The sequence below is a fragment of the Paenibacillus xinjiangensis genome (assembly GCF_059686975.1).
In genome coordinates this window covers 1-46,827 of record NZ_JCAALS010000042.1, presented here as the reverse complement: position 1 = coordinate 46,827, position 46,827 = coordinate 1, and the positions used below count along the sequence as shown (strand labels likewise).

At 45.8% G+C, this 46,827-nt stretch carries 50 protein-coding genes, 8 tRNA genes, 1 rRNA gene and 1 pseudogene; 45 read left to right on the top strand and 15 right to left on the bottom strand.

The window, feature by feature from the left end; genetic code table 11:
• The 10 genes from AC6ESP_RS28140 to AC6ESP_RS28095 form a co-directional block, all read left to right on the top strand.
• Window positions 1-210: ribosomal RNA gene (locus AC6ESP_RS28140) — 23S ribosomal RNA — on the top strand; the annotation flags it as partial.
• 100 nt (window positions 211-310) lie between these two features.
• Window positions 311-385, top strand: a tRNA-Glu gene (locus AC6ESP_RS28135).
• 6 nt (window positions 386-391) lie between these two features.
• Window positions 392-467: transfer RNA gene (locus AC6ESP_RS28130), tRNA-Val, on the top strand.
• A gap of 12 nt (window positions 468-479) precedes the next feature.
• Window positions 480-556 (top strand) — tRNA-Asp (locus tag AC6ESP_RS28125).
• 18 nt (window positions 557-574) lie between these two features.
• Window positions 575-650, top strand: a tRNA-Thr gene (locus AC6ESP_RS28120).
• A gap of 21 nt (window positions 651-671) precedes the next feature.
• Window positions 672-758 (top strand) — tRNA-Leu (locus AC6ESP_RS28115).
• A 7-nt stretch (window positions 759-765) separates the two neighbouring features.
• Window positions 766-840 (top strand) — tRNA-Gly (locus tag AC6ESP_RS28110).
• Window positions 841-845: 5 nt separating this feature from the next.
• A tRNA-Arg gene (locus tag AC6ESP_RS28105) sits at window positions 846-922 on the top strand.
• Window positions 923-929: 7 nt separating this feature from the next.
• Window positions 930-1,006: transfer RNA gene (locus AC6ESP_RS28100), tRNA-Pro, on the top strand.
• A 126-nt stretch (window positions 1,007-1,132) separates the two neighbouring features.
• Entirely contained in the window at window positions 1,133-2,119 is a 987-nt protein-coding gene (locus tag AC6ESP_RS28095) for a Gfo/Idh/MocA family protein (RefSeq protein WP_497100075.1), read from the top strand.
• Window positions 2,120-2,173: 54 nt separating this feature from the next.
• On the opposite strand, the gene AC6ESP_RS28090 is transcribed toward AC6ESP_RS28095, so the two are convergent.
• Entirely contained in the window at window positions 2,174-2,650 is a 477-nt protein-coding gene (locus tag AC6ESP_RS28090; RefSeq protein WP_497100074.1) for an SEC-C metal-binding domain-containing protein, read from the bottom strand.
• Window positions 2,651-2,881: 231 nt separating this feature from the next.
• Between AC6ESP_RS28090 and AC6ESP_RS28085 the strand changes: the two genes are divergently transcribed.
• From AC6ESP_RS28085 to AC6ESP_RS28035, 11 genes are all read left to right on the top strand, one after another.
• A complete protein-coding gene (locus AC6ESP_RS28085; RefSeq protein WP_497100073.1) occupies window positions 2,882-4,117 on the top strand; it encodes an aminopeptidase in 1,236 nt (411 codons plus the stop codon).
• A 125-nt stretch (window positions 4,118-4,242) separates the two neighbouring features.
• The gene (locus tag AC6ESP_RS28080) at window positions 4,243-4,728 is read left to right on the top strand and encodes a hypothetical protein (RefSeq protein ID WP_497100072.1); all 486 of its coding nucleotides are present in this window, start codon (window positions 4,243-4,245) and stop codon (window positions 4,726-4,728) included.
• Window positions 4,729-4,990: 262 nt separating this feature from the next.
• The gene (locus tag AC6ESP_RS28075; RefSeq protein WP_497100070.1) at window positions 4,991-5,848 is read left to right on the top strand and encodes a class II fructose-bisphosphate aldolase; all 858 of its coding nucleotides are present in this window, start codon (window positions 4,991-4,993) and stop codon (window positions 5,846-5,848) included.
• A gap of 265 nt (window positions 5,849-6,113) precedes the next feature.
• On the top strand, window positions 6,114-6,887 hold the full coding sequence (locus AC6ESP_RS28070; RefSeq protein ID WP_497100068.1) for an ABC transporter ATP-binding protein: 774 nt from the start codon (window positions 6,114-6,116) through the stop codon (window positions 6,885-6,887).
• Window positions 6,888-6,909: 22 nt separating this feature from the next.
• On the top strand, window positions 6,910-7,710 hold the full coding sequence (locus tag AC6ESP_RS28065) for an ABC transporter permease (RefSeq protein WP_497100066.1): 801 nt from the start codon (window positions 6,910-6,912) through the stop codon (window positions 7,708-7,710).
• A 12-nt stretch (window positions 7,711-7,722) separates the two neighbouring features.
• The gene (locus AC6ESP_RS28060) at window positions 7,723-8,577 is read left to right on the top strand and encodes an ABC transporter permease (RefSeq protein ID WP_497100065.1); all 855 of its coding nucleotides are present in this window, start codon (window positions 7,723-7,725) and stop codon (window positions 8,575-8,577) included.
• A gap of 104 nt (window positions 8,578-8,681) precedes the next feature.
• The gene (locus AC6ESP_RS28055; RefSeq protein ID WP_497100064.1) at window positions 8,682-10,289 is read left to right on the top strand and encodes an FAD-dependent oxidoreductase; all 1,608 of its coding nucleotides are present in this window, start codon (window positions 8,682-8,684) and stop codon (window positions 10,287-10,289) included.
• Complete coding sequence (locus tag AC6ESP_RS28050) at window positions 10,286-10,618, top strand: 4Fe-4S binding protein (protein WP_497100062.1); 333 nt, start codon at window positions 10,286-10,288, stop codon at window positions 10,616-10,618. The genes AC6ESP_RS28055 and AC6ESP_RS28050 overlap by 4 nt, the downstream gene beginning before the upstream one ends.
• A gap of 26 nt (window positions 10,619-10,644) precedes the next feature.
• Window positions 10,645-11,706: an ABC transporter substrate-binding protein gene (locus AC6ESP_RS28045; RefSeq protein ID WP_497100061.1), complete on the top strand. Its 1,062-nt coding sequence runs from the start codon at window positions 10,645-10,647 to the stop codon at window positions 11,704-11,706.
• Window positions 11,707-12,201: 495 nt separating this feature from the next.
• Window positions 12,202-13,779, top strand: a complete 1,578-nt coding sequence (locus AC6ESP_RS28040; RefSeq protein WP_497100060.1) for a glycosyl hydrolase — start codon at window positions 12,202-12,204, stop codon at window positions 13,777-13,779.
• Between the two features lie 24 nt (window positions 13,780-13,803).
• Entirely contained in the window at window positions 13,804-14,094 is a 291-nt protein-coding gene (locus AC6ESP_RS28035) for a hypothetical protein (RefSeq protein WP_497100059.1), read from the top strand.
• Window positions 14,095-14,160: 66 nt separating this feature from the next.
• Here the strand turns inward: AC6ESP_RS28035 and AC6ESP_RS28030 are convergent, their stop codons facing one another.
• Window positions 14,161-15,540, bottom strand: coding sequence for a Glu/Leu/Phe/Val family dehydrogenase (locus AC6ESP_RS28030; protein WP_497100058.1), 1,380 nt, complete (start codon window positions 15,538-15,540; stop codon window positions 14,161-14,163).
• Between the two features lie 186 nt (window positions 15,541-15,726).
• On the opposite strand from AC6ESP_RS28030, the gene AC6ESP_RS28025 reads away from it, so the two are divergent.
• Entirely contained in the window at window positions 15,727-15,999 is a 273-nt protein-coding gene (locus AC6ESP_RS28025; RefSeq protein WP_497100057.1) for a YqkE family protein, read from the top strand.
• Between the two features lie 82 nt (window positions 16,000-16,081).
• Here AC6ESP_RS28025 and AC6ESP_RS28020 read toward each other — a convergent pair whose 3' ends face one another.
• From AC6ESP_RS28020 to brfA, 5 genes are all read right to left on the bottom strand, one after another.
• Window positions 16,082-16,609, bottom strand: a complete 528-nt coding sequence (locus tag AC6ESP_RS28020) for a VanZ family protein (protein ID WP_497100055.1) — start codon at window positions 16,607-16,609, stop codon at window positions 16,082-16,084.
• Window positions 16,610-16,627: 18 nt separating this feature from the next.
• Window positions 16,628-17,494: a M15 family metallopeptidase gene (locus AC6ESP_RS28015; protein ID WP_497100054.1), complete on the bottom strand. Its 867-nt coding sequence runs from the start codon at window positions 17,492-17,494 to the stop codon at window positions 16,628-16,630.
• A 90-nt stretch (window positions 17,495-17,584) separates the two neighbouring features.
• Window positions 17,585-18,673, bottom strand: a complete 1,089-nt coding sequence (locus AC6ESP_RS28010; protein WP_497100053.1) for a sensor histidine kinase — start codon at window positions 18,671-18,673, stop codon at window positions 17,585-17,587.
• Complete coding sequence (locus AC6ESP_RS28005) at window positions 18,666-19,364, bottom strand: response regulator transcription factor (RefSeq protein ID WP_497100052.1); 699 nt, start codon at window positions 19,362-19,364, stop codon at window positions 18,666-18,668. Before AC6ESP_RS28005 ends, AC6ESP_RS28010 begins: the two co-directional genes overlap by 8 nt.
• A gap of 62 nt (window positions 19,365-19,426) precedes the next feature.
• The gene (gene brfA, locus AC6ESP_RS28000) at window positions 19,427-19,636 is read right to left on the bottom strand and encodes a ribosome rescue factor BrfA (RefSeq protein ID WP_497100051.1); all 210 of its coding nucleotides are present in this window, start codon (window positions 19,634-19,636) and stop codon (window positions 19,427-19,429) included.
• Window positions 19,637-20,356: 720 nt separating this feature from the next.
• On the opposite strand from brfA, the gene AC6ESP_RS27995 reads away from it, so the two are divergent.
• The 10 genes from AC6ESP_RS27995 (at window position 20,357) to AC6ESP_RS27950 (ending at window position 28,264) form a co-directional block, all read left to right on the top strand.
• Window positions 20,357-20,845 (top strand): hypothetical protein, encoded by a 489-nt coding sequence (locus AC6ESP_RS27995; protein WP_497100050.1) that lies wholly within the window; start codon window positions 20,357-20,359, stop codon window positions 20,843-20,845.
• 45 nt (window positions 20,846-20,890) lie between these two features.
• A complete protein-coding gene (locus AC6ESP_RS27990) occupies window positions 20,891-21,514 on the top strand; it encodes a hypothetical protein (RefSeq protein ID WP_497100049.1) in 624 nt (207 codons plus the stop codon).
• 250 nt (window positions 21,515-21,764) lie between these two features.
• Window positions 21,765-22,184 carry a hypothetical protein gene (locus AC6ESP_RS27985; RefSeq protein ID WP_497100048.1) on the top strand — a complete coding sequence of 140 codons (420 nt, stop codon included), beginning with the start codon at window positions 21,765-21,767 and terminating at the stop codon, window positions 22,182-22,184.
• A 162-nt stretch (window positions 22,185-22,346) separates the two neighbouring features.
• Window positions 22,347-23,177 (top strand): sugar phosphate isomerase/epimerase family protein, encoded by an 831-nt coding sequence (locus tag AC6ESP_RS27980; RefSeq protein WP_497100077.1) that lies wholly within the window; start codon window positions 22,347-22,349, stop codon window positions 23,175-23,177.
• A gap of 303 nt (window positions 23,178-23,480) precedes the next feature.
• On the top strand, window positions 23,481-24,056 hold the full coding sequence (locus tag AC6ESP_RS27975; protein ID WP_497100046.1) for a ribonuclease H-like YkuK family protein: 576 nt from the start codon (window positions 23,481-23,483) through the stop codon (window positions 24,054-24,056).
• 110 nt (window positions 24,057-24,166) lie between these two features.
• The gene (locus tag AC6ESP_RS27970) at window positions 24,167-24,619 is read left to right on the top strand and encodes a hypothetical protein (RefSeq protein ID WP_497100045.1); all 453 of its coding nucleotides are present in this window, start codon (window positions 24,167-24,169) and stop codon (window positions 24,617-24,619) included.
• Window positions 24,620-24,727: 108 nt separating this feature from the next.
• Window positions 24,728-26,011 (top strand): AAA family ATPase, encoded by a 1,284-nt coding sequence (locus tag AC6ESP_RS27965; protein WP_497100044.1) that lies wholly within the window; start codon window positions 24,728-24,730, stop codon window positions 26,009-26,011.
• Window positions 26,012-26,134: 123 nt separating this feature from the next.
• On the top strand, window positions 26,135-26,923 hold the full coding sequence (locus AC6ESP_RS27960) for an alpha/beta fold hydrolase (protein WP_497100043.1): 789 nt from the start codon (window positions 26,135-26,137) through the stop codon (window positions 26,921-26,923).
• A 152-nt stretch (window positions 26,924-27,075) separates the two neighbouring features.
• Window positions 27,076-27,804: a metallophosphoesterase gene (locus AC6ESP_RS27955; RefSeq protein WP_497100042.1), complete on the top strand. Its 729-nt coding sequence runs from the start codon at window positions 27,076-27,078 to the stop codon at window positions 27,802-27,804.
• A 13-nt stretch (window positions 27,805-27,817) separates the two neighbouring features.
• Complete coding sequence (locus AC6ESP_RS27950; RefSeq protein ID WP_497100041.1) at window positions 27,818-28,264, top strand: DUF4362 domain-containing protein; 447 nt, start codon at window positions 27,818-27,820, stop codon at window positions 28,262-28,264.
• Window positions 28,265-28,284: 20 nt separating this feature from the next.
• Here AC6ESP_RS27950 and AC6ESP_RS27945 read toward each other — a convergent pair whose 3' ends face one another.
• Together AC6ESP_RS27945 and AC6ESP_RS27940 are read right to left on the bottom strand one after the other, a co-directional pair.
• Complete coding sequence (locus AC6ESP_RS27945) at window positions 28,285-29,112, bottom strand: sugar phosphate isomerase/epimerase family protein (protein WP_497100040.1); 828 nt, start codon at window positions 29,110-29,112, stop codon at window positions 28,285-28,287.
• A gap of 30 nt (window positions 29,113-29,142) precedes the next feature.
• Complete coding sequence (locus tag AC6ESP_RS27940) at window positions 29,143-29,355, bottom strand: helix-turn-helix transcriptional regulator (protein ID WP_497100039.1); 213 nt, start codon at window positions 29,353-29,355, stop codon at window positions 29,143-29,145.
• Window positions 29,356-29,405: 50 nt separating this feature from the next.
• Here AC6ESP_RS27940 and AC6ESP_RS27935 point away from each other — a divergent pair, with 50 nt between their 5' ends.
• Entirely contained in the window at window positions 29,406-30,908 is a 1,503-nt protein-coding gene (locus tag AC6ESP_RS27935) for an L-fucose/L-arabinose isomerase family protein (protein WP_497100038.1), read from the top strand.
• Window positions 30,909-30,972: 64 nt separating this feature from the next.
• On the opposite strand, the gene AC6ESP_RS27930 is transcribed toward AC6ESP_RS27935, so the two are convergent.
• Complete coding sequence (locus AC6ESP_RS27930) at window positions 30,973-31,401, bottom strand: hypothetical protein (protein WP_497100037.1); 429 nt, start codon at window positions 31,399-31,401, stop codon at window positions 30,973-30,975.
• Window positions 31,394-31,732, bottom strand: coding sequence for a YtxH domain-containing protein (locus AC6ESP_RS27925; RefSeq protein WP_497100036.1), 339 nt, complete (start codon window positions 31,730-31,732; stop codon window positions 31,394-31,396). Before AC6ESP_RS27925 ends, AC6ESP_RS27930 begins: the two co-directional genes overlap by 8 nt.
• Window positions 31,733-31,951: 219 nt before the next feature.
• Between AC6ESP_RS27925 and AC6ESP_RS27920 the strand changes: the two genes are divergently transcribed.
• From AC6ESP_RS27920 to AC6ESP_RS27870, 11 genes are all read left to right on the top strand, one after another.
• Window positions 31,952-33,082 carry a SpoIIE family protein phosphatase gene (locus AC6ESP_RS27920; RefSeq protein WP_497100035.1) on the top strand — a complete coding sequence of 377 codons (1,131 nt, stop codon included), beginning with the start codon at window positions 31,952-31,954 and terminating at the stop codon, window positions 33,080-33,082.
• Window positions 33,083-33,198: 116 nt separating this feature from the next.
• Entirely contained in the window at window positions 33,199-33,783 is a 585-nt protein-coding gene (locus AC6ESP_RS27915) for a hypothetical protein (protein WP_497100034.1), read from the top strand.
• 104 nt (window positions 33,784-33,887) lie between these two features.
• Complete coding sequence (locus AC6ESP_RS27910; protein WP_497100033.1) at window positions 33,888-34,220, top strand: STAS domain-containing protein; 333 nt, start codon at window positions 33,888-33,890, stop codon at window positions 34,218-34,220.
• Window positions 34,217-34,651, top strand: a complete 435-nt coding sequence (gene rsbW / locus AC6ESP_RS27905; RefSeq protein WP_497100032.1) for an anti-sigma B factor RsbW — start codon at window positions 34,217-34,219, stop codon at window positions 34,649-34,651. Before AC6ESP_RS27910 ends, rsbW (AC6ESP_RS27905) begins: the two co-directional genes overlap by 4 nt.
• Before the next feature lie 136 nt (window positions 34,652-34,787).
• Complete coding sequence (locus AC6ESP_RS27900) at window positions 34,788-35,285, top strand: DUF948 domain-containing protein (RefSeq protein WP_497100031.1); 498 nt, start codon at window positions 34,788-34,790, stop codon at window positions 35,283-35,285.
• Between the two features lie 46 nt (window positions 35,286-35,331).
• Window positions 35,332-35,775, top strand: coding sequence for an anti-sigma B factor RsbW (gene rsbW, locus AC6ESP_RS27895; RefSeq protein WP_497100030.1), 444 nt, complete (start codon window positions 35,332-35,334; stop codon window positions 35,773-35,775).
• Window positions 35,772-36,524, top strand: coding sequence for a sigma-70 family RNA polymerase sigma factor (locus AC6ESP_RS27890; RefSeq protein ID WP_497100029.1), 753 nt, complete (start codon window positions 35,772-35,774; stop codon window positions 36,522-36,524). Before rsbW (AC6ESP_RS27895) ends, AC6ESP_RS27890 begins: the two co-directional genes overlap by 4 nt.
• A gap of 96 nt (window positions 36,525-36,620) precedes the next feature.
• Window positions 36,621-39,398, top strand: a complete 2,778-nt coding sequence (locus AC6ESP_RS27885; protein ID WP_497100028.1) for a CHASE3 domain-containing protein — start codon at window positions 36,621-36,623, stop codon at window positions 39,396-39,398.
• Entirely contained in the window at window positions 39,399-40,220 is an 822-nt protein-coding gene (locus tag AC6ESP_RS27880) for a CheR family methyltransferase (RefSeq protein ID WP_497100027.1), read from the top strand.
• Window positions 40,221-40,376: 156 nt separating this feature from the next.
• The gene (locus AC6ESP_RS27875) at window positions 40,377-40,541 is read left to right on the top strand and encodes a DUF1328 domain-containing protein (RefSeq protein WP_497100076.1); all 165 of its coding nucleotides are present in this window, start codon (window positions 40,377-40,379) and stop codon (window positions 40,539-40,541) included.
• A gap of 579 nt (window positions 40,542-41,120) precedes the next feature.
• Window positions 41,121-43,031 carry an ATP-binding protein gene (locus tag AC6ESP_RS27870; protein WP_497100026.1) on the top strand — a complete coding sequence of 637 codons (1,911 nt, stop codon included), beginning with the start codon at window positions 41,121-41,123 and terminating at the stop codon, window positions 43,029-43,031.
• Window positions 43,032-43,064: 33 nt separating this feature from the next.
• Here the strand turns inward: AC6ESP_RS27870 and AC6ESP_RS27865 are convergent, their stop codons facing one another.
• The 3 genes from AC6ESP_RS27865 to AC6ESP_RS27855 form a co-directional block, all read right to left on the bottom strand.
• Complete coding sequence (locus tag AC6ESP_RS27865; protein ID WP_497100025.1) at window positions 43,065-43,313, bottom strand: NHLP leader peptide family RiPP precursor; 249 nt, start codon at window positions 43,311-43,313, stop codon at window positions 43,065-43,067.
• 253 nt (window positions 43,314-43,566) lie between these two features.
• The gene (locus AC6ESP_RS27860) at window positions 43,567-44,496 is read right to left on the bottom strand and encodes a class 1 isoprenoid biosynthesis enzyme (RefSeq protein ID WP_497100024.1); all 930 of its coding nucleotides are present in this window, start codon (window positions 44,494-44,496) and stop codon (window positions 43,567-43,569) included.
• Window positions 44,497-44,528: 32 nt separating this feature from the next.
• Window positions 44,529-45,287 (bottom strand): class I SAM-dependent methyltransferase, encoded by a 759-nt coding sequence (locus AC6ESP_RS27855; protein WP_497100023.1) that lies wholly within the window; start codon window positions 45,285-45,287, stop codon window positions 44,529-44,531.
• Window positions 45,288-45,572: 285 nt separating this feature from the next.
• Between AC6ESP_RS27855 and AC6ESP_RS27850 the strand changes: the two genes are divergently transcribed.
• Complete coding sequence (locus AC6ESP_RS27850) at window positions 45,573-46,169, top strand: hypothetical protein (protein WP_497100022.1); 597 nt, start codon at window positions 45,573-45,575, stop codon at window positions 46,167-46,169.
• On the opposite strand, the pseudogene AC6ESP_RS27845 reads toward AC6ESP_RS27850, so the two are convergent.
• Window positions 46,099-46,470: pseudogene (locus tag AC6ESP_RS27845) on the bottom strand (transposase); the annotation flags it as partial. The gene AC6ESP_RS27850 and the pseudogene AC6ESP_RS27845 overlap by 71 nt on opposite strands.
• Window positions 46,471-46,827 lie beyond the last annotated feature (357 nt).

Sequence of the window (46,827 nt, the reverse complement as noted above, 5' to 3'; positions counted from 1 at the left end):
CTGGTGTACCAGTTGTTCCGCCAGGAGCACCGCTGGGTAGCCAAGTACGGACGGGATAAGCGCTGAAAGCATCTAAGCGCGAAGCCCCCCTCAAGATGAGATTTCCCAATTTAGTAAGACCCCTTGAAGACGACGAGGTTGATAGGTTCGGGGTGGAAGCGCAGCAATGCGTGCAGCTGACGAATACTAATCGGTCGAGGGCTTATCCTAACAGGAACTACACGAGTATGTGTAGAACCGCCATGCAGCTAAAGCATGAATCATCTGATGTTCCTATCCAGTTTTCAAGGTTGCAAAATCTTGTTCATGTGGCCCGTTGGTCAAGCGGTTAAGACACCTCCCTTTCACGGAGGTAACAGGGGTTCGATTCCCCTACGGGTCACCATATTTCGGAGGCTTAGCTCAGCTGGGAGAGCATCTGCCTTACAAGCAGAGGGTCGGGGGTTCGATCCCCTCAGCCTCCACCATTAATACAATACGGAGCTGTGGTGTAGAGGCCTAACATGCCTGCCTGTCACGCAGGAGACCGCGGGTTCGAATCCCGTCAGCTCCGCCATTTTTACAAAGTTCATATGCCGGTGTAGCTCAGTTGGTAGAGCAACTGACTTGTAATCAGTAGGTCGGGGGTTCGAATCCTCTCGCCGGCACCATTCTTTACAACTAATATGCATGCGGTCGTGGCGGAATTGGCAGACGCGCTAGATTCAGGTTCTAGTGGTGTAACAGCCGTGGAGGTTCGAGTCCTCTCGACCGCACCATATGCATGCGGAAGTGGCTCAGCGGTAGAGCATCGCCTTGCCAAGGCGAGGGTCGCGGGTTCGATTCCCGTCTTCCGCTCCATTTTTGTGCCCTTAGCTCAGCTGGATAGAGCGTTTGACTACGAATCAAAAGGTCAGGAGTTCGAATCTCTTAGGGCACGCCATTTTTTACGGGACGTAGCTCAGCTTGGTAGAGCACCTGGTTTGGGACCAGGGGGTCGCATGTTCAAATCGTGTCGTCCCGACCATTATTGAATGTTCAAAGCCTGTAATTCGCACTCATGCGAGTTGCAGGCTTTTTTGATTTTTCCCATAGCGCACGATATGTTAGAATGAATGAATCACTTCAATAGGAATGAGAGGTACGATAAGCTATGCTCAGAATCGGAATTATTGGCTCTAACTTTATAACAGAAAGCTTCATGGATGCGGCTGGACAAGCAGAGCATGTAGCTGTTGCAGCGATATACTCGCGCAGCGCGGAGCGTGCACAGGAATATGCAGCTAAGCATCAGATTGCTCACACCTTCACAGATATTGAGGCTATGGCACAGAGCGACGTTATCGATGCCATCTACATTGCAAGTCCGAATTCTCTTCATGCGCAATATGCGATTACCTTCATGAATCATGGCAAGCATGTATTGTGCGAGAAACCGATTGCGTCCAATTCCAGGGAGCTTAAGGAAATGATTGCTGCAGCCAAGGATAACAACGTATTGCTGATGGAAGCGATGAAGTCGACGTTAATGCCGAACTTCCAAGCGATAAAGGAGAACCTCCCTAAGCTGGGCAAGGTGCGCAATTACTTCGCATCGTTCTGCCAATACTCCTCCCGCTATGATAAGTATAAAGAGGGAGAGGTTCTGAATGCATTTTTGCCCGAATTCTCGAACGGCTCATTAATGGATATAGGTACTTATTGCATCTATCCGCTTGTCGTGTTATTCGGTAAGCCGGATAGCGTGAAGGCAAGCGCAGTTATGCTCGAGTCAGGCGTTGATGGCAAAGGCAGCCTCATTCTGAGCTATGGGGATATGGAGGCGGTGCTGCTTCACTCCAAGATCTCCAATTCAACCCTTCCAACGGAGATACAAGGAGAAGCGGCTAACTTGATCGTAGAGCGGATTAGCCAGCCTGCTAGTGTACGTCTCCAATATCGCGATGGAAGACCGGAGGAGGACGTCAGCAAGCCTCAGGCGAGCAATTCCATGCTGTATGAGATTGAGGCCTTCGCCGAGCTGATCCGTGTCGGCCAGCTGGAGTCGCCAATTAACTCCTATGCTAATTCCTTGATCGTTATGGAGATTATGGACGAAGCGCGCAGACAGATTGGATTGAAATTCCCGGCGGATCTATAAGAATCCGGATACAGAAAAGGCTGTTCCAGCAATTATGCCGGAACAGCCTTTCTATTACGCTTTTTCATCTAATTGCTTCATTAGGAATGTAGCCATCTCTTGGTATCGTTTCGATACAGTCGTGGCAGACACTTCGTATTTCTCAGCAAGCTCATTCTGCGTTCTTGCTGTATCTGTTACTTCGCTAACCATATATTCCAGCGCGGCGGAAAAGGCACCCATTTTACGGAATGTCGGCTTAATTGTAGTCGTGTAATCATGCCAGATCATGATCGCCATGGCGATATGCTCATACTTGTAGTCCTGTCTCATGGATGCAATCAAATGATGGGCTAGCATAGGATAGATCGGGTTCTCCCAAGTCATTTCCTGGTCGACCAGTCGTACGATATCGGACACTGCTTCAAAGGTTCTTTTGCCTTTGGCAGCTTCAGCTATTCTTGCGGCTTCTTCATCTTTTTTCATACAGCATTTTTTGTATTTCAGGCCACTACTGCAATGGCATAGTTCATTTCTACCTAATTTAGACATAATAGTGTGTAAATTCTCCTTCATGCGTAAATCATTTACGAAAAATGTATTTCTCCATTATAGCACAAAAAGGTTATTCGGACATTCTCTGGCGAATAATGGTTATAGATGATGACTATTCGATGTACGTATGGGAGAAGTTTCATTGACCCTTAATTTATTGGTATAATAGGGCATAGCTTGACTGTTGGATGTACTTACAATTATTAAGAATGCAAGGAGCATACCCAAATGACGAACCAATTCGAGAACAACTTGAGTAAATATGCGGAACTAATCGTGCGTACTGGGGTCAACGTACAGAAGGGGCAGGAGGTATTTGTTACAGGAACGGTTACGAATGCCACACTCGTAAGGCTTGTTGCACGCAAAGCTTATGAGGCAGGGGCAAGCAATGTACATGTAGATTGGGTCGATGACGAGCTGTCCCGTTTGAAATATGAGAAAGCTTCCGATGACGTATTCACCCGTTATCCGGAATGGGAGACAGCCAAGCGCAATTCATTCATGGAGCGTGGGGCAGTGTTTATCTCCATCGTGTCGTCCAGCCCTGATCTGCTGAAGGGAATCGACTCCCAAAGAATTGCAAATTACCAGAAGGCTGCAGGACAAGGGCTGCAGGAGTTCCGCAGAGCTACGCAATCCGATAAGGTCAGCTGGACTGTTGTAGCGGCAGCAGGCCAGGAGTGGGCTCAGAAGGTATTCCCAGAAGCATCCCCAGAGGAAGCTGTAGAGCTGCTATGGAATGCGATCTTTGACTCGGTCAGACTGCATGCGGATGATCCCGTTCAAGCTTGGAAGGACCATGACGCTACGCTGCATTCCAAAGGCCAGAAGCTGAATGAGCAGCATTTTCACAAGCTGCATTACACAGCTCCAGGTACGGATCTGACGATTGAGCTGCCTGAGAAGCACATCTGGGTAGCAGCAGGCAGTGTGAATGAGAATAATGTGCCATTCATGGCTAACATGCCGACGGAGGAAGTATTCACAGTACCTCTCAAGACAGGTGTGAACGGTTATGTATCGAGCACGAAGCCGCTCAGCTATGGCGGTAATATTATTGATCGCTTCAAGCTGACATTCGAGAATGGACGTATTATTAAGGTAGAAGCAGAGGAAGGACAAGAGATTCTACAGAGACTCGTCGATACGGACGAAGGCTCACATTATCTCGGAGAAGTGGCACTTGTGCCGCATGAATCGCCGATCTCGCAATCGAATATTTTGTTCTATAACACGCTGTTCGATGAGAATGCATCGAATCATCTGGCCATTGGCAGTGGGTATGCGTTCAATGTGACAGGCGGCAAGAAAATGACACCTGAGGAGCTTGTTGCTGCTGGTGTTAATGCGAGCATTACACATAATGACTTCATGATCGGCTCTGCTGAGATGGATATCGACGGTATTCTGCATGATGGTACAGTAGTTCCGATCTTCCGCAAAGGGAATTGGGCGATTTAGTAGTAGGTATAGGGAGGCATTCTCAAGTTCAACTTGAGGATGTTTTTTTATAGCTCAATTCATTCATAATTTTGTATGATAATAATATTGAGTTAGGAAGGTTTGAAAAATAGAGGAGTATCAAAATGAAGAAAAATGTGCTGTTATTATTTTTCCTACTATCGCTAATACTAGTCACTTCATGCTCTACTGGTACCAATGAGAAAGCACTGGACAGTACGACAAGAGCGAAATTAATCGGCATAGACAGGTCGATATATAAGAATGATTCCAACAGCGTTCAACCTGAACTCATAATAGCAGAAAGTGACCCGGCAAAGCTCAATGCCTTTCAAGAGTGGATACAAACGGGTAAACCGGAGAGCTTACCTCCTGTAGAAAGCATTGAAAGTATTTATGTGTATCAATTAGAGTACAGGACAAGCACGGTTGCTGTTTACGATTACTACATGACCATTACGTACGCTAATCAAGATCAATATTTTAAAAAGCTGGACCGCAAAATGATAATGGATATACATCCTTATGACCGAGAGCAGAACAGCTTAATTATGGAAAAGGCAGGACTGGATGACTGGCTTAAAGCTGAGCTGTTGACGGTATTCAGTTAGTGTGGCTGTTCTACGGTATGAGACTTATTCTCGTGCTCTTCGACATGAAGAAGCAAGAATACGGCGTCGAAAGGTAGTCTTACAATGATTTTTATGATAACATGTACTATTAGAAGAAGAACGTGAACGTGGAAATGCCCATTCCGTTCGTCCCATACCGATTATAGTTTACAAACGCATTTTTAAACTACATATCAATGGGGTATGATTGTAAAGTCTAGTCAGCTTGTCAATTTGCAATTATTTTGAAGGAGGATTTAACATGGCATTAGTTTCAATGAAAGAAATGCTGAACAAAGGTTTGCAAGAAGGTTACGCGGTTGGTCAATTCAACATCAATAACCTGGAGTGGACTCAAGCTATCCTTGGCGCTGCTCAAGAAGAGAAATCACCAGTTATTCTTGGTGTATCTGAAGGCGCAGCTCGTTATATGGGTGGTTTCACAGTTGTAACTTCAATCGTGAAATCCCTTATTGAAGAAATGAAAATCACAGTTCCAGTTGCGATTCACCTGGACCACGGTTCAAGCTTTGAGAAATGTAAAGAAGCTATCGATGCAGGATTCACTTCTGTTATGATCGATGCTTCCCACTCCCCGTTCGAAGAGAACATAAAAACAACTCAACAAGTTGTTGCTTACGCTCATGAGCGCGGTGTTTCTGTAGAAGCTGAGCTTGGAACTGTTGGCGGACAAGAAGATGACGTAATCGCTGATGGCGTTATCTATGCTGATCCACAAGAATGTAAAGAGCTTGTAGAGCGCACAGGAATTGACTGCCTGGCTCCTGCACTTGGTTCTGTACATGGTCCTTACAAAGGCGAGCCTAACCTGGGCTTCAAAGAAATGGAAGAAATTTGCCAAACAATCAAGCTTCCATTGGTATTGCACGGTGGTACAGGAATCCCTACAAAGGACATCAAGAAATCGATCTCACTGGGAACTGCAAAAATCAACGTTAACACTGAGAACCAAATCGCGTTCACAAAAGTTGCTCGTGAAATCCTTACTTCTGATTCAGAAGTATTCGATCCACGTAAATTCTTGGCACCAGGCCGTGAAGCTATCAAGCAAACGGTTATGGGCAAAATCCGTGAATTCGGTTCTTCCAACAAAGCTTAATATTTATTCAGCATAAAAGCTGGGGTGGCTGCAATGTGTATGTGCAGCTGCTCCGGCTTTTATTTATATATAGGGCTTCTAATTATATTGTTGAAAAAGCATTGACAGCATCTGTATTTCTTGTTATCTTTAATGGCAACCAAACTTATAAGAATAATACGGTATAACTGTCAACCGTTCTAACGGAGGCATTCTCAAGCTTGATCTGAGGATGCCTTTTTTGTGATTTTCGAACCTTCTACAGTAGACGAGAGGATGATAACAGATGGCAGATATACTCGAAATTAGACAACTGAGCAAAAGCTTTCAATCCAGTAAAGGCTCCGTTCAAGCCCTTGCTCAGATCCATCTCACGGTGAAGGAGGGAGAGTTCATTACTGTTATTGGCCCGAGCGGCTGTGGCAAGAGTACGCTTCTCAAGATCGTTGCCGGGCTGGATGTGGAATACAACGGGAGCGTTGAGCTAAGCGGGAAGCAGGTGACAGGCCCGGGAATTGAGAAGGGATTTATTTTTCAAGAGCCGCGCTTATTCCCTTGGCTTACGGTGGAGAAGAATATCGCTGCTGATCAATCACTGCGGAATCCCGATATCCGACGCAGAGTGGATGAATTGATTGAGCTGGTGAAGCTGAAGGGCTTCGAGAAATCATATCCGAGAGAGCTGTCCGGCGGGATGGCGCAGCGTGTTGCGATTGCAAGAGCGCTTCTGCGCAAGCCGAAGATTCTGCTGCTTGATGAACCGTTCGGAGCACTGGATGCTTTCACTAGGACGCATATGCAGGAGGTGCTGTTAGATATCTGGCAGACGAATAAGACTACGATGATCTTCGTCACTCATGATATCGACGAAGCGGTGGCTCTTGCCAACCGAGTTGTCGTACTGAAGCCTCGCCCTGGGGAGATACAGAGTATTATTCCTGTTGATCTGCTGTTCCCTCGCAAGAAGGCGAGTACGGGCTTTCAGGAATTTCGATACAAGGTGCTAAGCGAATTCGAGAAAATTGAGGAGCTTCAGCTAACGGACGGCGCAGGGATCTAATCAAGCACAAGGAGGGAATCGCATGCAGTCATCACCAGAAGCGGCTCGTGCCATTGGGGTGTCGAAAGCCAAGATTGTTCTGTTAGGCTCCATTCTTCCCGTCACTCTACTCGTATTATGGCAGGTATTCGGTCAGCTGGGCTATATCTCGACACTGCTCTTCCCGCCTCCGCTTATGATTGCGCAGGCTGCGGCCAAGCTGCTGGGCTCGGGAAAGCTGGTAGAGCATTTGCAAATTAGTGTCACACGGGCGGGATTAGGGTTCTTGCTAGGAGGTGGCTTTGGGCTGCTGACTGGTATATTGGTCGGGATGTTCCGCCAGACAGAGAGAGCGCTTGATCCAACGATTCAGATGATTCGGATGATCCCGAGCTTAGCCGTCGTCCCGCTATTCGTATTGTGGTTCGGCATTGGTGAGGAGTCCAAGGTTCTGCTGATCGCCAAAAGCGCTTTTTTTCCACTCTATATCAATGCCTTTCTTGGCATTCGGAATGTAGACAATAAGCTGTTCGATGTAGCCAAAGTTCTCGGGTTCAATCGCTTCAAGCAACTGATCCGGCTCGTTATTCCTGCAGCAATGCCGAGTATACTGCTGGGCCTGAGATTGTCGCTCGGCCTATCCTGGCTTGGCCTTGTCGTGGCAGAATTAATGGCTTCAACTTCTGGTATAGGCTATCTCATGTCTGATGCCAGACAATTCAGCAAAACACCGGTTGTATTCGTAGGCATTATTATATTCGCTGTTGTCGGGAAGCTGACCGATTCCCTTGTGAAGCTGTTGGAGCGCAGGCTGCTGCAGTGGCGAGACAGCTATGAAGGTTAGGGGGGAGCGGAGATGAGCAATCCGGTTGATCTTGTCGTACGATCGCGGGCAAGCGGCAATACGAAACGAACGAAGTATGACATCAAGCTTAACGCAAAATGGAGAGCTAGAGGCAATGATCTAGCTGTGGGAGCAGCCATCCCGATTGGTATTGTATTGCTCTGGCAGCTAGCTGGCAGCTTGGGATGGATATCGACTTTTTTCCTTCCTACACCTGCGATGATTGCCGTACATGTTCAAGAGCTAATTGAAACAGGAGAGCTGTTCGTCCATCTGGGAATTAGTATACAGCGCGCTGCCGCAGGCTTTTTGATCGGCGGAGGACTTGGCTTCCTGCTCGGCTTACTGGTTGGCTTCTCAAGGAATGCAGAATATGTGCTTGATCCGACGATTCAGATGCTGCGGATGATTCCTCATTTGGCGCTAGCCCCACTTATTCTGCTGTGGTTCGGATTCGGGGAAACGTCGAAAATTTTCATTATCGCTAACGGTGCAATTTTCCCGATGTACATCAATACGTTCATGGGGATACGCAGCGTAGATAATCGGTTGTTCGATGTAACGCGGGTATTGGAATTCAATAAATACAAGCAGATTACGAGGTTAGTTGTTCCGGCAGCTTCACCCCATATTCTACTTGGTATACGAACATCGCTTGCTGTATCCTGGCTCGGTCTGGTTGTAGCTGAATTAATCGGTTCTCAGGCTGGTATCGGATTCATAATCAACATCGGCAAGCAGACATCCGTAACGGAGCTGATTTTCATCGGTGTGATTATATTCGCGATTGTCGGCAAGCTGTTCGATTCACTGGTAAGGCGGCTTGAGAGAAGATGGCTGGATTGGCGGGACAGCTATCTGGGTTAGCTTGAGAATGGTCGTAGTCACTTGTGCCAAATGCTTGTCATCCACCAGTAGACTGGAGATCTGATTCATAGATGTGATAACTGAAACTATGGGAGGTTGAAGGAATGAGCTTGGCAGCAGAAGGTTCATTGAATTTACAGTTAGATGCGGATGTGCTCGTTATTGGCGGTGGGCCTTCGGGAACGTGGGCAGCGATTACCGCTGCGTCCAAGGGTGCTAAAGTCATTCTGGTGGATAAAGGCTACTGCGGCTCTAGTGGAGCGACTGCCCCATCTGGGACGGGAGTCTGGTATGTGAAGCCGGATGAGCAGCTCAGAGAGCAAGCGAAGCAGAGCAGGTATGGGATGGGCGGCAAGCTCGCAGAGAATAGATGGATGGATCGTGTGCTCGATCGTACGTATGAGAATATGAATACGATTGGCAGCTGGGGATACCCATTCCCACTTGATGATAACGGTACGCAGTACCGCAAAGGGCTTCAGGGCCCGGAATATATGCGTCTCATGCGTAAAATGGTATTGAAATCCGGTGTGAAAATATTGGATCACAGCCCTGTTCTAGAGCTTCTGGCAGACGAGCATGGCGTCGGCGGAGCATCGGGTGTCCGCACGCAGGCAGGCGGAACGTGGACGGTTCGTGCAGGGGCGGTTGTCATTGCAGCTGGAGGCTGCGCATTCCTAAGCAGGGCGCTTGGCTGTAACGTTCTGACAGGTGATAGCTATCTGCTCGCCGCTGAAGCAGGAGCAGAGCTGTCAGGCATGGAGTTCTCGAATGCTTATGCGATCTCGCCAACGTTCTCATCGGTAACGAAAACCGCCTACTACAGGTATGCCAGCTTCTATTATGAGGATGGAACGGTTGTGGAGGGGGCAGGTTCGACCAAAGGCCGCTCGGTTATTGCACGTAATCTGCTCGAGGGGCGTCAGGTATATGCCCGCCTTGATCAGGCACCGCAGGATATTCATCCTCTGCTTCGGATCGGACAGACGAATTTCTTCCTGCCATTCGACAGACAGGGCATCGATCCATTCAAGGATTTGTTCCCCGTCACTCTCCGACTGGAAGGCACGGTTCGAGGTACGGGGGGCATTCAGATCGTCGATGATTATTGCGCGACGAAGGTGCCAGGCTTATATGCAGCAGGCGATGCGGCAACGCGTGAGCTGATATGCGGAGGGTTCACTGGAGGCGGCAGCCATAATGCGGCATGGGCGATGTCCTCGGGATCTTTTGCAGGAGAAGGGGCGGCATTGTTCGCACTAGGGTTAGGGGAGCGAGGGCTGTCAAGAAGGCTGCACGGCTTGTCTTCTACACCATTGACGTCGAGGTCAACAGAGCAGACTGCTGCACGTACGGAGGAGCATACGCGTGCCGTTCAGGAGGAGGTTGCACCCTACGATCGTAATCTGTTCCGTACGGAGAAAGGCTTGAAGGAGTCCATCGTAAGGCTGGATGGCCTATGGAAGGACATTCGTGGGCAAGCGGTAACTCTGAACGCCCAAGGGGTGAAAGCGCGGGAAGCAGCTGCAATGACGGCGACGGCAAGATGGATGTATAACTCGGCGATTGCTCGAACAGAAACTAGAGGGATGCATAAGCGAGAGGATTTCCCTGAGCTCGATGGTGAGCAGCATTACCGGCTGATTACAAGCGGGTTAGATCAAGTGTCTGTACGTACAGAGGAAGTGAAGAAGGAGGCCGTACCATCATGATTGAGATCATTAGCGAATCGAAATGCGTGCAATGCAACCAGTGTGTCAATGTATGTCCAACCAACGTATTCGACCGTGTCGTGGACGGCGTTCCTGTTATTGCGCGTCAGAGCGATTGCCAGACCTGCTTCATGTGTGAGCTGTATTGCCCGGTTGATGCCATGTATGTCGCTCCTGATTCCGAGGCTTTGATTCATGTGAATGAAGCTGAGATCGAGCAGCAGGGGGTGCTCGGCGGTTATCGCGAGAAGGTAGGCTGGGGACGGGGGAGAAAGCCTGTATCCAGTCATGAATATATGTATCAATTAGCACTGAAAACGACTTTCTAATGGGAGACGAGAGGGGAACGAGAGAGATGAATCAGCCTAAAGGGGTCTTTTTTATAACGTATAAATTAGGGGTGCTTGCTGCACTTGTTTTTATTTTGTTAATAATCCAAGCATGCGGATCGGATAATAATGTGAGTTCAGAGAAAGCGAATGAGTCGGCTGAAGGAGCTGTAAGTCAGGGTGGGGCAGAAGAAGGGAAGAGCAATGTCCCGACCGTTCTGAACTACGGCTACATTGGCCTCAATGATCTGAACCTTCCAGCAGGGGCTGAAGGCTGGGGCTTCCATACAGGCATTATTCAGGAGGAGCTAAAAAAATACGGGATAACAGAAGTGAAGCTCACCGCTTTCCCGAATGGTCCCGACCAGAGTGAAGCGCTAATAAGCGGTCGGCTTGATTTCGGCAGTCTGGGAGATACACCTGCTATACTAGCTCATTCCTCAGGGGCGAAGACAAGGCTCATTACACAGGCATCGACTGATAATATCGGTTATTTGATCGGCAAGAGCGGCGGGGTAACGTCCGTTAAGGAATTGGAAGGAAAGACGATCGGCATTCAAAAAGGCTCCTTCATGCACCGTTACGTCGTCGGCTTGCTGAAGGAAGAAGGCGTTAAGGATTATAAGCTCATCCATCTGCTGCGTCCAGATGGAGAAGCGGCGCTCGCACGCGGAGAGATAGATGCGATGACGAATAACGGGATTCATGCGCTCAAGCAGATTGAACAAGGCTTCGTGCACCTCGATGACGCTACCAAGCATCCTGATCTATATGGTAGTAATGCTACTGTCGTATCTGAGGAGTATCTGGAGAAATTCCCTGACTTCCCGAAGGTATGGAATGAAATTCGCCAAAAGGCGCTTGCAGATTTGCTCCAGCATGAGGAGGAATATTACGAGCTCGTTGCTCAAATCCAGAAGACGACACCTGAGCTTGTGAAGCAGGTTACTCCAATTAAGAATATCAAGGATGTGCCTTTCACAGATGAAGGGTTGAAGCTGCTCGAAGGAACGAAAAACTTCCTCGTAGAGGAAAAGCTGGCGGATAACGACTTCGATATTAATGAGTGGGTGTTGAAGCAGGAATAAGGAGAATAGGGAGCGTGCGCCGTGCATCCCAATGAGGGAGCGACACAGCAGCTGGAAGAGGCGTTCGAGGTAACGGTGGAGTTTTTGGAAAGTGTGCTGTAAGTAGACAGTAGAGCTGTGTCTCCATAAGCAAGCTAAGCCTAGAGCTGTATAGCTTGAACGATAACCTGCAAGCAGGAATAGGAAGGATCACTTGTTGAAGGTGATCCTTGCTGTGGGTGAACGTTCATCACAGCTGTAGGCTTTATTTGTCGTTGTGTGAGGAGCGATATTGAACCACTGATCCCATTCATTCGAAACGCGTTGAACCCCTGTACCGTACAAGGTAAATAAGGATTTATTCCCCTTTTCTGTTTGAACAGCGCAACTTGTAGGGGAATAGAGGGTATTAGATCAAGACCAATGACATACAACTTGATAGATTAGAGGTGGAAATGAGACATGCAGCAGAAACAAGGACAAAGGATGCTCATAGGGTTGCGTATTCTCTTATGTTTGACATTAGCAGCAGCCATCACACTTCCTGCGGCTAAGCATGCGAGTGCAGCAGTGACCCATCACTGGACCCATTATAATAATGGCGTCAAGTATATGAAGCAGGGAAGCATTAAGAAGGCGATCTACGAATTCGAGCAAGCTGTGAAGCAGTCCGAGCAAGCGGGATATTTGCGAAAGCTGGCTGAGGCTTATGAGCTGGATAAGCAATTCCAAAAGGCAGCAGACACGTATTATCGCGAAGCCAAGATTCACTTGAAGATTGGACAGAAATCGGGTGACCTGAATACCTATTATGCGGTTCTTGCTAAAGCGGATGCGCTGAATACGGAAATCGAGCTGTATCTGGAGAAGGACGGTCAAGGCAGCTCGGCGACTGGCAGCAGCAAGCTGGCGAAATTCGAGCCGGTGAGCGGGATGTACATAGGCGCCTTCGTAGATAAGGACAGCGGTGTCGAGAAGCTGAAGGAAGAGAAGTTCAATGGCTTCAATAAGTTGACAGGGAAGCAGCATGCGGTGTATTTTACGTATCATAAGTACGGAAGCCCGTTCCCCTATAACTGGGCGAAGCAGGTAAAGGCTGCCGGAGGCGCAATTCAGCTTGCTGTTCAGCCTGAGGATGGTCTTAGCAGCGTCAAGGATAATGCTTATCTTCGCAAGTTCGCCAAGGATGCGCAGGCGGCGGGAGTGCCTGTGTTCCTGCGTTTTGCATCCGAGATGAATGGCAGCTGGGTGAAGTGGAACGGCAATCCTGCGCTCTATATTGAGAAATTCCGGCTTATATCCAAGGTAATGAAGGAAGATGCGCCTAACGTTGCTATGGTATGGTCGCCAGCAGCGAATCCGAAGCAGAAGATCAATTCGTATTACCCCGGTGATAATTGGGTCGATTGGGTCGGCCTTAGCATCTATAGCGTCAAATATTTCAATGGTGATGTGAAGAGCCCCGCCGATCAAGTAAATCCGCTAGACTCTCTGGACTATGTGTATCAGGAATATGCCGAACGCAAGCCGATTATGGTTAGTGAATATGGCGCGACGCATTTCAGCAAGGCAGGTAATACGACGACAATCAACTTCGCTATTACGAAAATGAACATGCTCTATCACGGCGCGAAGCTGAAGTATCCACGTCTGAAGTCCATTAATTGGTTCAGTCTGAATACGCTGACCGATTCTCATAGCGCAGACAGAAGCCTGAACAACTTCAGTCTGACAGAGAATGCTTCGGTGCTGCAAGCCTATAGCAGGATGATTAAGGACCCTTATTACTTATCGAAGGTGAGTCAGTCGAGCAGTCAGACCAGCTATGGGAAATCCGTAACGAGGTTCGTTAACCAAGGGACGCTGAGCAAGCCTGCTACAGGTATTGTATGGGTCAAGACGTATGATCCATATATTAGTAAAGTGATCGTGAAGATTGATGGTGTTACCGTATCTACGAAGCAGCAATATCCGTATTCATTCGCGATTCAACCGGATAAATGGAAGTCCGGTAGTCATAAATTGGAGGTTATTGTATACGATTCGAAGAGTAGGGAAGCATCAAGAAAGACGTTCACGGTGAAGAAGGCATAATGACATGATGAGGAGGGCTGTTCCATGAGTTTTTTTGATAAAGTAAAAGCAGGTGTGTCAGAAGCGGGCAGCAAAGCGAAGGTTGTTGTGGAAATTAACAAGCTGAAGATGCAGAACCATACGAAGACGAATGAAATGGAGAAGCAGTACACGGCGATCGGGAAGCTGGTGTATATCGCTAAGCTAGAGGGAACGACGACAGAGCAGCTGGAGCCTCAGCTAGAGCCGCATTACAATACGATTCAATTGCTCCAGTCGGAGATTAAGAACAACCTGCAGCATATTAAGTTTCTATCTGAAGCAAACGAAGGATAAGCTTATATACAACAAGAAGGCCTATGACAGCGGGATATCTATCCTGCAGTCATAGGCCTTTAGTTGTTAATACAGCTTGCCCTGTCGGTACAGCACGTTGGACAGCTTCAAAACGGCATGGTTGTAGCAATTCTGGCGCAGTGGATGCGGATCACCGAAGAAGGATGGAAGCAGCGCACTGAGTGTTCCCTGCATTTTGGCATACAGCATCTTGTACACCTCAGCCTCGTTGTAGAACTGAGTCTCCCGGCCTTGCAGCCATTCGAAATACGAGACGATTACGCCGCCCGCATTCGCGAGAATATCAGGGATGACGATCACACCCTTGGCCGCAAGCACCGCATCAGCCTCTCCGGTAACTGGCGCGTTCGCTCCTTCTACAACAATACGGGCTTTCACCATTTCCACATTGTCTTGGCGAACCTGCTCCTCCAGCGCTGCAAGAATGAGCACGTCGACGTCCAAGTAGAGCACATCCTCACGCTTCAGCACCTGTGCCTTCATGCCCAGCAGCGCTAATTCGGATTCGGTGGCAGGAAGATCACCTTGATGAGCTGCCGCATAGTCGATAAGCGCAGGAATCGATAATCCATCCGGATCGTACAGCGTCACGCTGCGGTCGCTTACGGCAACCACTTTGTTGTGCAGGTAGGGACATTTGTAAGCTTCAAGCGCTGTTACAGAGCCGACGTTGCCGAAGCCTTGTATAGCGATGCTGAGTGACTTGCCGGCATGAGCAAGCGCAGTCTGCGCATAGGCGTTGGAGCTGCCAGCGAGCCATCCGCTCTGCTCCTTCAGGAAATCATGCAGCATATAGCGGAAGGTGAAATACACGCCTTTGCCAGTCGCTTCCCGGCGTCCTAATGAGCCGCCGCTTGCAACGCTCTTGCCGGTAAAGCTGCCAAGGTATGCGTGTCCTGGATGAATGCTTTTGTACTCAGCCATCATCCAATCCATCTCACGCTCGCCCGTGCCCATATCGGGTGCTGGAATATCTTTGTCTGGTCCAAGCACATCGCTGAAGTACTGGACATATTTTTTGCATATAAAGTAAAGCTCTTTGGCCGAATAGTTGCGTGGGTTAATGACAACGCCGCCTTTGCCGCCGCCGAACGGTACCTCGTGGAGGGCATTCTTCAGCGTCATCAGCGCCGCCAGATTCGTTACTTCCTCTTCGTTAACCGACTCGTGGAATCGAATTCCCCCCTTATAAGGGCCCAGGGTATCATTATGCTGGATACGATAAGCCGGTATACGAACCACGTTGCCGTTATCGGTCGGTACGCGCAGGAAAGCTTTGTGAACTCTATTGGGTGTAGAAAGAATAGCACCAAGAGAATGAAACGCCTGTTCTCTAGCTTGGTCTTGCAAATTCGGTAGAAAAGCTTGATCCTCCATTAACACATTCAAGGATTGCTGTACGATGGCTCCTGTCTGGTTTGCCAAATCTGAACGACCTCCTGATGATGCATAGTGGTAGTGCTGATAAGTCTGGGATATGTATCCTTCCATGGTACCATACTGCCGCTCAAAACCAAAACAAAGGAGCGATCGTTATCTATAAAATGCTGCGTACCCTCGGGCTCATTATGGTATAATAGTCGGCAATGAACGTTAGATGAGGTGATTTCATTGTCAAAGAAAACAAAAGCAGGCCGTTCCCATAACACCTCCAGTCCCGCAGCACGCGAGGATAAAGCGCCTACGCTTAAGGATCTGCTGAGCGCAGATGTGCTGAGCAAGCTGAAGCAGCAATCAGATGAGCTGAAGGCAGATGAGCAGAAGCAGAAGCAAGCAGCGCTGGAGCAGGCTGAAGCAGCTCGGAAGCAAGAGCAGAAGCGGCTGGAGAACGATATGGAGTATTTGCTCAATAATGATAAGCAGGATTGGCGTAAACATAAATAGGATCAGTGCTGTAAGCATAAGAAAAGCAGCACTCAGACAAAAAAGGAATCATCGCTGTCATTCGCGAGATTCCTTTTTTGTATTATACGGTTTGTACGGGGAGTGGCCGCTCTTTCTTAATCCATCCAATAAGGATTTTGAATATAACGAACCCTACATAGCCCACTAAGCCTCCTGAAGTATTTAATATCAGATCATCCACATCGAAGGTCCCAATATACAAGAGAAGCTGTGTGACCTCGAAGGATAAGCTTAGACCAAAGGATAGGAGAAGCACCCCTATGAAGCCAGTCCTGCGCAGCTTGAGCATAACAGGAATGAAGATGCCAAGCGGAATAAAGGCGATAATGTTCCCCCATAGATTGCTGTACGAATAGGGATTCGAGAGCGCCATTTCATTCATGCCTCTGGAGATTTCCTTGAATGGCGTGTAATTGCCGTTCCGAAGGAGGATTCGTTCAGGATTGTCCAGCGTGCTCTGGAGCTGGCTGAGAAGATAGGACAGGCTGATAGGCCCTAGCTTGAACAGGATCAGCTTGACGAGTAAGTATAAATAAATGAGGAGCAGTAGGAGTTGCACACTTGTGATCATCGCTTGCCTCAGCTTCATCGTTATCCGCCTCTTTCCTTACTTGTACAGGGTAAGTATAACCCCGTCCGTGTTATTGCCTGAGAGCTCGTAGTGACGGTTGACCGGCAGGGTAATGGTTGTATCCTCGGTAACCGGATAATAAAGAACCTCATAGTGGCTGGCTCCAACCTTAGTAGACACGCTTTGCTGCTCCCTCAAGTAATTCATATATTCCTCCAATGTAAAATTGTTCTGCTGCATGATGGCGCTATGGGGCAGACCTACGTACCTGAAATGCCAGGGCTCGTACTGAATGCCTGTAATCGCTGTTTTGTCTTTGGGGTATCGGAGAATGAAGCCATGCTTCCATGCATGCTTGCTCAGCCATTTCCCTTCGTCCGCATTATTCATGTCCATCTGCATGGAGCCGATGTCGAGGGAGAGGCCAAGATTATGCTCGCTGTGACCTGCTGGCAGAGCATAATCGGAGCCTTTGTCCAGGTAAAGCTGCTCCTGCTCCGCAAAATTCCGATAGCCGCTGTTGATGATGAATTGCTCGACTCCGTCCTTCTTAGCTGCCTTAATCATCTCGACAAACTTAAGCGCTACGCTCTCGGATAATTGGATATCGTTGTCTAGCAAGCTGTACCCTCTAACCAGCTCTTGATGCTCAGCCAAGCGGACGATATCTGGTTTAATGCCTGCTTCTTGCATAGGATGCTGGTTGTTAACGAGCAAGAGATTCCCTTTGAATACCTGATCTCGTGAAAGTGGAACGGTATGGTTTGGCTTAACCTTGCCGCTCCCGGATTCTATGCCAGCAGGGAGAGCTACGTTATAGCTTGGCAGCAGGTAAGGCTGTATTTTGACGGCGGCTGCCCATACGAATACAATACTGAACACCAAAAAGCCCAACTTCTTCATCACAATATCCTCCTACATTCCTTATGCCATAAGGATAGAGAATACTGTTTAAATAAAAGTTGGGCATTTCTAAAGTTTTTCTTAAAGAGATTACGAAGCAGGCAGTCTTACCTCGAAGATGGTTCGAACCACATTGCTATCCACGGTGATCGTACCTTGATGCTGCTCCACAATATTTTTCGCGATAAAGAGGCCGAGTCCTGTCCCACCTTCTTGCTGACTGCGCGATTGATCATTGGTGTAATACATATCGAAAATATGCGGCAATTCCTCTGGGGCGATATGCCCTCCGTAATTGGTCACTTGAATGACAACTTGTCCACCATCCGAATGACAGCCGATATCGACGAATTGACCTTCTTTTCCATAACGAACAGCATTGGTTAGAAGGTTCTCGAATACGCGGGCGAGCAGCTCCCCATCCCCTTGAAGCATGAGGTTAGGTGTAATGGTGCATCTGGCGACCACTTCGTTGTTCTCATACACGGGGTACAGCTCCTCATTCAACTGGGCGAGCAGTTCGCTTATATCAAGCGTCTGCTTCTCAATAGGAAGCATGCCATAGTTCATTCTTGTGATCTCGAACAGTCCATCGATTAATTTCTCTAACCGCTGGGACTTGGTATAGGCAATGGTGGTGTAATGGCGAATTTGCTCCTGCGTTAAGTCATTGCCCTTCAATATCCAATCCAAATATCCGAGAACGGAGGTGAGGGGCGTACGCAAATCATGCGCGAGATTGACGACTAGCTGATCCTTGCTGCTCTCGGCAAAATCTCCTCTCTCCACGGCTTCCTGCAGCTTCTCGCTTGCCAGATTAATGTCATCGGCAATTGTCCTGAACTCATCATTGGAGGAAATCTTCACCTGATGCTTGAAGTTGCCATTGGCGAGATGATTAATGCCGCTGGAGATCTCTTTGAAATAAGTCGAATAGCGGTTGGTCAGCAAGAAGAAAAATAAGATGGAGAGCGGGATGAAAATAAGCACGAAGAAATAGATATCACCAATATCGTACATGAACCGCCGGAGCTTGGCGAGCGGATCCTCGGCTCGAACGCTCACATAATAAGATTGGAGAGCTCTGTAGATCAAATAGGTAATCGTGCCGGAGATCAGCATGCTGAGTCCTAATATTTTGATCATTGTCGTTCGGAAGCTTTTTCTTATTTTATCCATTGAAGATATAACCGACCCCCCAAATGGTTTTGATTAATTTATGATTATTCTTATCTTCTCCAAGCTTCTTGCGCAGGGTTCGGATATGCACCATTACGGTGTTGTTGCCACTCTCATAATAAGCGTCACCCCATACCTGCTGGAAAATATGCTCTGCACTGAACACTTTCTTGGAATGGCTGGCAAGCAGATATAAAATATCAAATTCCTTGGGCGTTAGCTCGATATTCTCCTCATACAGAGTAACGGTCCGCTGATCGGGAGAAATGACGAGTCCACCGACTTGAAGAACGGATTGATTAGCCGCTTGGGTTGAGTTGAATTGTGTAGACCGGCGCAGCTGAGCATTCACTCTGGCAACTAGCTCCATTGGGTTGAAAGGCTTGGTCATATAATCATCAGCACCCATTACAAGGCCTGTTATTTTATCAAAGTCGGAAGTCTTGGCACTGAGGAAAATAATCGGCATATGATGCTGCTCCCTAATCTGCCGTGTCACCTCGTAGCCATCCATCTTAGGCATCATAATATCTAGAATAGCCAGATCCACGGATTGGTATTGGATCGCTTGTAGGGCTTCTAGGCCGTCGGAGGCTTTAATCGTATGATAGCCTTCTTTTTGCAAATGCAAAGCAATGAGATCGGCAATCTCCGCCTCGTCATCTGCTATTAGAATGGTTACACGTCTCATTCTGATTCACTCCTAACTTTCCCTATTATCCGTTGAACGGGGCAAAAAAGCCAATAATGGCTCTATCCCGTATAATAATAAAAGGAATCATCGCTGTATTGGGCGTGATTCCTTTTGTGCTTGCTATGCTGTTTGTTTAATTTGTCCTGCAGTGCCGGGGTCGTTCTTGTGTTCGGATTCACTCCTTGCCAACTGCCTCTGAGCAGCTCCGGATTAAGTTGTCCTTGGCGAGCGAGCTTCTGCCTTGCTTTCTTCGCTTTGCTTATTGACATTTTGGGTAATGCCTCCTTGTAATCGTTCATCTTGTTCATTATATGACGAATGCAGCTGTAGGGAAAGAGACTGTTTTAAGAAAATAAGCCCTCCGACTCTCATTTTTTTTCGAAATCCGGAGCGTGCCAAATATGCGATTGGGGTATGTAAACGACTTGATGGCCGTGAACAACAAAATAAGCCCCCGATCTCATTAGGAGAAATTTTCCTGTATTTTTAAATTAAGAATCGAATTACCACTTCTTTTGTCGAATAGGTTGGATTAGTGATAAATAAATGCTAAAGTGGTTCTGGAAGTAAAATTCCAATATTTCCACATAAAGGAATAAGAAGTGCCTAATACCTCTTAGCGCACGTTTACCGCGTTTAGTTGCTTCTAACCCTATTAAAAACGTATGGAGGCCGCGTCAAGGGTAAGGATGGATATTTTTCGTTTGTATCCTTATGTAAAACATTTTAAAATACCAAATATCGTTTTGGCAGATGGGAGTTGATGTCTATAAACTGAACAGGAACGTATGATAACAATGGTGTTTTATCGTAATAGGTTACTAACTAAAAAATTGTAAAGCGTGAAGTTCAACAGAAACGGAAACAGGTCTGTCATGATGATTTAATTACAATAATGGATGATATCCTAGTTTTCCTAGTTGGAGTAACACTTAGTTAAAGGAGAGAGTAAATTAAAAAAACTACTTAGCCAAGCATTAGCAATAACAATGACAATGAGTTTTTCGTCATCTGCGTTTGCTAAGAATCAAGAGCCTGTAGTAGAAATATCTAATGAAGAAGTGACATGCTTCTCTGAAGCAGAAGCTTCAGACATCGCATTACTATTTGTATTAAACAATATGAATGCGGAAAACAACTGGGCTAAAACTACAAGAGTTGATGAAGTTCACACTTTGTATAATCTAGACGGATTTGTTACGGGATACACATTTGAATTACAAACTAAAGGAGAATATAGTGGATACATTACTATTTCTTCTAGATTAGATGAAATGCCGATTCAAGAGTACTCTTATGATGCTGAACCAGTCTTTGAAGAAAATGTGCAACCTGAACTTCTAGAAAAAATCAAGAAGAATACGAATGATAAACTTATTTATAATGGTCCGATGGATTATTTTGTATCAGTTGATGGAAAATATATCAATATGGATAATAAAGAAGTAAAAGACTTAACAAAGATCAAAAAGAACTAACAAGAAACAAAAAATAATATTGATATTAAAGAGAAAAATAAAAACATGAAACAGCTTATTAAAGATAGTTACATGGGAGCAGATTACAACGGACAATTAGAAGGGTATGCTATTTCTGACCGATTTGCATTTATGAGTGACAGATGGGGGAGTTATACATATGAAGATGGGGCTTCCCTTTCTGGATACACAGGATTAAATATGGCTAACTATGGTGGCAGTAACGATTGTGTTGTTGTTGCAATCACTACAGCAGCAAATTGGTATGATGATAATGGCAAACCCAACATCCCTAACTCGATTGACGACATTTATGATGACGTTTTAGTCCATGCAACCAATCATGGTTATACAACAAGCGATGGAACAAACCCAACTGTAATTGATGACATTATTGAGGATAGTTTTAGTACATGGGGTTATAGCGTAAATTCGAGCAATATCTATGTTTGGTCATTTGGTACATTTACAAGTGAGATTGATAACAATAAACCGGCACTTTATAACCTTGCTAGCGGCTACTATTCTAATCACACAGTTTCTGTCTTTGGATATATAGAATACGATGTAGCAGATTTCCTAATGGTAAAAGACAACTGGTCTACATCAACAAGATATATTCACTGGCAAGCTATGTGGAATGAATTTGGAAGTGTAACTACTTTCTAGTCACAATAAAACTTAAATATATTAAAGCGTTTCTGTTAAAAGCAGGAACGTTTTTTATTTGAGGAGTAAACGAATTTACACCGATCCTAATACCCTTAACCTTCATTAGCTTAGTAAAAAGCAGTTTTCACCTTAGCTAGCTTTAAGTGTATACTTTTATTAAAATGGTATTAATATCTAATAGCGAAAAGTAAAAAAAATTAATAAAAACAAATCGTAAATTATTAAACAAAAAAATGGAGGTAGTTATTTGAATAATAACAAGAAGATTTTAATACTAATACTAATTGCAGTTATATTGTTTGGTGGTTTATATGCTACTACCTATATTCCTCAGAAGATCATTAGCATTAATTCTTCAGAAGTATCAAAGCTGGAAATTTTCGATGGTAATAGAGGTGAATTGATTACTGTAACTAAACCAGAAGAATTAGAGCATATTGTATCTAACCTCAATAACATAACCTTTAAGAAAGGCAACCTTAGTTTTGGTTACTCCGGGTACAAATTTAGATTAACAATATACGATAATGATGAAAAAAAGTATAAAGAGATTATCGTAAATAGTGATAAAAAGATACGGTATAATGGTTTCTTTTACACTGATGAATTTAGCAGGATTGATTATAATTATATAGACGCACTGTTCGATGAATTGGTTGAAAAATAGCATGTAACACTCGTGATCTCTATCTTGCGTTGGGTACTTTGGAAAACCGATATTTTGTTCAAATATCCGTTCTTTTCATTTTCTTGCCATTCTAGTGAACAAGACTAGGTTATAATAGAACAAGTTATCCATTTAAGCCTTGATAGAGAGGAACTGATGATCATGACTGTAGGTGTATTAGCACATTTATTCGGCAGCTTACCCTATCGGGAGCTCGCCGCACAAGTAGGCTCTGCGGGATTCAGCCACATTCAGCTCGCACTATGGAAGGCCGTGAGCGATGTTGATTTCAATAAAGCAGGCAAGCTTAGTCCTGGTCTGGCATTGTCTATTCATGATGAACTGAAAAAACATGGCGTGATGATATCCGTATTAGGCTGTTACCTGCATTTCTTCGAGAAGGATGCAGCCAAGCTGCGTGAGAATATCGAACGGTTCAAGGAGCTGATTCGGTATGCGCCACTGCTGGGAGCACCTATGGTTGCCTTTGAGACGGGGCGTCATGAGGATGGGGTCTATACCGAGCAGGATTGGGCGACTCTTAAGGCAACTGTTCAAGAGCTTGTGGAAGAAGCGGAGAAGTGGGGAGTCATTGTCGGGATTGAAGCAGCTAATGACCATCTTATCGGAACGGCACAAGACCTCAGCCGACTGCTTAAGGAAATCCCATCCTCGCAGATTGGTGTTGTAATCGATCCAGGCAATCTACTGCATGCAGGTAATTTCGCACAGCAGGATGAAGTCATTGAGGAAGCCTTCGAGCTGCTCGGAGACCGCATTGTAGCTGCTCATGCCAAGGATCGGAAACAGACAGAGAATGGTGATGTTATTACGGTTCCTGCGGGCTTCGGGGAGATGAATTACTCGCTCTATATGAAGCTGCTGCAGCAGTATAAGCCGGGTGTTCACATTATTATGGAGGAAGCGCAGCAGTCTCAGATGGCGCAATCCAAAATCTATATCGAGCGCTTCCGCAGAGAATTCGGGGGCTAGCTGCAATTGGAGCGGTATAATCCATTATTGGATTGTACCGCTTTTGTTAGAATATATGGAGTTTCCAATGAAGACAGAAGGGTCGTGATGTCAGCGGAGAGCTGCTGCTTAATCTAAGATAGGATTGCCTTAGTGTCATGTTTCAATTATCAATGTTTTGAATATATTAATACTAATATACAACTCCCCACGCATACGAATCTGTATGTTGAAATGGATGGTTGCAGGCTATTGGACTATTGGAAGTGTCGGCGAGCAGACTTAGGGCTTCATGAAGATAGATGAAGGTATGAGGTGACTATGATGAGGAAGACCAAAGATCTGAAATTAATTCATGTCATGGAATTTCATAACGTATCTGAACGAAGGTTAAGCTTGGAGCAGGTGCATGACCGCATTATCCGATTCATGAGCCAGGATCCTCGTGGCAGCTACAACTTCATGATAGGGACAGACTGCCAGGTGTTCTCAGGGTTTACAAATTTTATTACAGGGATCGTGATTCAGCGTATGGGCAAAGGGGCTTGGGCATGCTATAGGCAGGTCATCATACCAAGGGAATTTATATCGATCAAGGAAAAGCTGTCGATGGAAACAGCCTATAGCGAAGAAATAGCTTTGCATTTCATTGGGGAGCGCCGTTCTCAGATGGAGAATATTGTGCTTCCTTATGTGTATCAAGGCGCAACCTTTGAAGCTTATATCGATGTAGATGCCGGTACAGATCCGGCTGTATCGAAGACGGCTGCGTTCGTGGAAGACATGTGTCTGCGTGTAGAAGCAATGGGGATGAAGGCTCGACTGAAGCCTGATGCCGTCATTGCCTCCTCCTATGCGAATAGGCATACCAAAAAGCCTGGTATCGTCCCCTCCTGGTAAACAGTGAAGAAGAATTCATGCAATCTTGAGTTCTGCACTGGATACTGGAGGGGATTTTTTGCAACCTTTTGCCTGGGAAAAACGTCTTTCGGGTGAATGGAGGTTATAGAATGGATAAACGAATGATACTGGGCTTTGTCTGGACATCCATAATTACAAGCTTAGTGATCGCGTTCGTATATGTTCGAATTGAGATCTATCTTGAGCCTTATGCGATGCTGATCCATTTGGGTAGAGGCGAATGGGTAATACTATTCGTTATGCTGTTCTTGCTGCTTAGTTTACTATCTATGTTCATCCTTACTTTATTGTACGCATTCATTCGCAGGCGCATAAGAAGCGGGGTATTATCATTTCTGTTATTCACAGCAATTGGATGCATGGCCGCCGTCCTTCTTATTGCAGCTACTGCAACAGAGGCGCGCCCCCCATTCGATAATCCGATCTTTCGATTGAAATGGATCCCGGTATTCCTGTGGTTTCCGCTTTATTTTATCATCTCGATCGTATCGGAGGCGTTTCTGGACAGGCTGCTTGTTGACAACAAACTCTATGAAAAGTAAGATAGCATTATCTTATAAGCAACCAAACCGTAGGCATAAGGCTTACGGTTTTTTGTATATTTACGGACAAGCTTTCTACGTATTTACCAAAGGAGTTTTTGTAAAACTATGAAAATACAACAATTGCAGCCTTATATTTTCGACTCTTCCGATCGCCAAGTGAATGATTCTTATTTCGATTACCCGGCAACTGTCCAACGTGTGAAGGAGCTGTTGACGGAATTATATGCTTCACCTATGCACTTGTATATGCAGGAGGATGGCGATGATGTATGGGATTGGGTATCCGATGATCTGCGCAGCGGCTTCGGCGGAGTCAGAAAGGTCGCAGCGATATACGATCTTGTAGAAGATCGTTCGTTCCGATTCGAGGATACTGCATCAGCTGTCGGCTACCGGATTAACTCTTCTCTTCGCAATAACGTGATCGATTATCCAGAGTATCGCGTGGCCTTCGCTCGTATTCCATTATTCAGGCAGTATGGGATGGGCACGGAGGACATCATATTTGCTGAAAATGATGAGGCGCTGCGCAGCTTCCTAGAGGATTTGCAGGAGCGGCAGCTTCGTGAGCGCAGAGTGACCGTATTCACAGATACGAGAGAAGGCTTCGATCGCAACCGCGAACAAATTACACGTACCGTATTCCGCGAGGATGTTGTAATGAGCGACGCATTGAAGACGCAAATTTACCGCTCGATCGATGAGTTTTTCTCGAAGGATCGTGAGTTTTTCCATACGTATGATATCCCTTATAAGAGGGGGATTCTTCTCTATGGCAAGCCCGGCAATGGTAAAACAACATTAGTGAAATCGATTGCCAGCAGCGTGGAGGCACCGGTAGCTTACTGGCAAATTACGGAGTATACGACCAGCGAATCTATCAAGCAGGTATTCACGGCTGCGGTCAAAATGGCTCCGATGATTCTAGTCATTGAGGATATCGATTCTATGCCAGATTCGGCACGTTCGTTCTTCCTGAATACGCTGGACGGAGCGACGTCACGTGAAGGCATATTCCTGATCGGTACAACGAACTATCCGGAGAAGATTGATCCGGCGCTCATGAACCGTGCGGGACGCTTCGACCGGGCCTATGAGATGCAGCTTCCAGAAGAAGCGCTCCGCCTAACGTACCTGAAGCTCAAGGGAATGGATCGTCTAGGTGGCGAGGGCAACGAAGACCAGCTTGCAGCCGCCGCTGCCCGTCAGACAGAGGGCTTCTCATTCGCTCAGTTGAATGAGCTGTATGTCTCAGCGGCACTTCAGAAGCATTATGAGCAAGTCGTTGATCTGGAACGATTAGTAGGCGAGCTTAAGACAGACTTCAACAAGGATAAGCGCGGTGTCTGGATGGCAGATGCTGGCCGGCAACAGGTTGGCTTCGTATAGGCCTCCCGCTCTTGTAACCGTCTTGTCACAGCGTGTGTCAGATGTGTGAAAAGAAACATTTGGCTAATAGACTATGGTACTATTTATGTGAAAACATAGCTGTGATCATAGGAGGAATACGGGATGACTCAAGGACAAAGCTTATCGCGTCCGAGGCCTAAGAGGAGAATTGGGAGATGGATCCTAATCTCATTAGCGTCACTTGTTGTATTGCTTGTATTGGGTTTATTGATTGCTTATCAGACGATGAAATATGAGCCGCTTGATCAAGCGAAGCAGGCGATGCAGAGTGATTCTGCGGTTGAAGTGAAATTAGGCAAGAACAGCATACGCTTCGAGCCGATCGATAAGGCTGCTATACAGCCGAATGTTATCTTCTATCCAGGTGGATTAGTCGATGCGGAGAGCTATGCGCCGTTCGCGCGCAAGCTGGCAGAGGCGGGGCATCGTGTCTATATTGCTGAGATGCCATTCGATCTCGCAATCTTCGGGTTGAATAGAGCCGACAAGCTGATTGAAGAGCACCCGGAGGAAAGCTATGTCATCGGAGGACATTCGCTTGGCGGGGCGTTCGCTGCCAGATATGCGGCTGAGCATACGAGCAAGCTTGCTGGCGTGTTCTTCCTTGGCGCCTATGCAGATGATGGGGGCAGCTTGAAGGATTCCGGTCTTGATGTGCTGCAAATTACAGGCTCCAAGGATGCCGTCCTGAATTGGAGCGTGTGGGAGGAGAGCAAGAAGAACCTCCCTGCGGACACGACGCAATACGTGAGCATTGAAGGCGGCAATCACGGACAATTCGGCACATATGGCAAGCAGAAGGGCGACAATGACCCGGATATTACCTCGGAGGAGCAGCTGGCCAACGTTTCTACTGCTATTGTAGAGTGGCTGCCAACCGTTCAGCAATAGAATATGAGTTGTAGTAAGGGCAGTTCAGAGCATTTTGCAGAGCTGTCTTTTTTTGTTGATTGGGGAAGGCCTGGTAAGCATTCGATGATGTATAAAAAAGGAATTTGGGCGCTTCTCGTGGAAAGGTTAGGAATGAGGGGAGTGGTGGAGCTATGAAAGCCAGAACATTGGTCATTAGTGATATACATGGTTGTTATGATGCATTCAATCGTCTTCTTGAGCTGGTAACATACGATCCGTCATCAGATCAACTAATCTTATTAGGAGATTTTGTCGATAAAGGGCCAGACAGCCAGCAAGTGGTAGAGCTGGTTAGAGGCTTGGTGCAGAATGATGCTGCTATCGCCATTCTGGGCAATCATGATGAACGGCTGGTCGATGTGATACGAGACAGGAGCCTAGAAGCGAAGCAAAAGTTTTTCAAGCACGGTGGAAGACAGACGTTAAGAAGCTACAGAAAGGGAATGATCACAGCGGGCTCTGATGATGAGCAGCTTCTGGCCTTGAGAGAAACCGTTAATACGGAGTATCCACAGCATATCTCCTTCCTCGAGCAGCTGCCCTATTATTATGAAGATGAATTTTTTATATATGTGCATGCGGGATTGAATCCTTGGTATAAGAACTGGAAGGAGCAGCCGAAGCGGGATTTCTTGTACATCAAGGAGCCTTTTCATAGTGTGAAGCCAGCGGCGGCCAAGACGGTCGTATTCGGTCATACCAAAACGATCGATTTGCATGGCAAGCCGGATGTCTGGTTCGGGAACGGGAAGATCGGAATTGATGGCGGCTGCTCGGCCGGGCTGCAGTTGAATGCACTTGAAATTACCGAAGGGAATAAGCTTAGAACATTCTCTGTACAAGCCAGGCAGGATACATAGCAGGAGGCGAAGAATGAAGAAGCTTGTTATTGTGCTGGGGGCGGTCATTATTGTCCTTAGTGTAGCTCTGATTGTCACTTATAATTCGTACAAGGAATTCAAGACAAAATATCACGATACACACATTTTAACCCTTCATGATCAAGGTGATTTGAATAGGGTGAGACATATGATTAATCGTTATGATGATCAAATGGGAGATAATATTACTTTAGTTGAGCGAACGCTCGAGGGTGGGCCTATCCTTCATATTCTGGGGTCGGATAGACGCACGATAACTTGGATTCAAGATAGCTCGATGGATATTTATGCAGGTGATCCGAAGGTCATTTCTTACACCTGCCTGAACATTGAAGAGTTAGAAGGTGAGGACAGGATCGATATTGCTTTAAGTGATTGTGGGGGGTTAGACAAAGAGTTCAAGCTAAAGATCTTTACCTTCTGGAAAGAGGATCTCTAGCTTGATGTACTCCTATTAGCTTATAGATAGTCCTGCGCAATCGCTTTGACCCGCTCCAATCCCTCCCACATTTCGCCCGGCCCATCATAGATGAGGACAACGGCGCCATCATACCGCTCCAGCGGCAGCAGCTCTAAGCATAAGCGAAGCTCGGCTTCATCCGGCAGGCCATTCCCATCGTAATGAGCCTTCGCATGGACGGAGGAGCTATGTGGGAGAATAGCAGCTAATTCCTCGTATTTCCTTGCTCCAGTAAAGTTGCCGAAATCGGTGATGAAGCCAATTGAGCCATTCGTTTGTTGAAGCAGCGCTGTGCAAGAATCGGCTGTAGACGTTAGTGATCGGAAGTTCTCGCTGACAATCCGCACTTGCTTGGTTGAGGCATAGGCGGACAGCTCAGTCAGAGAGGCTGCGGAGCGTCTAATGGCTGCCATGTCATTGGCAGGTGCTTCTCCCGCGATAATCCGTATTCGCTTGGCACCTGCAGCGGACGCTATGTCAATCCAGCTCTTCATAAATGCTAGCTCGGCCTGTCTTCTATGCTCATCCTCTGTCGTTAAATCCCCGTAATCGAGCAGCAGCGTATCCAGCGACACATCAGCATCTAAGCAAGCTGCGCGCAGCTTCAGCAAGTAGTCATCCTCTGTTGTCGGAAAATGAAAATGACAAATTTCAATCGCTTTATAACCTCGCCTGCTAGCTTGTTCAGGCAGCTCCAGCAGCGTTAGCAGCTCGGGCTGCTCCTCTTCGGCTACTGCCAGCGAGCCCGCCTGCTCATCCCACACTGTCCATCTAAGTGGACCCAGTATGCGATGCAGACTCCAAGTGCTAATGGATAAATAACTCACCTTTTCTTCATCTCCTTATTAGGGCATTTGCTATTGCTTGCGATAGGCAAGCGGCGTTGTATCGGTACGATTCTTGAATAAATGGATGAAATGGTTGACATTGTCGATGCCTATCTGCGTGGCGATATCCGCCACCGTGTCATTGGTATAATTCAACTGCTCGATAGCATGGGCCATGCGGACGTTAATTAGATATTCATGCGGCGAGTATCCAGTATGGCGGTTTATCGCTATGTAAGCCATTACAATAGGAATATAAAGTTATTATTTCATAGATGCCGGGGGTGGTAAAGATGAATTTGCAGGCAGCGTTCAAACAAGCCAAAAGGCCAAAAATTGGACTTTATTCGGTGGGACTACAAGCCTACTGGGAGCAGTTCCCTGGTCTTCGTGAGCGGCTGACGGAGTACGGGGAATTCATTGAGCAGCGTCTAACAGCTTGGGGAGAGGTATTCAATTATGGTCTAGTGGATACCGAGGGTGAGGGCAGAAGGGCTGGAGAATGGCTGAATGGCCATCAGGTTGACCTTGTCTTCTGCCATGCGGCGACTTATTCAACCAGCTCGACGGTGCTGCCCGTTCATCAGATCAATAAGGCGCCTGTTGTGTTCTTGAACTTGCAGCCTACAGATCGAATGAATTATGATGCCTCGACAACAGGTGAGTGGCTTGCGCATTGCGGTGCCTGTCCCGTACCTGAATTCGCGAATGCCATCAATCGTGCCGGCATTCTGTTCCGCGTCGTTAATGGTTTATTAGGTCTGAATTATACGCCAGCCATCTCGCTTACGAACGAAGTGACGCATGAGCGCAAAGAGGCAATCCGCGCTTGGCGTGAGATAGAGGAGTGGGCTCGTGTAGCAGCCGTTCCTCGTACGCTTCGTCACAGCCGCTTCGGCTTTCTGGGTAATACGTATAGCGGCATGCTGGATATGTATAGCGACTTTACGATGCTGCAAGCGCAGACTGGCATTCATATTGAAGTGTTGGAGATGTGCGATCTGGATCGCCTGCTGCAAGAGGTAACGGCTCAGGATGTGAAGAGGAAGCTGGAGGAAGTACATGCGATGTTCCAGATCAGTGGCGATTCTCCGTCAGATCCTATTGCAAGGAAGCCAACAGAAGAACAACTGGAATGGTCCTGCAAGGTAGCAGCTGCGCAGGAGAAGCTTGTTCTGGAGTATGAGCTTGATGCGCTAACCTACTATTATCATGGGGCGCCGGGTGGATCCTACGAGAGGCTTCAATCTGGCTTTATTGTTGGCCATTCCTTGTTGACTGCCAGCGGCATTCCATGCGCGGGTGAAGGTGACTTGAAGACAGCTGTCGGTATGAAGATCTGCGATATATTAGGAACTGGAGGCAGCTTCTGCGAGATCGTCGTCGTTGATTATGTCGATGAGACTATACTGCTTGGCCATGATGGTCCCTTTCATATCGCTATTTCCGAAGGTAAGCCTATTCTTCGCGGTATGGGGCTGTACCATGGCAAGCAGGGGACAGGAGTATCCGTTGAAGCCAAGGTTAGGGCGGGAGCGATTACGACGCTGAACGTCACACAGACAGGGGATGGCAGGTTAAAGCTTATTTCGAGCAGGGGAGAAGCGACGAATGGAAAGGTCATGCAAATCGGTAATACGCAGACGCCAGTCAGGTTCCATAAGCATCCGGATGAGTATATGAGCGATTGGTTCGCAGAGGCGCCCACTCATCATTGCGCCATGTCGATTGGAAGCAACGCCTCTCTATTCCAGAAGGTAGGAGAGCTGCTGCAAGTGAAGCATGTGACCTTGTAAGCTGCGGCAAAAAAAACGGTTAAGCAAGCTCGGCGTGTAGGCCGTCCTTTGCTTAACCGTTGTGTTATTGTCTCGGATCAGGAACGAGGTCGCGCGCCACTAGCTCGCTATTGGTACTCATATGATCCATTTCTTTGCCGAGCCGCTTCATTTCATCCTCATTCTGAGCCATCGAGCTGTTATTCGCCTGTGCTAGCTTGTCCTGAGATAGGGGTGCGCCAGCAGATGACTGGAACAGCTGCTCCAGCTCAATAAGCTTCAAGATAGCAGCCTTGCGCACTTCAAGTGAAACGCCGCCGCTTCCCGCAATATCGGCTTCATCGAAGTGTACGCTCGTTACACCCTGCTCTGTCGTCTCGGCTGTAATGAACAGCTGATATATTTGGTTGGAAGGCTCATGTAGCATATCGAATCGGTAGATGGATCTTTCCACCAAGTCTACCTTCTCAAGGCCTGAATTCGTCAGCTTCTGCTCTAGCAGCTGCCTATCCATGACGCTCTGCCGCAACGGCGACCTGCTCTTCCACTTCATCCTTAGCGGAACGGAATTTGTCAGCTACCCGCTCAGTCCCTTGCTTGGCGTGGCTAAGTAAATCCGCTGCCTCTGCACCTACAGTGTGAGCGATCTTCTGGCTTTTTTCTCCAATAACAGAAGCAAGCTCTCCTGTCTTATCTGTAAGGTCGCGATAGCGGTTAGACAGGCTCTCTCTGATCTCGGCACCGGATTTGGGAGCCAGGAGCAGAGTTGACAATGCGCCTACCGCACCTCCGATAATCAGTCCGAACAACAATCCATTTCCATGTGATTTCACTTCGTTAGGCATATTAATCCTCTCCTTTTCCTGTTTCACTTGTAATAGTCGGTGTTGATACTAATAAATAACCCGCTGCCTGCTATTTGAAACATTACTTGTTCATTTCTTTATGCTGAAGAATGGAGAGGCGGCTTCCGAGTATGGTATAACTACATGTGAGTCTTCATCGTTTAGAATGGTTAATAGATGTTGATCTATATAGAGAGAGACGAAATGGAGGAACCTCATATGCGTATTGCGATCGTAGACGATAATGCCACTAATCTCCTTATCATTGAGAGAATTCTGGAGAGAGCCGGCTATGATGATAATGTGACGGCATCTTCTGCACGGGAGTTATTCGAACTATTGGAGCTTAATTGTCCTAAGGGTACAGAAGCTCCAATATCGCTCATATTAATGGATATGATGATGCCGGAGATCGACGGAATAGAGGCTTGCCGAACCATACAGGAGCAAGAGCGGTTCAGAGATATCCCGATTATATTCGTAACGGCGCTTGGTGATTCGAACAAGCTTGCTGAGGCACTGGATGCAGGCGCGAGCGACTACGTGATGAAGCCTATTAATAAAGTAGAGCTGCTGGCACGGATTCGTTCAGCGCTTCGTCTGAAATACGAGAAGGACTGGCATAAGGAGCGGGACAAGCGTATTTTCCAAGAGCTCGACCTAGCCAAGCAGGTACAGCGAAGTGTGCTAAGCGAGCCTATTCATAATGATGAAGTACAGATTAGCGCCATCTATCAGCCATCCTCCGAGCTAGCGGGTGATTTCTATGCTTGGTATGATCTGGGAAATGGAAAATATGGCATTATTCTGCTTGATATGATGGGACACGGCATATCCTCTTCGCTCGTCTGCATGTACATTTATTCAGCTCTGCAGGATACCATTAAGAATATGACAGATCCCGAGCAGCTGGTGCAGGAGCTTAATCGGAGAATGCTTCAGCTGCATACATCGAATCAATTAATGAATTATTATTTTACGGCGATCTATTTCGTATTGGATACCAAGCAGAAGACGATCGAGTACGTGAATGCCGGCCATCCTCCCGGAATTGCTTATGTGGATGGCATACCTGTACAGATGACTGAGGGATGCAGCGCAATTGGCTTTTTCCCTGATATCAGTATTAACAAAGGAATGATCTCCTACCAAGACAATGTGAAGGTGCTGCTCTACACAGATGGTCTGCTTGATATGATTGCGAAGGGCCAAGAGGATAGTGTGGAGCATCTGACTGGCAAGCTTTCAGGAAATGGAGAACAGCTTAACGCGCAGTTAGCGGAATTGCTCGAAGGTATAGCGGGCGAGAACCAGCAGGATGATATTTGCCTCGTGACCGTTGAGACCTAGAAATAAGATTCACAAATAAAATGAATATCTCCTGTTTCAACACGACGAAAGCGGTGTAATAGATATTAAGTCCATTGCCTACACTATTGCGATATGCAAGCGAGGAGATGGTTAATGTGAATAGGGTTGGTATCATAAGCATGATCATAACCGGCATATTAGCAATTAGTGGTTATGGTGCGTATTCGACTTCTGCTTGGAACTCGATGTCCGAGTCTGCGAATGAGATCGTTATACCAACGCAGAACACGCAGGATATGCAGAGCACGCAGAGCACATCGACAGTGCTAGCAGCGGAAAAGGCTGATGATACGGTTATGGATATGTTCCATACAGTCAATGGTATTTCTCTGTATGACGATCAAGAAGCCGTTATTCAGCATTTAGGCAAGCCTCTTGCCATCGAAGAAGATCCTTATCTTGGGGAGAGTGAGATCTACGAATATGAGCATATGACAATTGGGTTTATGGATGGCATTGTTGAATATGTGGATGTATCAGCGGAAGCAAGCTATGTCTATCTCAATAAGAACCAAATACCTATGCAGGCAGCTGAGCTTCTAGATCGATTAGGCAATCCCGATTATACGGCAGAGGACGGACTGGTATTCGTAAGAGGCGAGGCGATTATTAAGATGTTTATAGATCGTGAGTCCGATAAGTTGCTGTCACTAAGCTATTATCATATGGCGAGCGTATAACAGGGCTGATCCCATGATCAGCTTTTGCGCGTGCTTGTACTCCTGTGAATTTTTTTGTTACTATTTATTCAAGAATGTTTAAATTAGATGTGGGAGTGTGTCCGATGACGTTAAACAAATTTCAATTGATGTTACAGGAAACGGATAAAGAGATTATTGTTCAGGTCGGCGGAGAGCTGGATTTGGCTGCTGCTCCCGAGTTTCGATCACTATTGGAAACATTGGTAAACCGTGCGGATAAAGCATTAGTACTTGATATAGAACGACTGGCTTATGTAGATAGCACAGGTATTGGCATTATCGTATCGGTTATAAAAGCAAGGGATGAGCTGAAGGCTCCATTCTTCGTTCGTCATATTCCAAGCACCATACGCAAATTGTTCGATATGACTGGAATATCAGGGTTTATTAATGAAGGAGTTGCTGACAAAGGATGAAGCGGGTCGTGATACAAATTCCGGCAGATGCTGAGTATCTGGATCTTGTGAGACTCGCGCTGTACGGCATTGCTTCTAAGATGGGCTTCTCTTATGAGGATATTGAAGATATGAAGGTTGCCGTAGGAGAAGCGTGCAATAATGCTATATTGCATGCCTACCCGGAGCAAGATGACCCGCAGCAAGTGATCGATATTGAATTTGAGTCTGAAGCTGAGGGATTAACGATTCGGGTGAAGGATGCCGGGCAGAGCTTTGCGGCCAGTACCGGGCTTAATCATGCCACTCCCCTAGCAGCAGATGATGCAAGCGAATTAGAGATTGGCGGGCTTGGCCTGTACTTAATGCAAGCTCTGATGGACGAAGTAGAGATTCATACGGAGCAAGGCACGGAAGTTGTAATGACGAAGCATTTGGCGATAGCTCATTAAGCATATAACCACGAGAAGGGCAGTCCTCTATGCCGATATTCTCGTGGTTATTTATTTCTTAAGACATCCGTTTCAACTCTGAGACAGAGGGGTAACTAAAGATTAACATTACGGTATGATGAAGGGAGAGGGAATAATGATGCTCTGGGAAATTGGAATCATTATTGCAGCAATATCATTCGCGGTTCTTGTCTATTATCTTGTTGATACATTAAGATCTTTGAAGTTTTCTTTGGATGAAATGCGTATGACGCTTGTTGAGGTCAAGCATGAGATTACGACGATCGGCTCAGAGGTGAAAGGTGTTGTCCACACGACTAACCAAGTTGCCGCTGATGTGAATACGAAGCTTCACTCATTGGATGGACTATTCTCGTCGGTAGGGGATATGGGGCAGGTCATACACGAAGCGACTTCGGCTGTGAAGCAGAGCGCAGTTGCGTTTATTGACTCCGTCAAGACGAAGCAGGAGAGCAATAAGAAGGCAGAGAAGCCTAGTCAGCCTGATAAGACTAATAAGCTGCAATGGATAGCTCAAGGTACAGCGATTGCTGCGAAGCTGCTGCAATCCTATGTGAGAAATAAGCAAGCAGCAGCACCGGTAAGAAATGGAATGCCATCTAAGACACTGTGAAAAGAAGTTTAAATATGAAACAATGCAGAAGGGAAAGAAAGCGGATATGAAACCAATCGTGCAATTAACAATACCGGCGGATGCTGATTATTTAGAATTAGTCAGATTGACCTTGTATGGTGTGGCAGTGAAGCTCGGCTTTGCGTATGAGCAGATTGAGGATATGAAGGTAGCTGTAGGAGAGGCATGCAATAATGCGATCATCCATGGATATAGTAGCGGACAGGATAGAGGCTCGGTTCACCTTCAATTCGAGCAGGGAGCTGACGGATTGACTATCCGAGTTAAAGATGAAGGAGCAAGCTTTAACTTCGAGCAGGCCGTTCATAAATCAACTTCTCTTCATAGGACCAAGCTGAGTGAAGCTGCCGTAGGAGGACTTGGGCTGTATCTTATGCAAGCTCTTATGGACAATGTAGAGATTGTTACGACTCGCGGCACGGAGGTCATTCTTACGAAGCTGCTCAGCAGAAAAGAGGAAATGGCATGACTGTAAAAGCATCTTCCCATTCACAATTCGATATAGACGCATTTATGCAGACCTATAGGGAAAGCGGATGTAACGATGCTGCAACCGCTCTTCTCTTGCATTATGAGGCAATTGTACGGATGGCTGCAGGCAAAATGTCTCGCAGCCGACCCGACTTATATGAAGACTTGTACCAAGTAGGCCAAATGTCGATGCTGCGGTTATTTAAGCAGTATGACCCCTCAATCGGCATCCCGTTCGAGGGGTATGCAATGAAGAGTGTAATCGGCAATCTCAAAAATTACTTAAGGGATCGCTCGTGGTATATTCAAGTGCCAAGGCGGGTGAAGGAAAAAGGCAGTGTGCTTCAGCAGGCCATTGATGACTTAACGATGAAGCTGGAGCGCTCTCCGAAGGTCGAGGAGATTGCCGCACATCTTGAGCTGACTGAGGAGGAAACGATTGAAATATTGGCTGGTCGTGATTATTATCATTTTACGTCGCTCGATACTCCTCTTACGAGTGAAGGGGATAGTGCGTCTATTGGTGATTTAATTGCAAATCCTACAGATGAGTACCGTGCTCTTGATATGCAGCTTGACATTAGTGAAGCGCTCCAGCATCTGAAGGAGGAAGAGCGTACGGTCATTCGACTAATCTATCAGGAAGGCCAGTCGCAGCGAACGATTGCAGATCAGCTGGGTGTTTCTCAGATGAGCATATCGCGTATTCAGAAGCGTGCTATTGAGAAGCTGAGGGAAAGGCTATAGCTTAGGCGGAGGGCGGCAACTTCATCCATTTTCTTGTCCGATCCTTTCTTTTAATGGTAGAGTAATAGGTATGGCAGGAAACAGGGAGGATTAAAGTTGAAGCCTTTCCATCTTAATATCCGATTAAAGATTATATTAGGCTATATTATTATTTTGTTCTGTCTAGGAGTATCTATTTTAATAGTGGTAGAGAGATTATCTGCACTGCAAGATGAAATTAATTACGTGGCTGATCATGACATTGAGGTTCATGAGGTGCTAAATCAGCTTGAAATCAACTTGCTCGAGATGCAGTCGGGACAACGAGGTTATGTGATAACGGGAGAAGAGGCTTATCTGGAGCCTTATAATCAAGCACGTGCGGCTTGGGTCGAACGATATAACGAGCTATCTTCTCTTATAGCTGATAATCCCGTGCAGTACAAGAACCTTGAAACGATTAAGACAGGGATTGAGCAATGGATAAGTACAGCAGGAGATCGAGTTATTAATCTGCGAAAAGACAATAATACGATTGAAATATCGAAATATTATCAGGATGATCAAGGGCAGGTGCAAATCGCTCAGATTAGAGAGCAGTTCAGCTCTTTCCGAGCGACGGAGAAGCAGCTGACAGCAGCACGTGTGAACCAATTGGATTCAAGTAATAATAATTTGAAAGGCGTCTTATTTCTTGTCCTTGGACTTGTAACGGTATTCTCCGTAATCATAGCCTTGTATATCTCCAACTCGATTGTAAAAACAATTAAGAAAGTAATCAACACCTTGCATCACATCGCATTCTCAGAGGGTGAAGTGACGACTCGTATTCGAGTAAATACGAATGATGAGATCAAGGAGCTGGCAGATGAGACGAATGCTCTTCTAGACTCCTTCAACAAACAGACCTGGATCCAGACGAGAGTTGCAGATGTCTCGCTCACTTATCAGGGCTTCAATCATATTACCGAGCTGTCCGAAGCATTCATAAGGCAGATTACGCCAATTATTGATGCAGCCTATGGGGCTGTTTACGTTCGTCATACGCAAAGCGGCGGTCTTGTGAAATATGTGAGGACGGCGTCATTCGCAGGTGGCAGTGAAGAAGTAGCTGCTGCTGCAAGCTTCAAGCCAGGTGAAGGACTGGCAGGGCAGTGTGTTGTAGATAAACGAATGTATCATATGCAGGATCTTCCTGTCGATTATGTGAAGATAAGCTCTGCGCTTGGGTCAACAATGCCTAGAAGCCTATTGGTTGTACCGGTGTTCTATGAGGGCAAGGTGCTGGCTGTCATTGAATTTGCTTCCCTTATGCCTTTTGAAGACAAGCATATGAAATTAGTAGAGTCGGTTCAGCAAACGTTCGGTACAGCTATCAATAGTGTAACAGGGCGGATGGAAGTCGAGCGGCTGTTGAATGAATCTCAAATGCTGACAGAAGAACTGCAGGCCCAATCCGAGGAGCTGCAAGCTCAGTCGGAGGAACTCCAAATGCAGCAAGAGCAGCTGCGTCTTACCAATGAGTTTTTGGAGGACCAGAAGGGTCTTGTAGAGCAACGGGCGGAGGAGTTGGAGAAGGCGAAGAATGATCTTGAGGATTATTCGAGGAAGCTCGAAGCGAGCTCGCAGTATAAGACCGATTTCCTTGCGAATATGTCGCATGAGCTGAGGACTCCGCTGAATAGTATTCTGATCTTGTCCCAGATGCTCTATGAGAACGATAACGGTACACTAACGGATGAAGAGGAGCATTACTCTCGTGTTATTCACTCGGCTGGCACGGATTTGCTGACTCTTATTGATGATATCCTCGATTTATCGAAGATAGAAGCGGGCAAGCTAGACGTAATGGTAGATGAAGTGAACATGACTGAGCTGCCTACGGTTATGCAGCAGCTGTTCGCGCCAGTAGCAGATAACAAGCAAATAACGTTCCATGCGTATCTGGAGGAAGACGCTCCGAAGCTCATCTCCACAGATGGACATCGCCTGCAGCATATTGTGAAGAACTTGTTGTCCAATGCCTTTAAGTTTACGGAGGAAGGCTCGGTAACGATGCGAATTAGCGCTGTTGACGATGATGTCATTCGTCAGCTGTATGATGATGAAATGCCTTTTGAATCGATGGCAGCTATCTCAATAACGGATACCGGAATTGGTATTGCCCCTGACAAGCAGGAGATTATATTCGAGGCGTTCCAGCAAGCGGACGGTACGACTAACCGCCAATTTGGAGGGACAGGTCTAGGGTTATCTATTTGCCGAGAATTCACCCGTTTATTAGGCGGTAAGCTAGTTCTGGAGAGCAGTCTTCAAGAGGGTAGCACATTCACGCTTTACTTGCCTAGCATTAGTGAGGAGTTCGCGCTCAGTCGTACCGTTATACAGAACAGCCATAAACAAACAGCTGTTAGCGATGATACGCTCATTGTGCAGGAGGCTCTTTCCTCGGCTATGGATCATGATGGGGCTGAACAGGCTGCCGGGGCTTCCAAAGAGGAGAAGCAGCTGTTCAGAGGTAAAAAGGTCTTGCTGGTGGACGATGACGAACGTAATTTATTCGCGCTCAAAACGTCGTTAGGAAGTAAGGACATTCTAGTGAAGTCTGCTACTAACGGCAAGCAGTGTCTGGAAATACTGAATGAGGAGCCTGACTTCGATGTTGTGCTCATGGACATCATGATGCCGATCATGGACGGATATGAGGCAATGAGAAATATTCGTCTTAATCCTAATCTGCGCAATCTACCGATTATTGCACTGACGGCGAAAGCGATGAAACAGGATAGAGACAAGTGTCTGGAAGCGGGAGCATCCGATTATATCAGCAAGCCGCTACAGATGGAACAGCTGTTTTCCTTGCTGCGGGTGTGGCTGACTAAGCAGGAGGGATAGATGAACATCAACGAGCTAGAGGATCTGGAGCTAACCTTATTCCTGGATGGGGTATACAGCTATTATGGGTTTGACTTCCGGCATTATGTAAGGTCATCTCTGAAGCGGCGATTGCAGAACCGTCTGCGAATCGAGAATATACCTACAATTACACTACTATTGAATGAAGTCCTTCATAATTCTGAAATGCTCGACAAGGTGCTGCGTGATTTTTCGATAAGTGTGACAGAGATGTTCCGTGATCCAAGCTTCTTCAGATCGATTCGTATGGAGGTTCTTCCTCACTTGAAGCATCTGCCTGAGATCAGGATATGGCATGCTGGCTGCGCCACAGGTGAGGAAGTCTATTCGATGGCCATTATGCTTCAGGAAGAAGGTCTTGCGGAGCGGACCAAAATTTATGCAACAGATATGAATGAGGCGGGCTTGCAGAAGGCAAGACGAGGCGCATACCCGTTGAAGAATATGCAGACCTATACGAAGAACTATATAGATGCTGGCGGGCTGAAAGCTTTCTCCGAATATTATAAGACGGATCATCAATTCGCCTATTTTGTTCCGGAGCTTCAGCAGAGCCTCATATTTGGGCAGCATAATCTGGTCACGGACGGTTCGTTCAATGAGTTCCACGTCATTGTGTGCCGTAATGTTCTCATCTACTTCGACAATGACTTGCAGCAGAACGTACACAAGCTGTTCTACAACAGCTTAGCGTCTGGTGGGTTTCTAGGGCTTGGGAGTAAGGAATCCATTGTCCTAGTAGATAGTTCAATTCGCTATGCTGAATTCAATACTGGCGAGCGTATATATCGCAAAATATAAAGAGGTTCCGGAGCATTCTGGGACCTCTTTTCTGTTGAGTTAAAGGCTATAGATCGAGCTGTAATATGGGCCTAAACTGATTCAAAACGCCCTGAAATGGTTAATAAGAAGTATAGCAAAACAAACAAAAGGAACTACTAAAGGAGGATGAATATTATGTTATACTGGGCATTCGTATTCTTATTCATAGCCATTGTGGCAGCTGTATTCGGATTTGGGGGGATCGTATCTGCAGCGGTTGGTATCGCCAAAGTCGTATTCGTAGTCTTCCTCATTCTGTTCGTTATTTCGCTTATTACCGGTCGTCGCCGATCAATGTAATGTGAATCATATACACAAAAGAAGCTGTCGAGAACACTCGACAGCTTCTTTTGTGTTATGGTTAAGTAAGCAGTGACAGCCTTAACGCCTTTTTTTGTAATGCATACCTGTATTAGAGCCTCCTGCACTCTGCTCAGCTCCTGAGTCGGCTGAAGTTGCAGAGTTGCTTGTGTCAGTAGAACTGCTCGTCTCGCTGGACTTAGAGACTGTATTAATATTCAAGGTTCCAACATTACCGAATATAATGATTCCTTCGTTCCTCTCGATGAGGACCCTTCCGATCTGGCATCCCATAGTAGCCTATCATCCCTCTTATCTTATCGATTATGCTGGCCGTTTATTGTAAGATAAACGATAGCTTATTCTCTATTCTATTAAGGTAAAGTCCAATAGGTATTGGCTATTTATAGAGTTACAAGAGCCTTATTTATGGAGTATAGAGGTAAATAGTGTTAAAAATTTCGTGGAATGGACAAATGTTTGCAGGGGGATTATCGAAGTTTGTCGAATAACTATGAAATAAGAACTAGTTTTGAACTTTTAATGCTTTGAGGTGCATGGATGATAGCTATACGCAGAATGACAACTTTCATCGGACTAATAATTGCGTTACAGTTTCTATTCATACTACCCCAAGCCTATGCGCAGAATTCACAGAATTCTCCTAACATTATAATTGATCAGTGGGAGATGCAATGGGCAGAGGATGTCGGTGTAGGATTATCTTCAGATGATAATGGACTTCTCGCTATGGAACAATGGTTTCCTATAAGCGTTGAAGATTTAGCCCCAGTTAAACCAGCTGAGGCCAATTCTGCTTGGATTAGAGTGAAGCTGCCTGTCCTGGAGTGGGATAGTCCGGGCTTGGTCATATCTAAAGCTTATGCACAGAATGTTTACATTTATATAGATGATCGTAACATTTTCAAATCAACTAGGGGATACGGCTATGATGTGAATTCGATTATTATCCCTTTAGCTCCGTCTGATTCTAATAAGATGCTTCTAATCAAATTGACTTCAGAGTCTGATCGTATTGGAATTCAAGAGCAATTTGCAGTAGGGGATTATCAAAACTTATTAGAAGACTATATGAAACGTGATATCGTCGACATGATTCTTGGCTTATCCTTTATTAGTGTAGCTATCATCATGCTATTCTGTACGATCTTTATCGATGCGAAATATCTTGCTGGATGGAAAGCATTATGTATAGTTATACTTTCAGTTGGCATTATGATAGTTACCTATTCACCGTTCTTATACACTTTTTACACCAAATATGCGCACACTTATTATAGAATGTTTGATGTTGCTTTGACCGTGTTTATGCCGGCATTATTTTTATTTTTCGAAAAGATTTTTGGGCAAGGGCCTTGGTCTCTTCTAAAATGGCTAAGAAAAATTCTGGTCATCAATTCGACCCTTTCATTAGTTTTGTTAATGATCAATGTGGCTACAAATAACAGTATTCGTGATTTTTACTTCATCTACTCTGTCACCATAGCAGGTATAATCATGATCACTAGCATTCTTGTTCTAGTATATTGTCTTGGCTATTATTCCTTCAAAAAAAACAGAGAAGCGATTATAGTGACAATCGGATTCTCTATATTTGCATTAATTGTGTCAATGGAGATTATATGGTTCTTAATTGAAGGTACCCACTATGAACTCTATTATTGGAAATTTGGAGTCATTAGTTTTATTTTATCCCTAATTATTATACTTGCACGCAGAATTTCAAGAAACTATGAGCAGATTGTTGAGTATTCTAAGAAACTCGAAATTTATAATAATGAGCTGCAGCGATCTGAAAAATTGGATATTATTAGTCAGCTTGCCGCTTCAGTTGCACATGAGGTTAGAAACCCGCTGCAGGTGACGCGAGGTTTTCTACAGCTGCTTGGGGAGAAGTCAACCAATGACAAGGATAAGAACTATTTGGCACTTTCTATAGAGGAATTAGATCGAGCCTCTAGTATCATTACTGACTTTCTAACCTTTGCCAAGCCTCAGATTGAACAACTGACCACTCTGAATATAGCGGATGAATTGCGCCAAATAGAAGGTATCCTCATTCCTCTCGCTAACCTTCAAGGTGGTGAAATTAAGGTTGACTTGCCAGATGATTTGTATGTGAAGGGGAATTCATCTAAGTTCAAGCAAGCCTTTATTAATATAATCAAAAACAGCGTCGAAGCATTGCACGGTCAAGGTCAGATTGAAATTCGGGCATATGAGCACAATGGGGAAGTTTTCATTCATATTAAGGATAATGGTGAAGGAATGACAGAAAGTGAACTGAGCAAGCTAGGAGAACCATATTTCTCGAATAAATCCAAAGGTACGGGACTTGGATTAATGGTAACATTCAGAATTATAGAAGTAATGGACGGTGTGATCGAATTCAAAAGTACGAAAGGTATAGGAACGGAAGCCATTATTCGGTTTCCTGTAGCTGAAATAAAAGCACTGAGCGGATCATGATCCACCCAGTGCTTAAAATTAATTAATGGTAGGTTACCACATTTCTATTTTAACAGATGCTTCTTCACTTAAAGTTGCAGGGTTAGGTGGGATAACAAGATAAAGCTGTGTAGGTGTTTCATCTAGTGCTTTGAGTTCGATATGATCAGGAACAGCAATGCCGAATGCTTCTTTGATGGCTTCTCTAGGATTAGTAAGAAGTTGTTGCTTGAAGGCTTCGTCCTCCCAAGCTTTCGTAATAATTTGCTCACGTAAAATTTGCTCTGCTGACACATCAATCATCCTCTCTAATATGTATATCTTTTCCATTGAATCTTAACACGTTTATTCGACAGATTCTACTACTATTTACGTATATTCGACTATTATTTTAAGACTTTAGACCTGAGCCTATAGTATTGTGTGTTAATCTTGCAAAAAAAACAGTGCCCAGAGCTATTCGAAAACTCTCGACACTGTTAGGTTTCTTGAAAATTCGGATTTTTAAGAAAATGTTCTTTAAATGATCAGCTTCCCAAGCTTTTGGATAATTTAATCACGTAAAATTTGTAGAGTAGAGGAAATAATTGAAACCTCCTGTACGCAGCAATCGTCTGTTATCTTGCAAGCTCTGAGCCTTGTTCTCTAATTGAGAGGCCATATTCTGATGGAAGCCGTGCAGGAATTTAGCCTGGTTTGGCCAATAGGTCTGAGTAATGCTCAAATGCTCTAGAGCTGTCGCAGAGTATGGGCTTAAACAGTCATGGAGGAAAATAGCATTCTCAATATTTTTCTTCGAAAGCTCGGCGTTATACTGCTTCTTGATAAGAGCTAGTAGACAGTTATAGCTGCCCTCCTCAAGATCCTCTTCCCAATCAGCCAAATCATCGCATAATTGCAGTGAGACAAGAACATAATCAACGAATTCCTCCATTTGTGTAATGAGATGCGGCTGATTGGACAAGAGCAAAGCCCCAGTGCTTGCCAGCTTTAAGGGAGATGCTTTCTTTGCCACCATAATGGGGTTGGTGTGATAGTAATCCTGCTCTGACTCATTCGTAACAGCGATAGTCCACTCTTGAACATACTTGTCCCAATAATTCCAGAACGGGCTCTCATAAGAGAAATGCCTCCGTAGAATACGATTGAGCTCTAAATGAAATAAATTTCCAAGAGCAAGCTGATCCTTCCAATTCACCGGGGCGGAATCCATCAAATCATCCTGTACGAAGAAATAGAGCATATTAAACACGTTGGCAAGAGACAGTTGTCTGCTATGCTCGTTAGTATGGAGAGAAATATCTTGGATCCAATAAGGAAGCAGATAACAGATATAGTTTTTGGAGCTGCCGGGCTCCAGGGGGTTGAATTTTCTCAAATAGCTTAGACCAGCTTGATCAAACGGTTCGGGGAAGCGTGCAATGATACGCTTGGCTTCCGTAAACACGTGCTCCATCTCAGCTTCAAATGGTTTGAAATAATCCATGTTAATACCCTCCATTTCATAAAATATTTTATTTAGGCTTCTTTTACGAACTCCATTCCGAACATATGAATCTGATGGTCAGCTTGATCATTGTTCAACCAAGCAGACAATTCATCCAGTCTGTCAGCAGGAATTGGGCTGTTCAAATACAGCTCGGTTACACATTGCATATACTTGTACAGCTTGTGCTTTATTGCGTAAGTATCCGCTCTAAGGTGATAATGCTTCGTGCCTGTATGCTGCAAGCCATTGTATTGAAGCTCCAGCTTGAGAGCGTCTTGAACGGTCAACAGACGGTCTCGTTGAATGCTCCTGCGGGACTGCACATATAATTGGGAGAACAAGGGGAGCTGTTCATTCGTATGGAGAGAATCATCGTCGACATCAATGATGATCAATCTGCCAGTACTAGAGAGGCGGGTACGTGCCCATTCAGCGAAATGGGAGCGGTCATTAATATGAAGAATAACTAGTCTGGCAAGTATGGTATCGACACTATTGGGAGCAATCGGACCTGTCTCATAGCTGGAGAGGTGAAAGTCGAGGCCAACCCGCTGCTTAGCTAGTGCTCGTTCATAGATTGCAGATTCGATCTCGAGTCCTATCGCATGAAGCGTGGGGTTGCTCTCCTGAAGCTTGGAGACGTATGCACCATTGCCGCAGCCCACATCGACTAGTGTTCCAGCTACTCCGCTTAGTGGGGTGAAAAACAATAGATTCTCCATATCAAAAAATAAGTCACTAGTAACCGTCAGCATTTCATCGAACAAGTCAGTTCCTGTCTGCTTCATCAATCTCACCCTCGTATGCTAATATTTTCTAGTATCAATATAGCACGTAAGTCCTAATAGGAATATATAATAGTACAAGGGGACTGGTTAAGGACGAACCTAACCCATTACTAAGTTTTGGTTGAGAAAGTGTACAGATTCCATTAAAATGGAGAAAGCCAGCGTCATTACAAAACTAGACTAAGGTCGAGTCAGACTTTAATACCTAAGTAGGTTATGAAACCATGGCTGCTGCATTAAAGTAATAAAAGGAATGATAGTTCTTTAATGTGGAGGTTGTAAGGCATGACAAGCGATTTCGAAGTATACGTTGTTTTAACGGATACAGGAACACTTTTTACGAAAACAATCAAGCTATTTACGAAGGATCCGCTTAATCACGCTTCTATCGCTTTTGACAGTGATTTGAACGAGGTATATAGCTTTGGACGTAAAAACCCACATAACCCTTTCTTTGGAGGTTTCGTGAAGGAGAACATGCGTGGGCAATTGTTCGAGCAAGCTGCATGCGCACTATACCGGATTCGAGTGAACCAATCGGCTTATCTTAAGATGAGAAATTTAATTGAACATATGGAAGAGAATCGTGATCAATATCGTTATAACCTGCTAGGTGTAGTGGGCTTGTTATTTAACATTCAGATGAAAAGAGATTACGCCTACTTCTGCTCACAGTTCGTGGCAACCGTGTTCGAAGAGAGCGGCGTTCATTTGGTTAACAAATCCTCTTTCCTCGTCAGGCCAGGAGACCTGGAGAATACCCCGATGCTGGAGCTAGTGTATGAAGGCACGCTGCAATCCTATATGAACATTAATATGGGCATGAGTATGGGAAATGTGAATTGTCCATTACAGCCTGTTGATACGACCAGAACGGCGTAATGAGATCTCTACTCGTAGAGATCTTCAGATTGTCGAGAAACCCTACGTCTTGTCTCAAGACGTTTGGGTTTCTCTTTGTTTTGGGGATCTGAATGAAGCTAAGGAAGGGGAGCTTCCTATTGCCCCTCCTTTCAAGATAGAGGGCGATCTTCTTCATGCTCTGCACGTCTGCGGCTATCAGCGCTTGCTCCGTTACTTTGCACAATCCCCGCAACCGGCAACAGTGAAACCCATGGAGCTGTTTAGCATCCGCGGAGCTTCGTTCAATCGTCTCTTTTCGTTTTCGGTAAAGTCTTTTGCCAGACTTGCTGAGGCGGTTTAATCACACTTGCTCCTTGATATCTCCCAGATGAGTCGGGTGAGATCTTTCACTTGTTGCGAGATCGCGTACACTTTTCCAGTATCGGGCAAGAGGCACACAGCTTTGGATCCGAGACGTAATGTCAGTACTTGTGACGACCCGTCATGCGGTACACCAGTTCCTGCTTTCGCTCGTGTTTTGCTGCACTTGTTCGGCTTGAGCACCATTTGGAGCTATGTGCTGCGCGTTAACGGTCCGGCAGGTTCTTATTCTTCTTGCAGAGCACCATTTCGCAGAGAATAAGGCCCTCTGAGGGTCTTATTCATTAGCTAACCACCGGTTTAAGTACCATTTGGA

What these genes read in the sequence shown, in the direction of transcription:
- AC6ESP_RS28095 (WP_497100075.1), top strand. Translation starts at nt 1,133, where the DNA reads ATGCTCAGAATCGGAATTATTGGCTCTAACTTTATAACAGAAAGCTTC.
- AC6ESP_RS28090 (WP_497100074.1), bottom strand. Translation starts at nt 2,650, where the DNA reads ATGTCTAAATTAGGTAGAAATGAACTATGCCATTGCAGTAGTGGCCTG.
- AC6ESP_RS28085 (WP_497100073.1), top strand. Translation starts at nt 2,882, where the DNA reads ATGACGAACCAATTCGAGAACAACTTGAGTAAATATGCGGAACTAATC.
- AC6ESP_RS28080 (WP_497100072.1), top strand. Translation starts at nt 4,243, where the DNA reads ATGAAGAAAAATGTGCTGTTATTATTTTTCCTACTATCGCTAATACTA.
- AC6ESP_RS28075 (WP_497100070.1), top strand. Translation starts at nt 4,991, where the DNA reads ATGGCATTAGTTTCAATGAAAGAAATGCTGAACAAAGGTTTGCAAGAA.
- AC6ESP_RS28070 (WP_497100068.1), top strand. Translation starts at nt 6,114, where the DNA reads ATGGCAGATATACTCGAAATTAGACAACTGAGCAAAAGCTTTCAATCC.
- AC6ESP_RS28065 (WP_497100066.1), top strand. Translation starts at nt 6,910, where the DNA reads ATGCAGTCATCACCAGAAGCGGCTCGTGCCATTGGGGTGTCGAAAGCC.
- AC6ESP_RS28060 (WP_497100065.1), top strand. Translation starts at nt 7,723, where the DNA reads ATGAGCAATCCGGTTGATCTTGTCGTACGATCGCGGGCAAGCGGCAAT.
- AC6ESP_RS28055 (WP_497100064.1), top strand. Translation starts at nt 8,682, where the DNA reads ATGAGCTTGGCAGCAGAAGGTTCATTGAATTTACAGTTAGATGCGGAT.
- AC6ESP_RS28050 (WP_497100062.1), top strand. Translation starts at nt 10,286, where the DNA reads ATGATTGAGATCATTAGCGAATCGAAATGCGTGCAATGCAACCAGTGT.
- AC6ESP_RS28045 (WP_497100061.1), top strand. Translation starts at nt 10,645, where the DNA reads ATGAATCAGCCTAAAGGGGTCTTTTTTATAACGTATAAATTAGGGGTG.
- AC6ESP_RS28035 (WP_497100059.1), top strand. Translation starts at nt 13,804, where the DNA reads ATGAGTTTTTTTGATAAAGTAAAAGCAGGTGTGTCAGAAGCGGGCAGC.
- AC6ESP_RS28020 (WP_497100055.1), bottom strand. Translation starts at nt 16,609, where the DNA reads ATGAAGCTGAGGCAAGCGATGATCACAAGTGTGCAACTCCTACTGCTC.
- AC6ESP_RS28015 (WP_497100054.1), bottom strand. Translation starts at nt 17,494, where the DNA reads ATGAAGAAGTTGGGCTTTTTGGTGTTCAGTATTGTATTCGTATGGGCA.
- AC6ESP_RS28010 (WP_497100053.1), bottom strand. Translation starts at nt 18,673, where the DNA reads ATGGATAAAATAAGAAAAAGCTTCCGAACGACAATGATCAAAATATTA.
- AC6ESP_RS28005 (WP_497100052.1), bottom strand. Translation starts at nt 19,364, where the DNA reads ATGAGACGTGTAACCATTCTAATAGCAGATGACGAGGCGGAGATTGCC.
- brfA (WP_497100051.1), bottom strand. Translation starts at nt 19,636, where the DNA reads ATGTCAATAAGCAAAGCGAAGAAAGCAAGGCAGAAGCTCGCTCGCCAA.
- AC6ESP_RS27995 (WP_497100050.1), top strand. Translation starts at nt 20,357, where the DNA reads ATGACAATGAGTTTTTCGTCATCTGCGTTTGCTAAGAATCAAGAGCCT.
- AC6ESP_RS27990 (WP_497100049.1), top strand. Translation starts at nt 20,891, where the DNA reads ATGAAACAGCTTATTAAAGATAGTTACATGGGAGCAGATTACAACGGA.
- AC6ESP_RS27980 (WP_497100077.1), top strand. Translation starts at nt 22,347, where the DNA reads ATGACTGTAGGTGTATTAGCACATTTATTCGGCAGCTTACCCTATCGG.
- AC6ESP_RS27975 (WP_497100046.1), top strand. Translation starts at nt 23,481, where the DNA reads ATGAGGAAGACCAAAGATCTGAAATTAATTCATGTCATGGAATTTCAT.
- AC6ESP_RS27970 (WP_497100045.1), top strand. Translation starts at nt 24,167, where the DNA reads ATGGATAAACGAATGATACTGGGCTTTGTCTGGACATCCATAATTACA.
- AC6ESP_RS27965 (WP_497100044.1), top strand. Translation starts at nt 24,728, where the DNA reads ATGAAAATACAACAATTGCAGCCTTATATTTTCGACTCTTCCGATCGC.
- AC6ESP_RS27960 (WP_497100043.1), top strand. Translation starts at nt 26,135, where the DNA reads ATGACTCAAGGACAAAGCTTATCGCGTCCGAGGCCTAAGAGGAGAATT.
- AC6ESP_RS27955 (WP_497100042.1), top strand. Translation starts at nt 27,076, where the DNA reads ATGAAAGCCAGAACATTGGTCATTAGTGATATACATGGTTGTTATGAT.
- AC6ESP_RS27950 (WP_497100041.1), top strand. Translation starts at nt 27,818, where the DNA reads ATGAAGAAGCTTGTTATTGTGCTGGGGGCGGTCATTATTGTCCTTAGT.
- AC6ESP_RS27940 (WP_497100039.1), bottom strand. Translation starts at nt 29,355, where the DNA reads ATGGCTTACATAGCGATAAACCGCCATACTGGATACTCGCCGCATGAA.
- AC6ESP_RS27935 (WP_497100038.1), top strand. Translation starts at nt 29,406, where the DNA reads ATGAATTTGCAGGCAGCGTTCAAACAAGCCAAAAGGCCAAAAATTGGA.
- AC6ESP_RS27930 (WP_497100037.1), bottom strand. Translation starts at nt 31,401, where the DNA reads ATGGATAGGCAGCTGCTAGAGCAGAAGCTGACGAATTCAGGCCTTGAG.
- AC6ESP_RS27925 (WP_497100036.1), bottom strand. Translation starts at nt 31,732, where the DNA reads ATGCCTAACGAAGTGAAATCACATGGAAATGGATTGTTGTTCGGACTG.
- AC6ESP_RS27920 (WP_497100035.1), top strand. Translation starts at nt 31,952, where the DNA reads ATGCGTATTGCGATCGTAGACGATAATGCCACTAATCTCCTTATCATT.
- AC6ESP_RS27910 (WP_497100033.1), top strand. Translation starts at nt 33,888, where the DNA reads ATGACGTTAAACAAATTTCAATTGATGTTACAGGAAACGGATAAAGAG.
- rsbW (WP_497100032.1), top strand. Translation starts at nt 34,217, where the DNA reads ATGAAGCGGGTCGTGATACAAATTCCGGCAGATGCTGAGTATCTGGAT.
- AC6ESP_RS27900 (WP_497100031.1), top strand. Translation starts at nt 34,788, where the DNA reads ATGATGCTCTGGGAAATTGGAATCATTATTGCAGCAATATCATTCGCG.
- rsbW (WP_497100030.1), top strand. Translation starts at nt 35,332, where the DNA reads ATGAAACCAATCGTGCAATTAACAATACCGGCGGATGCTGATTATTTA.
- AC6ESP_RS27890 (WP_497100029.1), top strand. Translation starts at nt 35,772, where the DNA reads ATGACTGTAAAAGCATCTTCCCATTCACAATTCGATATAGACGCATTT.
- AC6ESP_RS27880 (WP_497100027.1), top strand. Translation starts at nt 39,399, where the DNA reads ATGAACATCAACGAGCTAGAGGATCTGGAGCTAACCTTATTCCTGGAT.
- AC6ESP_RS27875 (WP_497100076.1), top strand. Translation starts at nt 40,377, where the DNA reads ATGTTATACTGGGCATTCGTATTCTTATTCATAGCCATTGTGGCAGCT.
- AC6ESP_RS27870 (WP_497100026.1), top strand. Translation starts at nt 41,121, where the DNA reads ATGACAACTTTCATCGGACTAATAATTGCGTTACAGTTTCTATTCATA.
- AC6ESP_RS27865 (WP_497100025.1), bottom strand. Translation starts at nt 43,313, where the DNA reads ATGATTGATGTGTCAGCAGAGCAAATTTTACGTGAGCAAATTATTACG.
- AC6ESP_RS27860 (WP_497100024.1), bottom strand. Translation starts at nt 44,496, where the DNA reads ATGGATTATTTCAAACCATTTGAAGCTGAGATGGAGCACGTGTTTACG.
- AC6ESP_RS27855 (WP_497100023.1), bottom strand. Translation starts at nt 45,287, where the DNA reads ATGAAGCAGACAGGAACTGACTTGTTCGATGAAATGCTGACGGTTACT.
- AC6ESP_RS27850 (WP_497100022.1), top strand. Translation starts at nt 45,573, where the DNA reads ATGACAAGCGATTTCGAAGTATACGTTGTTTTAACGGATACAGGAACA.